The 46,859-nt window shown below is 71.2% G+C and carries 44 protein-coding genes (1 of these 44 only partly in view); 19 read left to right on the top strand and 25 right to left on the bottom strand.

The window, feature by feature from the left end:
* From ACFP2T_RS00550 to ACFP2T_RS00560, 3 genes are all read right to left on the bottom strand, one after another.
* Positions 1-52, bottom strand: partial view of a response regulator transcription factor gene (locus ACFP2T_RS00550; protein WP_377416093.1) — the 5' end (the start) only. The gene continues 596 nt to the left of window position 1, outside the view; only the first 52 of its 648 coding nucleotides appear in the window; it begins with the start codon at positions 50-52; its stop codon lies beyond the left edge, outside the window.
* Positions 53-202: 150 nt separating this feature from the next.
* Entirely contained in the window at positions 203-1,108 is a 906-nt protein-coding gene (locus ACFP2T_RS00555) for a Gfo/Idh/MocA family protein (RefSeq protein WP_377416095.1), read from the bottom strand.
* 119 nt (positions 1,109-1,227) lie between these two features.
* The gene (locus tag ACFP2T_RS00560; protein ID WP_377416097.1) at positions 1,228-1,947 is read right to left on the bottom strand and encodes a hypothetical protein; all 720 of its coding nucleotides are present in this window, start codon (positions 1,945-1,947) and stop codon (positions 1,228-1,230) included.
* Positions 1,948-2,258: 311 nt separating this feature from the next.
* On the opposite strand from ACFP2T_RS00560, the gene ACFP2T_RS00565 reads away from it, so the two are divergent.
* Positions 2,259-2,624 carry a hypothetical protein gene (locus ACFP2T_RS00565; protein WP_377416099.1) on the top strand — a complete coding sequence of 122 codons (366 nt, stop codon included), beginning with the start codon at positions 2,259-2,261 and terminating at the stop codon, positions 2,622-2,624.
* Positions 2,625-2,697: 73 nt separating this feature from the next.
* Positions 2,698-3,087: a hypothetical protein gene (locus tag ACFP2T_RS00570; protein WP_377417800.1), complete on the top strand. Its 390-nt coding sequence runs from the start codon at positions 2,698-2,700 to the stop codon at positions 3,085-3,087.
* Positions 3,088-3,116: 29 nt separating this feature from the next.
* On the opposite strand, the gene ACFP2T_RS00575 is transcribed toward ACFP2T_RS00570, so the two are convergent.
* Complete coding sequence (locus tag ACFP2T_RS00575) at positions 3,117-4,772, bottom strand: alpha-amylase family protein (RefSeq protein ID WP_377416101.1); 1,656 nt, start codon at positions 4,770-4,772, stop codon at positions 3,117-3,119.
* Between the two features lie 190 nt (positions 4,773-4,962).
* On the opposite strand from ACFP2T_RS00575, the gene ACFP2T_RS00580 reads away from it, so the two are divergent.
* The gene (locus ACFP2T_RS00580) at positions 4,963-5,625 is read left to right on the top strand and encodes a DedA family protein (RefSeq protein WP_377416103.1); all 663 of its coding nucleotides are present in this window, start codon (positions 4,963-4,965) and stop codon (positions 5,623-5,625) included.
* Between the two features lie 17 nt (positions 5,626-5,642).
* Here the strand turns inward: ACFP2T_RS00580 and ACFP2T_RS00585 are convergent, their stop codons facing one another.
* The 5 genes from ACFP2T_RS00585 to ACFP2T_RS00605 all read right to left on the bottom strand — a co-directional run bounded on the left by ACFP2T_RS00585 (position 5,643) and on the right by ACFP2T_RS00605 (position 10,359).
* Positions 5,643-7,034 carry a chitinase gene (locus ACFP2T_RS00585; RefSeq protein ID WP_377416105.1) on the bottom strand — a complete coding sequence of 464 codons (1,392 nt, stop codon included), beginning with the start codon at positions 7,032-7,034 and terminating at the stop codon, positions 5,643-5,645.
* Positions 7,035-7,183: 149 nt separating this feature from the next.
* Positions 7,184-8,611, bottom strand: a complete 1,428-nt coding sequence (locus ACFP2T_RS00590) for a carbohydrate-binding protein (protein WP_377416107.1) — start codon at positions 8,609-8,611, stop codon at positions 7,184-7,186.
* Positions 8,612-8,655: 44 nt separating this feature from the next.
* On the bottom strand, positions 8,656-9,495 hold the full coding sequence (locus ACFP2T_RS00595) for a YidC/Oxa1 family membrane protein insertase (protein ID WP_377416109.1): 840 nt from the start codon (positions 9,493-9,495) through the stop codon (positions 8,656-8,658).
* Between the two features lie 162 nt (positions 9,496-9,657).
* Entirely contained in the window at positions 9,658-9,999 is a 342-nt protein-coding gene (locus ACFP2T_RS00600) for a DUF6412 domain-containing protein (RefSeq protein WP_377416111.1), read from the bottom strand.
* A gap of 135 nt (positions 10,000-10,134) precedes the next feature.
* Complete coding sequence (locus tag ACFP2T_RS00605; RefSeq protein WP_377416113.1) at positions 10,135-10,359, bottom strand: hypothetical protein; 225 nt, start codon at positions 10,357-10,359, stop codon at positions 10,135-10,137.
* 256 nt (positions 10,360-10,615) lie between these two features.
* Between ACFP2T_RS00605 and ACFP2T_RS00610 the strand changes: the two genes are divergently transcribed.
* Together ACFP2T_RS00610 and ACFP2T_RS00615 are read left to right on the top strand one after the other, a co-directional pair.
* Entirely contained in the window at positions 10,616-11,773 is a 1,158-nt protein-coding gene (locus ACFP2T_RS00610) for a carboxylate-amine ligase (protein ID WP_377416115.1), read from the top strand.
* Positions 11,763-13,136, top strand: a complete 1,374-nt coding sequence (locus ACFP2T_RS00615; RefSeq protein ID WP_377416117.1) for an FAD-dependent oxidoreductase — start codon at positions 11,763-11,765, stop codon at positions 13,134-13,136. The genes ACFP2T_RS00610 and ACFP2T_RS00615 overlap by 11 nt, the downstream gene beginning before the upstream one ends.
* Before the next feature lie 29 nt (positions 13,137-13,165).
* On the opposite strand, the gene ACFP2T_RS00620 is transcribed toward ACFP2T_RS00615, so the two are convergent.
* Positions 13,166-14,005 carry a glycoside hydrolase family 16 protein gene (locus ACFP2T_RS00620; RefSeq protein ID WP_377416119.1) on the bottom strand — a complete coding sequence of 280 codons (840 nt, stop codon included), beginning with the start codon at positions 14,003-14,005 and terminating at the stop codon, positions 13,166-13,168.
* Between the two features lie 213 nt (positions 14,006-14,218).
* Between ACFP2T_RS00620 and ACFP2T_RS00625 the strand changes: the two genes are divergently transcribed.
* The 3 genes from ACFP2T_RS00625 to ACFP2T_RS00635 all read left to right on the top strand — a co-directional run bounded on the left by ACFP2T_RS00625 (position 14,219) and on the right by ACFP2T_RS00635 (position 16,270).
* Positions 14,219-14,578 carry a GntR family transcriptional regulator gene (locus ACFP2T_RS00625; RefSeq protein WP_377416121.1) on the top strand — a complete coding sequence of 120 codons (360 nt, stop codon included), beginning with the start codon at positions 14,219-14,221 and terminating at the stop codon, positions 14,576-14,578.
* On the top strand, positions 14,575-15,504 hold the full coding sequence (locus tag ACFP2T_RS00630) for an ABC transporter ATP-binding protein (protein ID WP_377416123.1): 930 nt from the start codon (positions 14,575-14,577) through the stop codon (positions 15,502-15,504). The genes ACFP2T_RS00625 and ACFP2T_RS00630 overlap by 4 nt, the downstream gene beginning before the upstream one ends.
* A 73-nt stretch (positions 15,505-15,577) precedes the next feature.
* Positions 15,578-16,270 (top strand): ABC transporter permease, encoded by a 693-nt coding sequence (locus tag ACFP2T_RS00635; protein ID WP_377416125.1) that lies wholly within the window; start codon positions 15,578-15,580, stop codon positions 16,268-16,270.
* Between the two features lie 46 nt (positions 16,271-16,316).
* On the opposite strand, the gene ACFP2T_RS00640 is transcribed toward ACFP2T_RS00635, so the two are convergent.
* From ACFP2T_RS00640 to ACFP2T_RS00655, 4 genes are all read right to left on the bottom strand, one after another.
* Positions 16,317-17,162, bottom strand: coding sequence for an Fpg/Nei family DNA glycosylase (locus ACFP2T_RS00640; protein ID WP_377416127.1), 846 nt, complete (start codon positions 17,160-17,162; stop codon positions 16,317-16,319).
* Between the two features lie 48 nt (positions 17,163-17,210).
* A complete protein-coding gene (locus ACFP2T_RS00645; RefSeq protein ID WP_377416129.1) occupies positions 17,211-17,807 on the bottom strand; it encodes a HEAT repeat domain-containing protein in 597 nt (198 codons plus the stop codon).
* An 8-nt stretch (positions 17,808-17,815) separates the two neighbouring features.
* On the bottom strand, positions 17,816-19,120 hold the full coding sequence (locus ACFP2T_RS00650) for a PLL family lectin (protein WP_377416131.1): 1,305 nt from the start codon (positions 19,118-19,120) through the stop codon (positions 17,816-17,818).
* Positions 19,121-19,366: 246 nt separating this feature from the next.
* Positions 19,367-19,780, bottom strand: coding sequence for a VOC family protein (locus ACFP2T_RS00655; RefSeq protein ID WP_377416133.1), 414 nt, complete (start codon positions 19,778-19,780; stop codon positions 19,367-19,369).
* A gap of 188 nt (positions 19,781-19,968) precedes the next feature.
* Between ACFP2T_RS00655 and ACFP2T_RS00660 the strand changes: the two genes are divergently transcribed.
* Both ACFP2T_RS00660 and ACFP2T_RS00665 read left to right on the top strand, forming a co-directional pair.
* On the top strand, positions 19,969-20,331 hold the full coding sequence (locus ACFP2T_RS00660) for a hypothetical protein (RefSeq protein ID WP_377416135.1): 363 nt from the start codon (positions 19,969-19,971) through the stop codon (positions 20,329-20,331).
* 171 nt (positions 20,332-20,502) lie between these two features.
* Positions 20,503-21,642, top strand: coding sequence for an epoxide hydrolase family protein (locus tag ACFP2T_RS00665; RefSeq protein WP_377417802.1), 1,140 nt, complete (start codon positions 20,503-20,505; stop codon positions 21,640-21,642).
* Between the two features lie 14 nt (positions 21,643-21,656).
* Here ACFP2T_RS00665 and ACFP2T_RS00670 read toward each other — a convergent pair whose 3' ends face one another.
* From ACFP2T_RS00670 to ACFP2T_RS00680, 3 genes are all read right to left on the bottom strand, one after another.
* Entirely contained in the window at positions 21,657-23,387 is a 1,731-nt protein-coding gene (locus ACFP2T_RS00670) for an ABC transporter ATP-binding protein (protein ID WP_377416137.1), read from the bottom strand.
* A complete protein-coding gene (locus ACFP2T_RS00675; protein WP_377416139.1) occupies positions 23,384-25,285 on the bottom strand; it encodes an ABC transporter ATP-binding protein in 1,902 nt (633 codons plus the stop codon). The genes ACFP2T_RS00670 and ACFP2T_RS00675 overlap by 4 nt, the downstream gene beginning before the upstream one ends.
* 73 nt (positions 25,286-25,358) lie before the next feature.
* The gene (locus ACFP2T_RS00680; RefSeq protein WP_377416141.1) at positions 25,359-25,964 is read right to left on the bottom strand and encodes a hypothetical protein; all 606 of its coding nucleotides are present in this window, start codon (positions 25,962-25,964) and stop codon (positions 25,359-25,361) included.
* A 388-nt stretch (positions 25,965-26,352) separates the two neighbouring features.
* On the opposite strand from ACFP2T_RS00680, the gene ACFP2T_RS00685 reads away from it, so the two are divergent.
* From ACFP2T_RS00685 to ACFP2T_RS00695, 3 genes are all read left to right on the top strand, one after another.
* The gene (locus ACFP2T_RS00685) at positions 26,353-27,978 is read left to right on the top strand and encodes an ABC-F family ATP-binding cassette domain-containing protein (RefSeq protein WP_377416143.1); all 1,626 of its coding nucleotides are present in this window, start codon (positions 26,353-26,355) and stop codon (positions 27,976-27,978) included.
* A 198-nt stretch (positions 27,979-28,176) separates the two neighbouring features.
* Positions 28,177-30,234 carry a glycosyl hydrolase family 28-related protein gene (locus tag ACFP2T_RS00690; RefSeq protein ID WP_377416145.1) on the top strand — a complete coding sequence of 686 codons (2,058 nt, stop codon included), beginning with the start codon at positions 28,177-28,179 and terminating at the stop codon, positions 30,232-30,234.
* Between the two features lie 167 nt (positions 30,235-30,401).
* Positions 30,402-31,061 carry a hypothetical protein gene (locus tag ACFP2T_RS00695; RefSeq protein WP_377416147.1) on the top strand — a complete coding sequence of 220 codons (660 nt, stop codon included), beginning with the start codon at positions 30,402-30,404 and terminating at the stop codon, positions 31,059-31,061.
* 18 nt (positions 31,062-31,079) lie between these two features.
* Here the strand turns inward: ACFP2T_RS00695 and ACFP2T_RS00700 are convergent, their stop codons facing one another.
* Complete coding sequence (locus ACFP2T_RS00700; RefSeq protein WP_377416149.1) at positions 31,080-31,748, bottom strand: response regulator transcription factor; 669 nt, start codon at positions 31,746-31,748, stop codon at positions 31,080-31,082.
* Positions 31,745-32,935 (bottom strand): sensor histidine kinase, encoded by a 1,191-nt coding sequence (locus ACFP2T_RS00705; protein WP_377416151.1) that lies wholly within the window; start codon positions 32,933-32,935, stop codon positions 31,745-31,747. Before ACFP2T_RS00705 ends, ACFP2T_RS00700 begins: the two co-directional genes overlap by 4 nt.
* Positions 32,936-33,045: 110 nt before the next feature.
* Here ACFP2T_RS00705 and ACFP2T_RS00710 point away from each other — a divergent pair, with 110 nt between their 5' ends.
* Positions 33,046-34,617 (top strand): DUF1349 domain-containing protein, encoded by a 1,572-nt coding sequence (locus ACFP2T_RS00710; protein ID WP_377416153.1) that lies wholly within the window; start codon positions 33,046-33,048, stop codon positions 34,615-34,617.
* Between the two features lie 87 nt (positions 34,618-34,704).
* Here ACFP2T_RS00710 and ACFP2T_RS00715 read toward each other — a convergent pair whose 3' ends face one another.
* A complete protein-coding gene (locus ACFP2T_RS00715; RefSeq protein ID WP_377416155.1) occupies positions 34,705-35,406 on the bottom strand; it encodes an NAD(P)-dependent oxidoreductase in 702 nt (233 codons plus the stop codon).
* 60 nt (positions 35,407-35,466) lie between these two features.
* Here ACFP2T_RS00715 and ACFP2T_RS00720 point away from each other — a divergent pair, with 60 nt between their 5' ends.
* Positions 35,467-35,883, top strand: coding sequence for a winged helix-turn-helix transcriptional regulator (locus tag ACFP2T_RS00720; RefSeq protein WP_377416157.1), 417 nt, complete (start codon positions 35,467-35,469; stop codon positions 35,881-35,883).
* Here ACFP2T_RS00720 and ACFP2T_RS00725 read toward each other — a convergent pair.
* Positions 35,843-36,610: a hypothetical protein gene (locus tag ACFP2T_RS00725; RefSeq protein ID WP_377416159.1), complete on the bottom strand. Its 768-nt coding sequence runs from the start codon at positions 36,608-36,610 to the stop codon at positions 35,843-35,845. The two genes, ACFP2T_RS00720 and ACFP2T_RS00725, sit on opposite strands and share 41 nt — an antisense overlap.
* A 287-nt stretch (positions 36,611-36,897) precedes the next feature.
* On the opposite strand from ACFP2T_RS00725, the gene ACFP2T_RS00730 reads away from it, so the two are divergent.
* The 4 genes from ACFP2T_RS00730 (at position 36,898) to rocD (ending at position 41,108) form a co-directional block, all read left to right on the top strand.
* The gene (locus ACFP2T_RS00730; RefSeq protein WP_377416161.1) at positions 36,898-37,623 is read left to right on the top strand and encodes a cellulose binding domain-containing protein; all 726 of its coding nucleotides are present in this window, start codon (positions 36,898-36,900) and stop codon (positions 37,621-37,623) included.
* A 280-nt stretch (positions 37,624-37,903) separates the two neighbouring features.
* Positions 37,904-38,629, top strand: coding sequence for a UbiA prenyltransferase family protein (locus tag ACFP2T_RS00735; protein WP_377416163.1), 726 nt, complete (start codon positions 37,904-37,906; stop codon positions 38,627-38,629).
* Between the two features lie 407 nt (positions 38,630-39,036).
* On the top strand, positions 39,037-39,897 hold the full coding sequence (gene ddaH / locus ACFP2T_RS00740; protein ID WP_377416165.1) for a dimethylargininase: 861 nt from the start codon (positions 39,037-39,039) through the stop codon (positions 39,895-39,897).
* On the top strand, positions 39,897-41,108 hold the full coding sequence (rocD, locus tag ACFP2T_RS00745) for an ornithine--oxo-acid transaminase (protein WP_377417804.1): 1,212 nt from the start codon (positions 39,897-39,899) through the stop codon (positions 41,106-41,108). The genes ddaH and rocD overlap by 1 nt, the downstream gene beginning before the upstream one ends.
* 62 nt (positions 41,109-41,170) lie before the next feature.
* Here the strand turns inward: rocD and ACFP2T_RS00750 are convergent, their stop codons facing one another.
* From ACFP2T_RS00750 to ACFP2T_RS00765, 4 genes are all read right to left on the bottom strand, one after another.
* Positions 41,171-42,322, bottom strand: coding sequence for an FHA domain-containing protein (locus ACFP2T_RS00750; protein ID WP_377416167.1), 1,152 nt, complete (start codon positions 42,320-42,322; stop codon positions 41,171-41,173).
* Entirely contained in the window at positions 42,319-42,612 is a 294-nt protein-coding gene (locus tag ACFP2T_RS00755; RefSeq protein WP_377416169.1) for a 4a-hydroxytetrahydrobiopterin dehydratase, read from the bottom strand. Before ACFP2T_RS00755 ends, ACFP2T_RS00750 begins: the two co-directional genes overlap by 4 nt.
* 425 nt (positions 42,613-43,037) lie before the next feature.
* Positions 43,038-44,072 (bottom strand): fatty acid desaturase family protein, encoded by a 1,035-nt coding sequence (locus tag ACFP2T_RS00760; RefSeq protein WP_377416171.1) that lies wholly within the window; start codon positions 44,070-44,072, stop codon positions 43,038-43,040.
* Between the two features lie 149 nt (positions 44,073-44,221).
* Positions 44,222-46,859: SCO7613 C-terminal domain-containing membrane protein (locus ACFP2T_RS00765; protein WP_377416173.1), on the bottom strand; the 2,638-nt coding region annotated here is incomplete at its 5' end.

Raw genomic sequence — 46,859 nt, forward strand, 5'->3', positions numbered from 1 at the left:
GGGACAGCCCGTCCCTCAGGAGATAGAGGTCCTCGGCGAGGACGACACGCACGGCACCTCCAGAGTCACCGCCGTCGGGCCGCCCGGTGGACCGCTCATCTCGACGACGCCGTCGAATGTACCGAGCCGCCGTTCGAGCCCGCGCGGTCCACTCCCCCGGGCCGGTTCCGCACCGCGCCGCCCGTCGTCGCCGAGGGCGGGGTCAGCCGGGGAGCGTGACCGTGCGGCCCTGCTCGCGGGCGGTCTGCGCGGCGGCGAGCACCGCCACGACGTCGCGGCCGAAGCGTACGTCGACCAACCGGTCGCGGATTCCCGAGTCGACCTCGGCGACCAGTTGGTCCACGGCCAGCCGGAACGCGTCCACCGCGGTGCCGTCGCCGCGCGGAACGGCGTCGATGCCGCTGGATCCGTGGAAGGCGAACTCGAAGGTGGTCGACGCGGGCGGGGCGTCCAGAGCCAGCGACAGCGTGCTCGCCGCCGTCTTCCCGTGCGCCAGCATCAGGTGGACGCTGTCGCCGGGGCCACCCAGCGCGGCGACCTGGGTCACCGCGCCGAGCACGGGCAGGATCAGCGAGAGCGCGTGCGGGCCCACGTCCCACAGGCCACCATGGGTGCGGCGCCACGGCGACCGGCCGTACGGGTTCCCCGGCTGGAAGATCGACGAGTACATCACGCCCCGGGCGCCGTGCCAGCCACCGGTCGCCGCGGCGGCGGCCAGGAACCCGGCGACGTTCGGATGGAACCGGTTGGTGAAGAAGACCACCGAGGCGACGCCGGTCCGTTCGACGGCGGCCACCACCCGGTCCGCCTCGGGCAGGCTCAACGCGATCGGCTTGTCCAGCAACAGGTGCCGGCCGGCGTTCGCGGCGCGCACGGCCAGCTCCGCCTGTACGTCCGGCGGCAGCGCGACCGCCACCGCGTCCACGGCCTCGATCAGCGCGTCGACGTCGTCGAAGGCCGGTACGTCGTACCGCTGCGCCAGCGCGCGGGCCTTGACCGGATCGCGGCCCCAGACACCGGCGAGTCGAGCCCCGGGATGCCCGGCGAGGGCGGCGGCGTGCACCTCGGCCGCCCAGTGACCGGTGCCGAACAGTCCGAACGTGAGCAAGGCGAGGCCCCTTATTGTTCCGCTTTGACCAGGGAGTTCTTCCTAACACATCAACTCCCGGCCAACTCGGTCGACCTGTCCCGCCCGCCTTCCGGCCAGCCGGCCCGGCCGTCCTCCGCCTAGCGGGCTCGCCTTCGGCGGCGGGGCCGGCGACGCCGGGTGAACCGCTGTGCCGTCAGGTACGCCTCCCGCGCCTCGGCGGCGGAGGCGGACGCCTCGGCCAGCAACTCCTCGGCGGCCGCCTCGGCCGCCCGGGCCTCCTGATCGGCGCGCCGGGCCAGGGCCGCGGCCTGGTCGTACGCCCGCCGCGCCATCGTCAGGCGCATCCCGTCGCGTTCGAGGACCCGTTCCCGGTCCTCCTGCGCCGGATCCCAGTCCCCGGCCCGCCGGAACACCTCGCGGAGTTCCTGTAGCGAGATGTCACCTCGCCGATAGGCGGCCAGGGCGGCCCGGGACACCTCCCGATCCCGTTCCGAGCCGGGCACCGGTTCGGGCGTCGGGGCCCTGGCCGCCGTCTCCCGCCCGGCGAGCGCCGACTGCCAGGCCCGCTGATAGTCCCGCTCCGCCGTCTCCTGCGCCGCCCATGCCTCGTCGCGGGCCTGCTCTGCCGCCGCCAGCATCGTCCTCGCCTGGGTCGCGATCGCGGCGGCGCGGCCGGCCTCGGTCTGGGTCGCCAGTGCGTGCGCCTCGAGTTGCTCGGCCGCGGCCCGCAGCCGGACCGGATCGGGGCGCGGGGTCCGGGGTCGGTCCGTCATCACGGCGAGTACGACGAGCGCCAGGAACACCACGCCGCCGCCGATCAGCAACGCGGAGACCGCCGTGACCCCCGTCGCGTCCACGCCTTCGACTCCCCGGAGTAGGCGTCGGTGCAAGTCCGGTCAATCATAGAAGAAGGCTGATGATCCAACCAGGATGGGGCATCAAGCAAGATCGCCCGAGGTCGGTCCCGCCGCTCCCACCGCGCCCGGCGCCGCGGCCAGGAGTGGCGGCAGCGGAGCTGACTACGCCGGTCAGGGGTGGCGGGCGCGGAGCTACCACGCCGGTCAGGGGGTGGCGGGAGCGGCAGCTACTACACCGATTAGTAGACTGCGCCGGTGAGCCAGCCACGGATCGCCGTGCCGACCACCGGGCCGACCCGGCGGGTCGACCGGTGAACGACTACCTCGTCACGCTGACGATCGTGCTGTCGCTCGTACTGGCGGTGTGGAGCCTGGTCACCACGATGCGCAACCGGCCACCGGACCGGTCCCATCTCGCCGGCCTGGCCGTGCTGGAGCTGGCCCTGCTGGCGCTCGCCGTCACGGCGATCGCCACCTGGATCGGGGGCGAGCAGCCCGCCGAGGCCGGAACGTTCGCCGGCTACCTCGTCACGCTGATCTGCCTGCCGCCGCTGGCCGGGGTGCTGGCCCGGATGGAGCCGACCCGCTGGGGATCGGTGATCGTCACCGTCGTCTGTCTGGTGGTTCCCGTAGTCGTCATCCGCCTGCAACAGACCTGGCAGATCCCCGGTGCCTGACCCGATCCCGCCGCCGAGTCCTCCGCCGCACAACCCGGTCCCGCCGGTCCCGCCGCCGCCGGGTGGGCGCCGGGTGAACAGCGGGCCGGGGCGGGTGCTGGTCGCGGTCTACATCCTCTTCGCGATCGCCGCCACCTCCCGGGCTGGCCTACAGATCGCCACGAAGTTCGACGAGGCTCCGGTGGCGTACCTGCTCTCCGCGTTCGCCGCGGTGATCTACATCGTGGCGACCGTGGGCCTGGCCCGGGGCGACCGGATCGGGCGCCGGACCGCGATCGTCTGCTGCACCGTCGAGCTGGTCGGCGTACTGACGGTGGGCGCGCTGAGCCTGCTCGACCCGGCACTCTTCCCCGACGACACGGTGTGGTCGGACTTCGGCGGCGGCTACGGCTACATCCCGCTGGTGCTGCCGGTGCTCGGCCTGCTCTGGCTACGCCGTACCCGGTCCGCCGCCACCGGCTAGCCGCGCGGACGACCGGGCCCCGCACCCGCTCACTCGACCGCGTCGCTGCGGCGCAACCGGATCCAGCGGTAGCCGTACCCGGCCAGGTGCAGCGCGTCGAGCTTGCCGACCGGGTCGTACTCACGATCGGCGAGCACGTCGCCGGGCAGGTCCGCCTCCGGTGACAACGAACCCAGGTCGACGATGGCCGGCTTGGTACCGAGGTTGTGCAGGAAGAGCATCGAACCGGTCGGGCCGTCGGCGCGGTGCGCGAGCACGCCCGGCGGCAGTTCCTGGTCGACGTGCGTACAAGTGCCGGAGCCGACCTCCGGTGACTCACGCAGGGTCCGGGTCATCCGCTCGAACCACGCCAGCAGGGACGTCGGATCGTGCCGCTGCCTGGTGACGTTGACCCGTTCGAAGCCGTACTCGCCGGTGTCGAGCACCGGACGGATCAGCTTCTCGGCCTCCGCGCTGGAGAAGCCGGCGTTGGGCTTCCCGGACCACTGCATCGGGGTACGGATCGCCTCCCGGCCCGGCAACGCCAGGTCCTCGCCCATCCCGATCTCCTCGCCGTACCGCAGCACCGGCGTTCCGCGCAGCGAGAACTGCAACGCGTACGCCAGTTCGATGCGGCGGCGGTCGTTGCCGAGCATCGGAGCCAACCGTCGGCGGATGCCCCGGTCGTAGATCCGCATGTTCTCGTCCGGGCCGAACTGCTCGTACACCTCGGCGCGCTGCTCGGCGGTGAGCCGGGACAGGTCGATCTCGTCGTGGTTGCGCAGGAAGGTCGCCCACTGCGCACCGGCGGGCAACGCCGGGGTGTCCCGCAACGCGTCGATGATCGGCTCCGGGTCCCGACGGGCCAGCGCGAGCATCAGCCGGCCGTTGAGCATGAAGTCGAAGAGCATGTGCAGCCGGTTGGCGGAGCCGCCCGAGTCGCCGAAGTAGTCGACGAGCTCGGCCGCTTGCACGTTCGCCTCGGCCAGCAGCAGCGCGTCCGCCCGCCGCCACTGCACGTGTTGGCGCAGTTCGGTCAGGAACTCGAAGTCCTTGGGCGAGTTCGGATTGCCGGGCTCGGTCTGCTCGATGATGAACGGCGCCGCGTCGATCCGGAACCCGGCGACGCCGAGCTGGAGCCAGAACGACATGATCTTCTTGATCTCGGCCCGTACCGCCGGGTTGCCGAAGTTGAGGTCCGGCTGGAACCGGTAGAAGCGGTGGTAGAACCACGCCTTCGCCGTCCGGTCGTAGCTCCAGGTCTCGTCCTGCTCGCCCGGGAAGACCATGCCCTGACACCGGTCCGGCGGCTCCTTCTCCGACCATACGTACCAGTCCCGGTACGGCGAGTCGGGCGAGGACCGGGCCGAGACGAACCACGGGTGCTCGTCGGAGGTGTGGTTCACCACCAGGTCGATGATCACCCGGATGCCCCGGTTGGCGGCCTGGTGCAGCAGCTCCGCGAAGTCGCCGAGGGTGCCGAACCGGGGGTCGATGCCGTAGAAGTCGGTGGCGTCGTAGCCGTCGTCGCGGGCCGGCGACGGATGGATCGGGTGCAGCCACAGGCAGGTCACCCCGAGCCGGGCCAGGTAGTCGAGCCGCCCGATCAGACCGTTGATGTCACCGATCCCGTCGCCGTCCGAGTCGGCGTACGTATCGATGTCGAGACAGTAGACGACCGCCTCGGCATACCACCTGTCCGTCATGCCGAAAGGCTTTCTCCGATCGGCATGACCGGCAAACCGCCCTCGCGTATCGAGGTACCTCTGGCTGCCGCCGGAAGGTGTAGGGCCGGTGATCTCCGGGTACGGAGTTCTCTTCCCGCCGACCGCCTCCCGCCGACCGACGAACGGGCCGGCAGACAAGCTGACAAACGACCCGAGGAGTGATTGCGGCGTGAGCCTCGCGCAGGACGTCGACCCGACCCAACTCGGCGGACTGACCGGCTGGATAGCCGGCGTGATCGACGCCATGGGCGTCCCCGGAGTGGGCCTGCTCGTCGCGTTGGAGAACCTCATTCCGCCGGTGCCGAGCGAGATCGTGCTGGCCATGGCCGGTTATCTGGCCGGCGAGGGGCGGATGAACGTGTTCCTCGTGGTGCTGTCGGCCACCGCTGGTTCCGTGCTCGGCGCGCTCGCGCTCTACTGGCTCGGTGCCGCCCTGGGCGAGGACCGGTTGAAACGCTGGCTCGACCGGCTTCCCCTGGTGGACACCGACGACCTGGAGCGCGCCGACCGCTGGTTCGAGCGGTACGGATCCTGGGCGGTGCTCTTCGGCCGGATGATCCCGGTGGTCCGGAGCCTGGTCTCCGTACCGGCCGGGGCCGATCGCATGCCGTTGGGCCGGTTCCTGGCGCTCACCACCCTGGGCAGCGGCCTCTGGAACGCCATTTTCGTGGGGCTCGGCTATGCGCTCGGTTCCCGGTGGCAGCAGATCGACCGGTACGCCAGCTTCTTCGACTACGGGCTGCTGGCCATCTTCGTAGGGATGATCGCCGTCTGGGTGGTCAAGAAGCGGCGCAAGCGCCTGCGTCGGCGCCAGGCCGCCAGCGTGCGCTGACGGCCCGACACCGAGGCTCAGGGCAGGGTGTTCAGGTGCGGCCGGACGGTACGGGCGAAGCCGTTGCCGTTCGCCACGTCCCAGTTGATCGACCAGGTCATCGCGCCCCGGATTCCCGGGTAGGTCCTCGGCGGGCGGAAGCTGCCGCAGTTCGTACCCCGGGCCAGGCAGTCGAGCGCCTGGTTGACCATGCTCGGGGCGACGATGCCTCCACCGGCCGCGCCCGGTCCGGCGGGCAGGCCCAGGGCCACCTGGTCGGGACGGAGTCCGGCCTCGAGTTGCAGGCAGGCCAGCGCGGTCATGAAGTTCACCGTGCCCTGGCCGTACGCAAAGGACTGGTCGCAGCCGAGCATCGAGCCGGAGTTGTAGAACTGGGTGTGTACGACGGTGAGGATGTCCCTGATGTCCAGCGCCAGCTTGAAGTACGACACCGAGGGCGACTGCATGTCGATGGTCTGTGGCGCCATCGTGATGATCAGACCGGAGCCCACCCGACTGCGCAGCGACCTCAGCGCCTGCCCCATGTACGTCGGGTTGAGCCCGTTCTCCAGGTCGATGTCGACGCCGTCGAAGCCGTACTGCTGGATCAGGGCGTACACGCTGTTGCTGAAGTTGGTCGCGGACCCGGCGTCGCTCACGGCAACCCGCCCGGTCTCCCCGCCGACCGAGAGGATGACCTTCTTGCCCCGCGCCTTGACGGTCCGTACGTCGGCGCTGAAGTCGGCGTCGGTGTAGCCGCCGAGCGAGGCCGACAGTCCGGGGTCGACGCCGAAGCTGACCGCGCCGGGGGTGCCGGTGGCCTCGGCGAAGGCGACGGCGATCAGGTCGTACTCGGCGGGCACGTCACGGAGTCGCAGTTCGACCGCTGGATTGTCGAAGTTGTGCCAGTAGCCGGTGAGGAAGTGCCGGGGCAGTCCCGAGGTCGGCGGGGCGGTCGTCGGCGGCGTGGTGGTCGGCGGGGGCGTGGTGGGCGGCCGGGTGGTCGGCGGGGCGGTGGTCGGCGGGGTGCCGCCGCCGCAGGACGCCCCGTTGAGCGTGCAGTTGGCCGGGCTGCCGGAGCCGGCACCGAGGAAGCCGAACGACACGGAGGCACCGGGCGCGATGGTGCCGTTCCAGGACCGGTTGGTGAAGGTGTGGCGCTGCCCGGAGGAGGTCAGCAGCGCGTCCCAGTAACTGCCGAGCGTCGTACCGGCCGGCAGGTCGAACGCCACCGACCAACCGTTGATCGTGCTGGCGCCACCGTTGGTGATGGTGTACTTCCCCTCCCAACCGCTGCCCCAGTCGGAGGTCTTCACGAAGGTGGCGGTCGCCCCCGCGGCATACGCCGGCATCACCCCCCACACGGCGGCAATGCTCGCCACCACCGCACCCACCACAACGGACAGCACAACGCTTCCACGACGTCTCATGTGGTCCTCCACCCACCCGGTCGGGCATCCACAGCCATCGACTGTCCGCTAATTATTAGGACTGTTAACTGTTTCCCGCAAGCAAGGAAGGGCCCCTTCTTATCGTTTTCTGTAGAAGAAGGGGCCCTTCTTAACAGTCCTCCGCCACGTCAGCGGCGGAAGGTGAACCAGTTGAGGTTGGCGAAGTCGCTGGGCTGACCGCTGCTGAAGGTCAGGTAGACGGTGCGTACCCCGGTCACCGCCGACACGTTGCCGGGCACCGACTGCCAGCTCTGCCAACCGCCGGTGTTACCGACGGCGAAGCTGCCCAGGACCGGCCCCGTCGGACTGTCCACCCGGACCTGGACCAGGCCGCTCACCCCGCCACCGGCACCCGAGGCGATCCGGGCGACGAAGTCCCGGGGCGGCGTCGAGCCGAAGTCGACCCGGTCGTACCGGGCCCAGTCGCCGTTGGCGAGCCAGCCGATGTTCTGCCCGCCCTCGCTGCACGCCTCGACCCCGACGCCCTGCTGCCCGTTGTAGGCCTCGCCCTGGATCGTCGAGTAGGCGCTCACCGTGCCGCCGGAGGGCGGCGTGGTCGGCGGGGTGGTGGGAGGCGTGGTGGTACCGCCACCCCGGCTCCACACCGCGACGTAGTCGACCAGCATCGGCCGACCGGAGACGGTCGCGGCGGTCGGCGTGGTGCCACCGGCCACCCCGTTCGGGAACGAGCCGCCCATCGCCACGTTCAGCAACAGGAAGTAGCCCGCGTGGCTGGTCATCTGCGACCAGTACGAACCGACCTGGGTCTGGGTCACCGTGTGGTAGTGCTGGCCGTCGACGTACCAGCGCAGTTGCTGGGGGCTGACCGAGGTGTCCCACTCGAAGCGGTAGGTGTGGAAGGCCGACTGGCAGGTCGAGCCGGGACAGGCCCGGTTGGCGCCGATCCCGTTGAACTCGTTGCACGGACCGCCGGGCGCCACCCCGCAGTGCAGCACGCCCCAGACCGAGTTGATCCCGTTGACGTTCTCCATCACGTCGAACTCGCCGATTCCCGGCCAGTTCTGGTAGTTCCCCCGGTACGGCGCGCCCAGCGCCCAGAACGCCGGCCAGTACCCGGCCGCCTCGGCACCGGTGACGTTCGGCATCTGGATCCGGCCCTCGATGGCCAGCACACCGCCGGCCGGGGGCTTGAAGTTGGTCCGGACCGTCTCGATCCGGGACGACGTCCACTGCCCGGACGAGTTGCGGATGGGGGTGATCCGCAGGTTGCCGCCGCCGTCGTGACTCACGTTGGCGGTGCTGTTGGTGTACGTCTGGATCTCTCCGGTGCCCCAGTTCGCCGGACCGCCGGGGTAGCTGGTCCCGGTGTCGATGATCCAGTTCGCGGACGACGGCAGGGTGTTGGCCGCGCCGGTGAAATCGTCGCCCCAGACCAGGGACCAGCCGGGGGCGGTGGGCGGGATGGCCGCACGGGCATTGACAGTGACCATGGCGGACACCGTGGCGAGCAGGGTGAACGCGGCGAGGAGCAGCGTGAGGCGGCGCTTCGCCGTTCGAGCGGGATGGTCCGGTGATGCGAACCCGATGGTGTTCATGGTGGGCCTCTCTGCAGGGGGACGGGGGCCGAGAGAGCGCTCTCTCACGAGTTGTACGTCCCCGACTCCCGCGTGTCAACACCTGTCGATGCCTGGCCTCGGCGCAGCACCACCTGCTCCAGTGCGGTCCAGGCGGTGGTGGTGACCAGATAGAGCACCGCGGCCAGCGGCACCAGCAGGGCCACCAGCACAGTCCCGTACGGCAGCAGCGGCATGATCCGCGCCAGCGCGGCAGCCGCCGGCACCGCACCGGGATCGCCGGGCGCCGCCGAACCGGTCGCCGCCGAACCGGGCGTCGCCGAACCGGGCGCGGTAAACCCCGTCGCCGTCAACCCGGTCGCCGCTCGGCGCATCCGCCGGGAGGTCAGCCAGGCCAGCAGCACGAGCAGGCCGAGCAGTACGCCGAAGAGCGGACCCGCCGCCCCGGCCAGCCCGTCCCCGAGATGCTGGCCGAGCGGCACCCCGAACAGCCGCTCGGCGAGCAGCCCGGCCGCCCCGCCGTCACCGGCATCACCCGGCACGGCGAACAGTCGGTACATGACGAAGAAGAAGGGCCCCTGCGCCAGCGCGGGCAGGCAACCGGCGACCGGCGAGGCACCCGCCTCCCGGTGCAGCGCGACCAACTCGGCACGGAGCCGGTCCGGCCGGTCGCCGTACCGTCGTTGAAGGTCGCGGATCTGGGGCGCGAGTGCGGTACGACGCCGCTCGCCGCGAATCTGCGCCCAGCTCAGTGGCGAGATCAGCAGTCGTACCAGGACCGTGAAGAGCACGATGGCGGCGGCGGTGGCACCGGTACCGGCGACCGGTTGGACGGCCGTCGCGAGTGCCGTGACGACGTGCGCGGCGGCGCCGACGGCGCCGTCGAGTGGTGCGAAGGCAAGCATGCGGGGAACCCCTCGGCTCGATTCCGGGAAGCCGGACGCGTCGATCGACGTCCGGGCGGGACATCCCGCCACCGGGCCGGGTCGCCGGATCGGCGCCGGAGCCCACGGGTGGGCGGGAGGAACGGAATGGAATCGGCCGCGTGGCGGCGGATGGAGACGCCGCTACGCGGCCGAGGGGTGTCCCGACGGAGCTCGCGGCCGGGGTCGGCCGGCGGCGTCGGGGTCGAGCTGACGAGGCATCCGTACCCGGCGGGACCGTTGCCGGAAGGTCACGCCCTGGCGGACCCGGTCGGCGGCGGCTCCCCGGGCCAGCGGCAGCCGGCTGGCGAGCGCGACGAGCAGCAGCGAGGTCACGGCGACCACCGCGGCACCGGCCAGCGACTCGACGCCCGGCCCGGTGGGACCGCCGAACTGGGCCAGCGCGTACGCCCAACCGAGCAGGTACGCCGCCCAGCCGAGCCGGTACGCCCGACCGGACGTCAGCCCCAGCAGGATCCTCGACACGGGGCCCAGGCTAACCAGCCCCGGCAAGGGGCCGCTCTTCCTTCCCCTGGCCGGGGTTCAGCGCCTTCCGTCCCATCGCCAGGGTTCAGCGCCTTTGCCCTCGCCAGGGTTCAGCGCCTTTGCCCTCGCCAGGGTTCAGCGCAGCCGGTCGCCCGGTGACGGCATCGGCACCGCACGTTCCTCCTGCACCCGGATCTCGATCCGGGCCCGGTGTCCGGCCGGATGCCAGATCTCCTCGAACGGTCCCATGACCGAGTCGCCGATACCTCGGCGACGGACCCGGGCGGCAAGCCACATCAAGCCGCCCAGGACTCCGCCGAGTGCGGTCACACCGACGAGGAACGCCAGGAAACCCTCCACCCGGTCGAGGCTACGCGCGACACCAGGGCAACACGACACACTCTCGGTCACCATGAGTTCACCGTCAGCCAGGATGCGTGGCGGGCGGGGGCCCAGCAAGGTACGGCGGGCGGGAACCACCAAGCTGCGCAGCCGGCGCCGGACCCGATGGCACGATTGGTGCTCATAGGTGTTTCCGGGCATCCGGCCCGGGGGTAATGACCCTCCGAGGTCGCCGGAAGCGATGCGGCCACGAGACGGACGGGCGGTGAGGGCGATGGGCAGCGGACTAGCCGCGCCGATTGACCCGACGGTGCACGCCGGAACGGATCAGCTCACGGTCGGCGTCGAGGAGGAGTTCCTGCTCGTCGACCCGGTGACCGGAGCCGCGGCGCCGGCGGTCGAGGCCGTGATGGCCGAGGTGCCGGACGAGTTGCGCGGACAGGTGCAGCACGAGTTCCAGACCAGTCAGATCGAGATCGGCACCCCACCCGGACTGGAGCTGAGCGCCCTGCGACACTCGCTGGGGCTGCTCCGTACCGGTCTGGCCGACGCCGCCGAGGCGGCCGGCGTACGGCTGGTCGCGATCGGCACCGGTCCGGCCGAGGGTCCGATACCGCCGGTGGTGGACAACCCCCGGTTCCACCGGATGATCGAGCGGTTCGGGTTGGTCGTACCCTCGCCGGGCGTCAACGGCATGCACATCCACGTCGGCGTCCCCGAACCGGAGATCGCGGTGCAGGTACTCAACCATCTGCGCCCCGCGCTGCCGATCCTGCACGCGGCCACCGCGAACTCGCCGTTCTACGAGGGCCGGGACACCGGGTACGCGAGCTGGCGGTCCGTGCTCTGGGAGCGCTGGCCGTCGGTGGAGCCGACGCCGTGGCTGGAGTCGTACCGGCACTACGAGGGGTTCGTCGACGAGCTGATCGGCACCGGCATGCTGCTCGACGAGGGCATGCTCTACTGGTACGCCCGACTGTCGTCGCACTACCCGACCGTGGAGATCCGGATCGGTGACGTCTGCCCCAGCCTGGACGACACGATTCTGATCGCCTCGCTGGTGCGGGCCCTGGTCGACACCGCGCTGACCGACATCTCCAGAGGGCTGCCCGCGCCCCGGGTGCCGCACCACATGCTGGCGGCGGCGCACTGGCGGGCGGCGCACGACGGCTTGGAAGGAATGGCCGTCGATCTGGTCGGCGGTGGGCTCCGGCCCGCCTGGCACGTGATGCGCCGGCTCGTCCAGCGGGTCCGCCCCGCCCTGGAGCGGCATGGCGACCTCTCCCTGGTCAACGCGCTGCTGAGCCGATTGCAGGCGCACGGTACCGGCGCCGCCCGTCAGCGGGCCGCGTACGCGCGGCGAGGGGAGATCTCGGACGTGCTCGACGATCTCGTCCAGTGGACCCGGGGCAGCGTCGGCCATGGCGGCTGAGCGCCTGGTGGTGATCGGCGGTGACGCGGCCGGGATGTCGGCCGCGTCGCAGGCCCGCCGCCGTCGGGACGCCACGGACCTGGAAATCGTGGCCTTCGAACGCGGGCACTTCACGTCGTACGGGGCCTGTGGGATCCCGTACTGGGTGGGTGGGCTGGTCGAGGACGAGGAACAGCTGATCAGCCGGGATCCTGAGACGTTCCGGAACAAGTACCAGGTCGACGTCCGGCTCCGGCACGAGGTGACCTCGATCGATCTGGATCGGCGCGAGGTGGTCGCCCGGGATCTGGAGAACGGCGGCACCGAGGTCCGCGAGCGCTTCGACCAGCTCATGTACGCCGCCGGAGCCGTACCCGTGACTCCGGACTGGGCCCGGACCGACGCCGACGGGGTGTTCGGGGTGCAGACCCTCGACGACGGCGCCGCGCTGCTGGCCTGGCTGGACGCGGATCCCCGGCCCGAGCGGGCGGTGGTGGTCGGCGGCGGCTACATCGGCGTCGAGATGGCCGAGGCGATGATCCAGCGCGGCCTGTCGGTCAGCCTGGTCGAGCGGAGCCCCGAGCCGATGTCCACGGTGGACCCGGACATGGGCGCGCTGGTCCGCAAGGCGCTCTGCGGGTTGGGCCTGGACGTCCGCAGCGGAGTCAGCGTCACCGGGCTGGAGACCAGGAACGGCCGGGTCAGCGCGGTGGTCACCGAGGACGGGACCCTGCCGGCCGACGTCGTGGTGCTGGGTCTCGGGGTACGCCCCAACACCGCGCTCGCCGCCGAGGCCGGGCTGCCGATCGGGCCGACCGGTGGAATCCGGGTCGACCTGCGGATGCGGGTGGTCGACGTGCCCGGGGTGTGGGCGGCGGGCGACTGCGTCGAGTCGGTGCACCGGGTCTCCGGACAGCCGGTGTACGTGCCGCTCGGCACCCACGCCAACAAGCAGGGCCGGGTTGCCGGCATCAACATCGGCGGCGGTTACGCCACCTTCGCCGGTGTGGTCGGCACCGCCGTCACCCGGGTGTGCGAGCTGGAGGTGGGGCGTACCGGCCTCCGTGAGGCCGAGGCGACCGCCGCCGGTTTCGAGTTCGTCAGCGTACGGGTGGAGTCGACGAACCGGGCCGGCTACTACCCCGGCGCCAGACCGATGACGGTGAAACTGATCGCCGAGCGGCGTTCCGGGCGGCTGCTCGGCGCCCAGATCGTCGGCTGGTCCGAGGCGGCGAAGCGGATCGACGTACTCGCCGTGGCGCTGTGGAACCGGATGACGGTGGACGAGATGGCCGGACTCGACCTCGGCTATGCGCCGCCGTACGCCCCGGTCTGGGATCCGGTGCTGGTCGCGGCCCGCAAGGCGGTCGACGCCATCCGCTGAACCGCTGGCCGGGCCCGGTCCTCGGACGGTCAGTTCCGGGTGCGTCCGATGTAGACGTTGCGGGCCCGGTAGAACGTGTCGGCGCTCGGCCCGGGACTACCCGCCGAGCCCTCCATCTGCAGGTTGATGATGACCCACATCGGCTTGCCGACGAAGCCGGCCGCCCGGTGCTGCGCCCGCCACTGCCCGTCGAGGTAGTAGTGGATGTCCACATCGGTGGCGTTGACCTTGGCCATCCAGACCCGGTACTCGTGCCAACTGCCCGGCGACGAGACGTTCACGATCGTGCTCGACACGTCGGACGAGGTGCGGAACGTGTTGAACCAGTTCCGGCTGTCGCCCTTGTACTCCAGGATGTCGCTCTCCGGCGGCCAACTCCAGGCACCGGTCAGCCAGAACGCCGGCCAGGTGCCCCGGGCCGACGGCGCCTGGAACTCCCCGCGTACCTCGTAGTTGGGGAACTGGTCGTTGACCAGGATCTGGTCCTTGGCGTGGATCGCGCCCGAGTGGTACCGGATCGGCAGGTACGGGGAACTGCTGCTGGTCCCCTCGTCCCAGGTGATCCGGGTGGCCTTGAGGTTGAGTTGACCGGCCGGCGAGAGGTAGACGTGGTTGTTGTCGGTGGCGCTGCCGTACATCCGGGCGCTGCCGTTGTGGTCCGAGCCCCACGGGTAGCGGAAGTTCCACTCGGCCATCAGCGCGTTCCGGTCCTGGAACGAGGCCCCGTCCACCAGCGTCTCCCAGGCGGCCGCCTCGGCGGGGTCGGGCGGTCCGGCCACGAGCAGCCCGGCCGTGGCCACCAGTACCGGTAGCAGCCCGAACGCCAGCCGTCGTCGTACGCCCATCTCGACCACCTCCGGATTCGTCATGCCCGGTCGGTGGGGTTCCGGGTACGACATCAAATAGATGACCTTCACTATATATCGTGACCGCTCCGGATCGGGGACCCGACGGCAACCCTCCCCAGGCTTGACAAAGAGCCACACCGGTTGGATGGTTAGCTACATGAGTAATCAACCCACGAAGCTTGGGCCGGTCGGCGATATACCCCGGGCCCGGCCGTCGGCGGGCGGGGCTGCGTGATGGAGGACGGGCGGCCGATCTTCCTCCAGATCGCGGAGCTGATCGAAAACTCGATCATCGACGGCACGCTCGCCGAGGAGGGCCAGGTGCCCTCGACCAACGAGTTGGCGGCGTTCCACCGGATCAATCCGGCCACTGCGGGCAAGGGCGTCAACCAGCTGGTGGACGACGGAATTCTCTACAAGAAGCGAGGTATCGGGATGTTCGTCGCCACCGGCGCCCGCGCGAAGCTGCGGGACCGCCGTCGCGAGGAGTTCGCCCAGCAGTTCCTGCACCCACTGCTCACCGAGGCGAGCAAGCTCGGCATCGACGCCGACGACCTCAAGCGGATGATCGATCGATGGGAGCAGGGGCGATGAGCATGGTGGTGAGCGCGCAGGGCATCACCAAGCGGTTCCGGGACGTGACCGCCCTGGACCAGATCAGCTTCTCCCTGGAGGAGAACAAGATCCACGGGCTGCTCGGCCGGAACGGGGCCGGCAAGACGACCCTGATGCAGATCATGACCGGCCACGGATTCGCGACCTCCGGGAAGATGACGATCTTCGGTCAGTCGCCGTACGAGAACACGACCGTGATGTCCCGGGTCTGCTTCATCAAGGAGGGCCAGACCTATCCGCAGCATTTCAAGGTCCGGCACGCGCTGGAGTCGGCCCGGCTGCTCTTTCCCGACTGGGACGAGGAGTTCGCGCAGGCCCTGCTGGCGGACTTCCGGCTACCGCTCGGGCGGCACATCCGGAAGCTGTCCCGGGGCATGCACTCCATGCTCGGCATCATCATCGGACTCGCCTCCCGGGCCCCGCTGACCCTCTTCGACGAGCCGTACCTGGGCCTCGACGCCGTCGCCCGGCACCTCTTCTACGACCACCTGCTCACCGACTACGCCGAGCACCCCCGCACGGTCGTCCTCTCCACCCACCTCATCGACGAGGTCGGCGAACTGATCGAGCACGTACTCCTGCTCGACCAGGGGCGGGTGCTGCTCGACACCACCGCCGAGGCACTGCGCGGCCAGGTGGTCACCGTCGCCGGGCCGGTCACGGCCGTCGACGAGATCGCCGCGAACAACGAGGAACTGCACCGCGAGAGCCTGGGCCGGTACGCCCGCGCGACCCTGCGCGGCACCTTCGGCCCGACCGAGCGGGCCCAGGCGAAGGGGCTCGGACTCGACGTCGAGGCGGTCTCCCTGCAGGACATCGTCATCCGGCTCACCACCGCGCAGGCGAAGGCCGGCGGCACGACCAGCGGCAGCGCCGCCAGCTTCCGGAAGGAGTCCGTCCGATGAGCGGACGCAGCGAGCGAATCAGTCGGCCAGGTCCTGAAGCCCGGAACACCGACGAGCGAACCGAGGAGGGGGCATGAGTCGTCTACTTCCCGTGATCCGGGTCCAGCTCGTCGGCTGGCCGAACACGCTGGGCTTTCCCTGGCTGCTGCTCACCCTCATCTTCGGGATCAACTACGCCCTCTTCCTGGCCCTCGGGGAGGTCGAGGACAGTCCCAAGACCGGCGCGGTGCTCTCGATCTACATCGTGATGTTCATTGCCTCCATCAACTCGATCACCCAGCTCTTCCCGTTCACGATGGCGCTGAGCGTGATCCGCCGGACCTTCTACCTGGCGGTCTCGTTGCTACTGCTCGTCGAGTCGGTGGTCTTCGGCACCGCTCTCTACCTCTGCTCGCTGCTCGAGGACGCCACCGACGGCTGGGGACTGGGCCTCCAGTTCTTCGGCCTCGGCTTCCTCGACCAGGACAACCCGCTGTTGCAGATCCTGGTCTACACGGTGCCGTTCATCGCGCTGGGTTTCCTGGGGATCTTCATCGCCGTCTTCTACAAGCGTTTCGGGATGACCGGGATGTACGTCCTGGTCATCTGCAAACTCCTGGTACTGGCCGCGCTCGCCCTCCTGGCGACCTGGCTGGACCTGTGGAGCGGCATCGGACGATGGCTGGGTGACCAGCCGACCGCGGCCTGGCTCGCCGGCTGGCCAGCCCTACTCGCGGCACTCCTGGCCAGCGCCGGTTACCTCGCCATCCGCCGGGTAACCCCGTGAAGGAAGGGCCCCTTCTTATCGTTTTCTGTAGAAGAAGGGGCCCCTCTTAACGCTTCTGACGCTTGGGGCGGGAGCGGGCCCGTCGGGCGGGTTGGCAGGTGGGGCACCAGTAGGAGTTCCGACCGGCGAGATCGGCGCGGAGGATTCCGGCGCCGCAGACGTGGCAGGGCTGGGCGGCCCGGCGGTAGACGTACACCTCGCCGCCGTGCCGGTCGATCCGGGGCGGCCGGCCCATCGCCTCCGGCAGGTGCCGGTCGTACACGGTGTCGATCTGGCCGGTGCCGACGGCCGTACCCATCAGCTCGACGAGATCGGCCCAGATCTTCCGCCAGCCCTCGGGGCTCAGCTCGCGCCCGGGGGTGGTCGGCCGGAGGCCAGCCCGGAACAGCACCTCGGTCACGAAGATCAGCCCGGTCCCGGCCACGATCGACTGGTCGAGCAGCAACGCGAAGAGCGGGGTGGGGCTGCGCCGGATCCGCGCGTACGCCTCGTCCGGATCGGCATCGGCCCGCAACGGATCCGCGCCCAACCGGGCCTGCAGCGCCTCCACCTCCGGCGGCGACAGCAGCTCGCAGGCGGTCGGGCCGCGCAGGTCGAGCCAATGCAGGTCGGTGGTCAGCCGCAACCGGACCTGGCCGACCGGCGCCGGCGGCTCACCGTCCCCGTCGGCGAACTTCCCATAAAGCCCCAGGTGTACGTGCAGCGCCTGCCCGCCGTCGTAATGGTGCAGCAGGTGCTTGCCGTACGCCTCCGTCCGGTCCAGCACCGCACCGGAGAGCAGCGCGGCACCCTCGGCGAATCTGCCCTGCGGGCTGCTGGCGAGCACCTTCTCGCCAGCGAACATCGCCTGGTGGCGTGCTGCCAACCGGTAGATGGTGTGACCCTCGGGCATGGTTGCCAAGCATAGACAGCGGCGGTCGAACCGCGACCGACCCGGCGGTCAGTGGTCGGAGTCGTCCCCCGGGCCACCGCCGGCGGACTCACCCGGCATCAGCCCGTCGCCCGGGCCGGAACGTCCGGGAGACTCGCCCGGCATCAGCCCGGACGACTGGACCGGGGCATCGCCCGGCTCGGCCTCACCGGGCATCAGCCCGCCCACCGGCGGCAGCGCGGACGGCGCCTCCGACGGCACGTCCGTGGCCTCCTCCGGCGCCTCCGCGAGGCGCCGGCTCAGCGCCTCCGACGGTTCCGGGGGTACGGACGACCGGGCCAGCCTGCGGACCCCGACGTCCTCGTCGTCCACGAGGTTCAACAGGACCTCGCTCGCGCCGGGCGCGGTGAGGTTCCGGGCTGCCGCGGCGGCGGCCACCCGGACGACCGGGCTCGGGTGCTCGGCGGCGGCACTGACCACCGCCCGCGCCCGCTCCGCATCGATCAGACTCGCCAGGTAGGCAGCCTTGGACGCGAGCATCTCGTCCTCGCCCCGGACGAGTTCCTCCAGGTGCGGTACGGCCTCCTGACCGAGCTGGGCAGCCGCCGGGTAGTTGGGCTCCTCCGGGTCGAGCGCTGCCCTGACGCGCTCCATCGACACGCTCATCACCCCTCCTAGAGGTCCTGGCTCAGCGCGCTGTCGCGCATGGTGTTGATCTCGCTCTGCACAAGGTCGGGAGGGGGGTTGGTGATGTTGGCCGTGCCGTTGCCGGTCATCAGGCGGTTGTTGTCGTTCACGTGGCGCAGCCCGAGCACGTGGCCCACCTCGTGGCCCAGTGTCCACTGGGTCGCCCCCTGCGCGACGACGGCGCCCGGACGGGCCGCCGGGTGCGCGGCGCAGCCGTTGGACGGTGGCACGGTGGAACGAACGAAGTAGACGACGACATCGTTGACGCCGACGTTGTTCCGGTTGGTGAAGAGCTGGTTCTGCTCGGGTGTCGTCACGCCGACGACACACTGGCCGACGTCCACGTCGTTGAGTGCCGGCAGGTTCAGGTTCTCGGTCGAGGCGAGCGTGACCGCGATGCCGCCGGACGCGTACACCTCACGCATCCGGTCGACCATCGTCGCGAGGGTGATGTTGGGCGCGGTGAGCACCTTCGCGTGCAGCCGGACCGTCGGAACCAGGGCCCACCACCTGTGCCACATCGCGCTGTCGGTGCCCGGGGCGAACACGTCGATCCGGTTCGGTCCCCAGGACACCGCGCCGGGCGAGTTCGTCAGCACGCCGCCGAGGCTCTCCCAGCCGGACCAACCGTTCGAGTACCACTTGTGCCACAACGCATTGTCGGTGCCCCGAGCGAACACGTCGAGGCGACCCGACGCCCACGACGACACCGCCGGCGCGCTGGTGAGCACGCCGCCGAGGCTTTCCCACCCCGACCAACCATTCGAAAACCACTTGTGCCACAACGCGTTGTCGGTCCCCCGGGCGAACACGTCGATCCGACCGTTTCCCCAGGACACCGCCGCCGGCTCGGAGGTGAGTACGCCGCCGAGACTCTCCCACCCCGACCAACCATTCGAGTACCACTTGTGCCACAACGCATTGTCGGTGCCCCGAGCGAACACGTCGAGGCGACCCGACGCCCACGACGACACCGCCGGTCCGCTGGTGAGCACGCCCCCCAGGCTCTCCCACCCCGACCAACCGTTTGCGAACCACTTGTGCCACAACGCGTTGTCCGTGCCCCGCGCGAAGACGTCGATCCGACCGTTTCCCCAGGACACCGCCCCCGGTGCGCTCGTCAGCACCCCACCGAGGCTCTCCCAGTTGGACCAACCGTTTGAATACCACTTGTGCCACAACGCGTTGTCCGTGCCCCGAGCAAACGTGTCGAGACGGCCCGACGCCCAGGACGAAACGGCCGGCGCGCTGGTCAGCACGCCGCCGAGGCTTTCCCACCCCAGCCACGTCATCGGTGCCCCCTTGCTTAGCCCCCCGGCCTGCCCGACCGGAGGAGGCCGACAGCGGATGACGTCACGCTATATTGGCGGGAGTCGATCAAGATTGATTGGTCCCAGATCCGACATGGGTTCTACCCGCTGACCAGCCACGTTGTGACCCGTTCGGCCGGGGCGCCACCGGCGCCGGACAGGCTCGGACCGCCAGGTCGAGGTGTCGACCCGGGGTACGAGTGGAATCGCGTCCCGCAGACCAGCGGGTCAGCTCTGCGGCTGGGCGATGTTGACCATCCAGGGAACGCCGAAGCGATCGGTACAGGCCCCGAACTCGTCGCCCCACATCTGCCGCTCCAGCGGAACCGTCACGACCCCACCATCGGACAGCGCCGACCAGTAGCCGCGCAGCTCGTCGACGTCGTCCCCGCTCAGGCTCACCGTGATGGTGTTGCCCGGGTCGTACTCCATGCCGGGTGGCGTGTCGGCGCCCATCAGCGTGAACCCGCTGTCGGTTTCGAGCATGGCGTGCATGATCTTGTCCGCCTCGGCCGAGCCCTCGGCGCCGAACTCGCCGAACGTGTTGAGGGCCAGGCTTCCGCCGAAGACGCGCTGGTAGAACTCCATGGCCTGCCGCGCGTTGCCACCGAAGCTGATGTACGGGTTGAGCCGAGTCGGCACCTGGTGCTCCCCTGGTCGCGATCGGGTCGTCCGGTCGATTCGTCCTGTCGAGTCGTCCTCGGGATTAACGAGGCACCCTCGTTCGGGGTTCCCGGCGAGAGTGGGCGAGCGGGTGGATCGGCACGGCCGACGACCTTCAATCGTCAGGGCAACTTGACGTCAGGGTGTCTTGACGGCATGCTGGGGGCATGGCGACGACCCCGGACGACCTGGAAAGACAGTTCACCCTGCTCACGGCGGCGGCCCGGTACGACCAGCTTCGGATGCGGGACGCGCTCGCCCCGCCGACCGAGGAACCGATGGACGGCGACGACCCGGAACGGCGGCCGTTGTCGAAGGAGGAGGCGCTGGAACTCCTCGCCCTCGGCGAGGTGATCATGAGGAAGGCGAGTTACGGCCGGCAACTGACCGTACGGACGGCACGGGCGACCGGCGCCTCCTGGGCACAGATCGGCGCCTCGCTCGCCACCAGCAAGCAGGCGGCCTGGGAGACCCACACCCGTTGGCTCGACGAGCAGGACGCCAACGCGGCCGAGGAGGAGACGCCATGACCGAGCGAAGCGAGGGAATCGGCCAGCTCAGGTTGCCAAGTCATGGTGCCGACGAGCGAAGCGAGGAGACGCCATGACCGAGCGAAGCGAGGGAATCGGCCAGCTCAGGTTGCCAAGTCATGGTGCCGACGAGCGAAGCGAGGAGACGCCATGACCGAGCGAAGCGAGGGAATCGGCCCCTTCCGGCTCGACGTCGCCGACGCCGACCTGGCCGACCTGCGTCGACGGCTGGCGGAGACCAGATGGCCGACCGAGGTCCCCGACCTGCCGTGGCGGCGGGGCGTACCGCTGGCCTACCTGAAGGAGTTGGCGGAGTACTGGCACACCGGCTACGACTGGCGTTGTCAGGAGGCACGGCTGAACGACATCCCCCAGTTCACCACCGTGCTCGACGGCGCGAACGTGCACTTCCTGCACGTACGCTCGCCGGAACCCGACGCCCTGCCGTTGATCGTCACGCACGGCTGGCCGGGCTCCGTGGTGGAGTTCCTCGACGTCATCGGCCCGCTGAGCGACCCGCGCCGACACGGTGGTGACCCAGCCGACGCGTTCCACCTGGTCGTACCCTCCATTCCGGGCTTCGGGCTCTCCGGGCCGCTGCCCGAGGCCGGCTGGGATATCGCCCGGGTCGCCCGGGCCTGGGCCGACCTGATGCACCTGCTCGGCTACCGGCGGTACGGCGCGCAGGGTGGCGACTGGGGCCATGCCATCAGCCGGGAACTCGGCATCACCGACGCCGAGCACGTCGTCGGCGTACACCTCAACACCCTGCTCACGATCCCCTCCGGCGACCCGGCGGAGGCCGCCGCGCTCACCGACGCGGACCGGGCCCGACTCGACCAACTGGTCCGCGCCGAACCGGAGATGTCCGGCTACGCGAAGGTGCAGGGGACCCGGCCACAGACCCTGGCGTACGCCCTGACCGACTCGCCGGTCGGGCAACTCGGCTGGATCGTGGAGAAGTTCAAGGAGTGGACGGACTCGACCGACGCACCGGAGGACGCCGTTCCCCGGGACCTGCTGCTGACCAACGTCATGCTCTACTGGCTGACCCGGACTGCCGGCTCCTCGGCCAACATCTACTACGAGACGTCCCATCCGACCGACGTCGCACCGCCGCGCCGGTTGACGGTTCCCACCGGGGTCGCCGTGTTCGGCCACGACGTCGCGGCACCGGTCCGCCGGCTCGCCGAACGCGACAACAACATCGTGCACTGGTCGGAGTTCGATCGCGGCGGGCACTTCGCCGCCATGGAGGAGCCCGACCTGTTCGTCGCCGATCTGCGGACGTTCTTCGGCCGACTGCGCTGAGACCGGACCGACCGTCAGCCGTGCCACGAGTGCCAGAGGGCGGCGTACGCCCCGTTGGCACGGAGTAGCTCGTCGTGGCTGCCGAGTTCGGTGATCCGGCCGTCTTCGAGCACCGCCACCCGGTCCGCGTCGTGCGCGGTGTTCAGCCGGTGCGCGATCGCGATGACCGTCCGCCCGGCGAGCACGCTGCCGAGGGCCTGCTCGGCACGGCGGGCGGTCGTCGGGTCGAGCGCGGCGGTCGCCTCGTCGAGGATCAGGGTGTGCGGGTCGGCGAGGACGAGGCGCGCCAGCGCCAACTGCTGGGCGTCGGCCGGGGACAGGTCACGGGCGCCGTCGCCGAGTTGCGTGTCGAGGCCGTCGGGCAGGTCGTCGTACCAGTCGGCACCAACGGCGGCCAGCGCGGACCGCATCTGCTCGTCGGACGCGGCTGGCGCGGCGAAGGCGAGGTTGTCCCGCACCGAGCCGATGAAGACGTGGTGCTCCTGGGTGACCAGGGCGATCCGGCGGCGACGTTCGGCCGGGTCGAGGTCGGTGACCGGGCAGCCGCCGATGCTCACCTCGCCGCGCTGCGGCGTGTCGATTCCGGCCAGCAGCCGGGCGAGGGTCGACTTCCCGGCGCCGGACGGGCCGACGATGGCGAGCCGTTCACCGGGGCGGACCGCCAGGTCGATCCCGTGCAGCACCTCGGGGCCGTCGGCGTAACCGAACCGCGCGCCCCGGACGACGAGCCGCTGCCCCGGCGGCACGGACACCCGGCCGCGCGGCTCCGGTGGTACCTGGCCGACCCCGAGTACCCGGGCGAACGAGGCGAGGCCGCGCTGCGCCTGCTCCATCCACTGGAGGATCTGGTCCAGCGGACCGATCGCCTGTTGCAGGTAGAGCGCGGCGGCGACCACCTCGCCGAGGGTGACCAGGCCATTGTTGAGGAAGAGACCACCGACGAGCAGCACGGCGGCGATCGGCAGCGCGTAACTCCCCTCCACCACCGGGTAGAAGACCGACCGCAGTGCGAGGGTACGACGTCGGGTGGCCCACACCTGGCCGATCCGTGCGGTGCCGTGTACGACGCGATCCTCACCGAGCCGGAGCGCCTCGACGGTGCGGGCGCCTTCGGCGGTCGTGGTCAACGCCTCGGTCAGCGCTGCGGCCGCCGCACCCTCGGCCAGGTACGCGGTACGGGCCCGCCGTAGGTACCAGCGGGTCACCGCGTAGATCGACGGCAGCCCGGTCAGCGCGACCAGTCCGAGCATCGGATGCAGCAGGAACACCGCCCCGAAGAGCAGCACCAGTTGCGCCGACGCGATCACCACGACCGGAACCACCTCGCGGACCGTGATCCCGACCGTGGTCACGTCGACGGAGCTGCGGGTGGCGAGGTCCCCGGTGCCGGCCCGCTCGACGACCGAGACGGGCAGCGCGAGCGTCCGGCGGACGAACTCCTCGCGCAGTCGGGCGACGGCACGTTCACCGAACCGGTGACCGGCGTACTGGGCGTACCTGCTGAGCAGGCACTGCGCCAGCACGCAGCCGGCGATGGCGAGGGCCAGCCGGTCCACGGTGCCGACCCCGGCACCGGAGCCGACCTCGTCCACGATGGTGCCGAGCAGCCATGGTGCGGCGAGCCCGGTGATCGTGGCCGCGATGTGCAGCACCAGCATGACCGCGACCGCCCGGCGATCCCGGCCGACGAGGTCCAGCGTTGCCCGGCGAATCGCCGGCCGGTCGGCCACCGGAAGCCCGCTCACCGCAGTGATCCCTCGACGTCGAAGGGCTGGTCGAGGCCGGACGGGTCGAGATCGGTCGAGCCGTCGAAGCCGCCGGGTCCGGCCCCCGGGTCGGGCTCGCCCTCCCGGGAGGCCAGTGCGCGGTAACCCGGATCCCGGTCGAGCAGCTGGGCGTGGCTACCGGTGGCGACGATCCGGCCGTCGCGCAGGTGCGCCACCGTGTCGGCGCGGCCGAGCAGCAATGGCGAGGTGGCGAGCACGACGGTGGTCCGCCCGGCACGCGCCGTCCGGATCCGCTCCGCGATCCGCGCTTCGGTGTGCGCGTCCACCGCCGAGGTCGGGTCGACCAGGATCAGCACCTCCGGCTCGGCGAGCAGCGCCCGCGCCAGTCGTACGCGTTGACGTTGGCCGCCGGAGAGCCGGCGGGCCCGGGCGTCGATCGGGGTGTCGAGCCCCTCGGGCAGGGCGTCGGCGACGTCCTCGGCGGAGGCGACCCGCAGCGCCGCCCGGAACTCGTCGTCGCCGAGGCCCTGCCGTACCCGCAGAATCTCCCGCAGCGTTCCGGCGAAGAGGTAGGAGTCGTGGTCGGCGACGAGGATCCGGCTGCGCACCTCGGCGAGCGCGATCCTGGTCAGCGGCACCCCGCCCCAGGTCACGCCGCTGGCGACGAACCGCCCGAGCCGGTCGGCCAGCGCGCTCGCGTCGGCCGGGTCGTCGGCGGCGACGGCGACCAGCCGGCCGTGGCGTACGACCAGTCCGGAGGCGGGATCGCGCAGCTCGGCCGGGCCGGTCGGCGCCGGCCGGTCGCCGGCGGGCCCGCCGGCGTCGTCCACGGTTCGCCCGCGCACCTCGCGCGGAGTCCGTCCGCGCGCGCCGACGGGAGTCGACCCGGCCGCGTCGTCCGGGGTCCGGCCGTCGACGTCGTCCGGGGTCAGGTTGAGCAGGGCGACGATCCGGCGGGCCGCGACCCGCCCCCGGATCATCTGGTAGCTGGCCTCCAGCAGGAACCAGACCGGTACGACGAGGGCCGCCACGTACCCGTAGACGGCGACCAACTGACCGATGGTGATGTCACCGGTCGCGGCCATCCGCGCCGCGACCCAGACCACGGCCGCGAGGAACAGTCCCGGGATGGCGAGGGTCAGCGCGTCGATCCAGCTGTTGACGGCGCCCACCCGGTAGCCCTCGGCCAGCAGGTCCTGGGACCGGGCCGCGTACCGGCGGGCGAAGAGGTCGCGCCCACCGACGCCGGCGAGCACCCGCAGCCCGGCCACGATGTCCCCGGCCCGGGTGGTGAGAACTCCCTGCTGCTGCCGGTAGACGGTTTCGGCGCGCTCCAGCCGGCGGAGCAGCGGCCCGATGACGACCGCGATCACCGGTACGCCCAGCAGCACGCAGAGCGCGAGCAGCGGGGAGATCGACCACAGCACCACCGCCACCACCGAGTACGCGACGACCGCGCCCACTCCCGGTCCGGTCATCGTCAACACGTGCGACGTGTTCCCGATGTCGGAACCACCGACGGTGGCGACCTCGCCGGCGGCGAGCTTGCGCGGCAGCACCGCACCGATCCGGGACAGTTGCCGCAGTAGTACGGCGGCGGAGCGGGCGCTCGCGTCCTCCCGGATGAAGGTCATCGTGCGGTGTCGCAGGATTCCGATCTGGGCCATGGCGATCCCCGCGACGACGATCGCGCCGACCCAGAGCAGCAGGGCACGGTTGTCGCGGCTACGTAGTCCGTCGTCGATGGCCCGGGAGACCAGGTACGGCCGGAGCGACAGCCCGGTCATCCAGGCCGTGCCGACCACGCTGGCGCGCAGTACCCGCCAGGGCTGGCAACGGACCAGCCACCAGATGTACCGCAGCGGTCCTCTCGTGTCCGGAACACCGGGCTGGGGGTGCGGGAGCTGCGGAGGCACGGGCCAAGGCTACCGATCGGCCCGGGACGTACCCACTCATTTGCGTACCCCCGAGCCCTGGCCGGCGGCGGCGCTACGACGTGAAGTGCTGGTCCGCGAAGGCCTTGGCCAGGCGTTCGACGTCCGGGCGACAGGCGTCGGTCGGCGCGCGCTGGGCGAACGTGGCGACGATGTTGCTGTATCGGACGGTGAGCGAGCAGTTGGGCTTCGACCACCAGGCCTCGTCGCCCCAGCCGGTCACGGTGTCGGCCTTGCCGGCCTCGGACTTGGCGAAGGTGGACGCCGCGCTCTTCGCCAGGTTCGCCGGGAAGAGCCGGAGCGAGATGGTCAGTGCCACCGTCCGTCCGGCGAGCATGCCGAGGCAGGCAGCACCGGTCGTCCACTTCTCCGATGCCTTCGGCTCCTGGTCGATCTTGATCATGTTGCCCTGGAAGGTCCCCCGCATCTCCTCGGGCAGCACGTTGCACACGGGAAGCGCCGAGAATGGGCCGGCAGCGGCGGCGGCCGTGGTGGGCGCCGCCGTCGTGGGCGCCGGTCCGGTGGTCGCGGACGGTGCACTCGGGCTGGCGGACGGCGCCTGTTCCGGTTCGTCCGACCCGCCGCACCCGGGCAGGGCGAGACAGGCCAGCACGCCGAGCAGCAGCAGGGACGCGACGGAAGAGCGGGCGGAAGAGCGCATCGTGCCTCCAGGGGAGACGAGATAGCGAGATCCGTCGATCTTAGACCCCGCCGGCCTCCCCCGGTGCGCGGCACCACAACGCCCCCGCTCCGGCGGCGTGCCGCCGGGACACCCAGGGCGAGCCGGCGGCCGGCGACCCGAGCGACCCGAGCGACTATCCGCCGCTTTTCTTGAAGACCTCGACCAGGCTGGTGAAGCTGTCGTCGGCGTGGCCGGGCGCCATGCCGACGACCTGCACCGGCGGCGGCAGGGCGACCGAGCCTGACCGGTTGCCGGCCCCGTTCGGCCCCGGGTACGTTGAAGGGGATGTGAGCCACCGACTTCCTCCGCGCCCGCGTCCGAGGCAGTGCCCGGCGGGCGGAAGAACCAATCCGGTCGGTGGTGTCGCGTGTCCCAGTCAGCCCTGCTCGCCCACGATCTCGTCCGTACGCTGGGCGAACGGCGGGTGCTCGACGGCGTCTCCCTCACCGCCGCTCCCGGTCACCGGATCGGCCTGATCGGCGAGAACGGCGTCGGTAAGTCCACCCTGCTGCGGCTGCTCGCCGGGGCGGACGAGCCCGACACCGGCACCGTCGTCCGCCCTGCCGACCTCGGCTTCCTGCACCAGGAGATGCCGTTCGACACCGCGGCGACGATCGCCGACGTGCTCGACGACGCCCTGCGCGAAGCCCGCGAAGACCTGGCCGAACTCGACCGGCTCAGCCGGGCGCTCACCGACACGCCGGAGGACTCCCCCGGCTATGCCGACCTGCTCGGCGCGTACGGCGAACGGCTCGACCGCGCGCAGGAGCACGCGGCCTGGGACGCCGACCGCCGCGCCGAGGTCGTCCTCGCCGGGCTCGGGCTCGGCCGGCTGCCGCACGGCCGTACCCTCGCGTCGCTGTCCGGTGGGCAGCGCGGCCGACTCGCGCTGGCGGCGCTGTTGATCCGGCGGCCCTCGGCGCTGCTGCTCGACGAGCCCACCAACCATCTCGACGACGCCGCCGCGACCTTCCTGGAGGAGCAGTTACGGAACCTGCCCGGCGTGGTCGTGGTGGCAAGTCACGACCGGGCCTTCCTCGACGCGGTCTGCACGGCCCTGATCGACCTCGATCCGGCGGTGGACGGCCCGATCCGGTACGGCGGCAACTACACCGACTACCAGGCGGAGAAACGGGCCGAGCGGGAGCGCTGGCAGCGACGCTTCGCCGAGGAGCAGGAAGAGATCGCCGAGCTGCGCCGCTCGGTCGGGGTGACCGCGCACCAGGTCGCGCCGGGCCGCGCGCGGCGCGACAACGAGAAGATGGGGTACGGCCACACCAGCGGCCGGGTGCAGAACCAGATCTCGCGGCGGGTCCGCAACGCCGCCCGCCGGCTCGATGAGCTGGAACGCGACCAGGTTCGGAAGCCGCCGGAACCACTGCGGTTCCGGGCTCCCGCCCTCGCCTCCGGATCCGGATCCGGATCCGGATCCGTCGACGGCACCCTGCTGGCGCTGCGGGAGGTACGGGTACCCGGCCGGCTCACCCTCGACCGCCTCGACCTGTCGGCCACCGACCGGCTGCTGGTCACCGGACCGAACGGAGCGGGCAAGTCGACGCTCCTCGCCGTACTGACCGGCCGGCTGGAAGCCTCCGGCGAGGTGCTCCGGCGCCCCGGGCTGACCGTCGGGGTGCTGGCCCAGGACACGGTGTTCGACCGGCCGGACCGTACCGTGCGGGAGACGTACGAGCTGGCGCTGGGCGTCGAGCGTGCGGAGGCCGTACCGCTGCGCTCGCTCGGGCTGATCGCGGCGCCGGATCTGGGCCGGCGGGTCGGGGAGCTGTCGGTCGGCCAGCGTCGCCGGCTGGGCCTGGCGCTGCTGGTGGCGGATCCGCCCGAGCTGCTGCTGCTCGACGAGCCCACCAACCACCTCTCGCCCCGGCTCTCCGACGAACTGGAGGAGGCCCTGGGCACCGGCCCCGGCGCGATCGTGGTCGCCAGCCACGACCGGTGGCTGCGGTCCCGCTGGACGGGAAACGAGATCCGTCTCTGAACCCGCCGAGCCCGACTTCGCGGCGTCCAATGTCGACAATGCACCCGAAATACCGCGACAATCTTCTGCTTGAAGATGAACAGATTTCTGCAATAACATGACGACAGCTCGCTCTGTTTCCTGCTGGTGAACGAAGTGTCACAGAGAGCGTGACCACCCCCGAGAGAGCGTCACCCCCTGAGAGAAACGAGTCGCTCGATGTCACGGAGCATCATCGAAGTTGTGGCGCGGTGGCCCGGGCGGCCGTCGCGCTGGGTCGCGGCGGCGACCCTGATAGGTCTGAGCATTGTGGCCGGTGGCGCCGGCCCCGCCCAGGCGATCCGGGGCGGCCACGCCGGTTCGGCCCCGGTGGTGACCCGCGCCGGCCTCGACCCGGCGCTCGTCGCGGGCCGGGGCGCCAGCGTCGACTTCCTCGAACAGGAGGCGGAGAACGCCCGGACCAACGGCACCGTTCTCGGCCCCGACCGATCCGCCTACACGCTCCCGGCCGAGGCCTCCGGCCGCCGGGCGGTCAAGCTGACCCCTGGCCAGTACGTCGAGTTCACCCTGCCGAATGCGGCCAACGCGATCACCGTCCGGTACAGCATCCCGGACGCGCCGAACGGAGGCGGCATCACCGCGCCACTCGACGTGACGGTGAACGGGGGTGCGCGCCAGACGATGACGCTCACCTCGCAGTATGCCTGGCTCTACAACCAGTACCCGTTCACCAACGACCCGAACGCCGGCCTGCTGCATCCGGACTGGTGGATCACCGAGTGTGCCTGCGTACCCGCCGCCACCACGCCGACTCCGACGATCACGAAGCCGTTCCGGCCCATGCACTTCTACGACGAGCAGCGGCTCCGGCTGAGCCGGACGTACCGGGCGGGTGACAGGGTGCGGCTCACCGCGCCGGCCGGCAGCAACGCCGACTGGACCGTGATCGACCTGCTCGACTCGGAACTCGTCGGCCCGCCCCGGGTCCGGCTGCTCGCCGCGAACGTGCTGGCGTTCGGGGCCGACCCAACCGGGCGGCGCGACTCCGCCGACGCGATCGACCGGGCGATCGCCTTCGCACAGCGCACCCGGCTGAAGGTCTATCTTCCGCCGGGCACGTACCAGGTGAACCGGCACATCGTCGTCGACGACGTCACCATCGAGGGTGCCGGCAACTGGTACACCACCGTCAAGGGCCACCAGGTCGCCCTCGATCCGCCGGCCCCGGACGGCTCGGTGCACACCGGCGTCGGCTTCTACGGCAAGCCCGCGGCGGAGGGCGGCAGCCGCAACGTCCACCTGTCCGGCTTCGCGATCTCCGGCGACGTACGCGAGCGGATCGACACCGACCAGGTGAACGGGATCGGCGGTGCGATGAGCCATTCGACCATCGACAGCCTCTACATCCGGCACACCAAGGTCGGCATCTGGTTCGACGGTCCGATGACGAACGCCAAGGTCACCAACAACATCATCGTCGACCAGATCGCCGACGCGCTCAACTTCCACACCGGCGTCACGAAGTCGGTGGTCCGGAACAACTTCGTCCGGAACACCGGCGACGACGGCCTCGCGATGTGGTCCGAGAAGACCGCGAACGCCGGCAACACCTTCGACCACAACACCGTCCAGACCCCGACCCTCGCCAACGGCATCGCCATCTACGGCGGCGCCGACAACACGGTCTCGAACAACCTCGTCGCCGATCCGGTCCGGGAGGGCAGCGGCATCCAGGTCGGATCCCGGTTCGGCGCCGAACCGTTCACCGGGCAACTGCGGATCAGCAACAACACCGTGGTCCGGGCCGGGACGTACGAGCTGAACTGGAACATCGGCCTCGGCGCCATCTGGATCTACGCGCTGGAAAAGGACATCGACGCGGACATCCGGGTGACGGGCGACCACTACCTCGACAGCACCTACAACGCGATCATGCTGGTCAGCGAGTGGTCGGTGAAGGACCTGTACTCGATCGACGGGGTCAGCTTCGAGGACATCCGGGTCGACGGCACCGGTACCTCGGTGGTCAGCGCCCGGGCCTCCGGGTCCGCCTCCTTCGAAAACGTCGACGCCCGGAACGTCGGCGCGGTCGGAGTCAACAACTGCGGGTCGTTCAACTTCCCATCGACCGGCTCCGAGTTCTCCCTCACCGATCTCGGCGGGAACGACGGAGGCGGGACCACCGGGCCCTGGCTCGCGCCGTGGCTGCTGCCGAACACCATCACCTGCGACGACCGTCCGCCGGTCGTTCCGCCGCCACCGCCGTCCACCTGGTGACACCGCACTGACCGCCGTGGGCGGGTGGCCGGTTCCCGCGTACCGGACACCCGCCCACGCCTCCGCGTCGCCGCCGGGCCCGGGGCCGGCGTAGCTTGGTGGTCGTCTTTGTCGACCGCCCGCGCCGACCGCGACCCGGGCCCGTGCCCCTCCGGAGGGTGGACGCGATGATCATCTCCGCGCGGTTCAACGGGCCGCCCGGCTCGGGCAACGGCGGCTACTCCGCCGGCATCTTCGCCCACGGCGACCGGTGCGAGGTCACGCTCCGGACGCCGCCGCCGCTGGAGACCCCGCTGTCCCTGCTCGACTGCCAGGTCCGCACCCCGGACGGCACCGTCGTGGCCGAGGTCGCACCGGCCCCGGAGATCGACACGGTGGTCCCGCCGATCGGGTACGCCGACGCCGTCAGCGCCGCCACCGGGTACGCCGGGTTCGCCGACCATCCCTTTCCGACCTGCTACGTCTGCGGGCCCGACCGGGCCGAGGGCGACGGGCTACGCATCTTCCCCGGTCGGGTGCCGGACGGCAGCACCGCCGCCCCGTGGACCGTTCCGGCCGACGTCTCCACCGAACTGGTCTGGGCCGCGCTGGACTGCCCCGGCGGTTGGGCGATGATCGGCCCCGTCCGGCCGTACGTGCTGGGTCGGATCGCCGTACAGGTGGACCGGCTGCCCGCTCCCGGCGATCGGTGCGTGGTACGCGGTGCCCTGACCGCGACCGAGGGTCGAAAGGCCCTCGTGCACAGCACTCTGTACGGCCCGGACGGCACCGAACTGGCCCGCGCCCGCGCCACCTGGATCGCGTTGAACGGTGCGGTCCCGGCCTAGCCGGTCAACGGTCCCGGCCTAGCCGGTCAGATCGGCGACCCGGTAACCCACACCCGGCCTGGTGGCGATGATCGCAGGGCTGCCGAGTTTGCGTCGCAGCCGCCCGATGGTCACCGCGACGGTGTTGGTGAACGGGTCCGCGTTCTCGTCCCAGACCTGTTCGAGGAGATCCTCGGTGCTGAGGAAGGCGGGGCTGGCCCGGAGGAGGGCTTCGAGGAGCGCGAACTCCTTGACCGACAGGTCGAGCTGCCGGTCGTCGCGGGTGGCCGTCCGGCGTACGGGGTCGAGTTCGATGCCGGCCACGTGCAGTCTCCGGGCTCGGGCGGAGGGTCGTCGGCGGGCCAGCGCGCGGATCCGGAGCACCAGTTCGGGGAAGTGGAAGGGCTTGCCGAGATAGTCGTCGGCTCCGAGGCTGAGGCCCCTGACCCGGTCTCCCGGAGAGTCGGCCGCGGTCAGCATCAGGACCATTGGCCGGTCGTCCCGTTCGGTGACCATCTGACAGAGGGTGTCGCCGTGGATTCCGGGCAGGTCACGGTCGAGGACGACCACCTCGTAGGCGTTGACGTCGAGTTTGACGGCGGCGGCCAGGCCGTCGTGGGCGACATCCACGGCCATGCCCTGGTCCCGCAGCCCTTCGGCGAGGATATCGGCGAGCGAGCGGGCATCCTCGACGACCAGGATCCTCATGGGGCGACGCCGTGCGGTGCGGACGTCGACGGTAGTGCGATGGTGACGCGCAGGCCGCCCTCGGGCCGGGCGTGCAGGTCCAGACGGCCGCCGTGCGCGCCGACGATGGCGGTGACGATCGACAGGCCGAGGCCGGAGCCGGTCTCCGAGCCGGTCCGGTCGGGAGCGAGTCGCCGGAAGGGCTGGGCGAGTTGGGCGATGTGCGCGGGGTCGAGGATCGGACCGCCCGTCTCCACGACGAGCTGCGCCGAGGCGGCCTCCGCCCTGGTCGACACCCGGATCCAGCCGCCGTCCTGGTTGTGGATGACCGCGTTGTCGATCACGTTGTCCGCCATCCGGGACAGCAGGGCGGGGCTGCCCCGGGTCCAGGCGGTGTCGGAAAGGCCCTCGTCGTCCAGGGTCAGGGACCTCGCCGCGATGGCGGCGGCGCGGGCGGACACGGACTGCGACACCAGGTCACCGAGCGATACCGGAGCGCCGTCCGCGAGCGCGCCGTGCTGCGCGCGGGCGAGTACGAGGAAACCCTCCAGCAGGTGGTCGACCCGGTCGAGTTCGGTACGGAGCCGGTCCGCCAGCACGGTCGTCTGCGGTGGCGCCGGCTGGGGCTTGGCCACGGCGACGTCCAGCGCCGCCCGCATGGTCGCCAGCGGCGTCCGCAGTTCGTGGGAGGCGTTGGCGATGAACCGGCGCTGCGCCGCGAAGGATGCCTCCAGGCGTTCCAGCAGCCCGTCGATGGTGTCCGCCAGATCCTTCACCTCGTCGGCGGGTCCCGGCACCGCCAGCCGCTCGTGCAGGTTCTCGGCGGAGATCCGCCGGGTCGCGGCGGTGATGGTCCGCAGCGGGCGCAGCACCCGGCCGGCGACGGCCTTGCCCAGCAGCACCGAGGCCACCGCCATCACGGCGAGCGCGATCAGCGAGCCCATCAGCAGCTGGCGCGATTGTGTCGCGTCGATCCTCGCGAGCTGTGCTTCGAGCTGGTGTACGCGCTGCTGGGCGGCCGCGAGGCTGGACTGCTCGGCGGGAGGATTCTGCCCGGGCGCGGCCCGGGTCACCTGAATCCCACCGCCGAGCAGGTTGGTGATGGCCAGCAGGCCGAATCCGGATACCAGGAACAGGGCGGCATACAGGATGGTGAACCGCAGCCGTACGGTCCTTCCGGGTAGCGCCAGAGGTCGCAGCTTGCCCATTCGTCCTCTCCCCTCGTCGTGCCGCCCCCAAGGATGCCGCGCCGGGCCTAACAGCGGCATGACAGCGGCAGTTCCGGCGGTGTTACCCCCGGATCCGTAGAACCGGACCCATGCCAGCAACCCACGAACCTCCCGCCGAACCCCTGACCGCACTGGTCCGCCAGGAATGGACCGCGTTCCGCAGCCGTGGCCGACTGATCGCGCTGACGGCCGCGACGCTGGCCACCATCCTGCTCGGCCTGCTCGTCGGGGTCGTCAACCGCAGCACGTGCAGCGAGGGTACGGTCGAGGTCCCCTGCGCCAACGATCCCGTGGGTCCGGCGGGGCAGGCGGTCAGCGACCAGTTCTACTTCGCGCACCAGCCGCTGGGGGAGAACGGCAGCATCACCGCCCGGATGACCTCCATGACGGGGACCATCACCTATCCGCCGCCCGCCCATGACGAGATCGTTCCTGGTCTCGTCCCGTGGGCGAAGGCCGGCATCATCGTCAAGGACGGCACCCGGCAGGGTTCCTCCTACGCGGCGCTGATGGTCACCGGCAGCCACGGCGTACGCATGCAGTACGACTACGTCCACGACACGGCCGGCCGTCCGGGGGGCGTCTCGGCCTCCTCACCGCGCTGGCTCCGCCTGACCCGTGCCGGTGACACCATCACCGGCGAGGAGTCGACCGACGGCGCGCACTGGACGACGGTCGGGACCGCGCGGCTTCCCGGGCTTCCGCGTACGGCGCTGGTGGGCCTGTTCGCCACGTCGCCGGGAGATCTGACGTTGCGTCCCACGGGCCTCGGCGGGAGCATCGTCGAGTCGCGTTTCACACAGGCCAGCGCCGTCTTCGACAACATCGCCCTGGCGGGCGACGGATCCGGGACCGGGAGCCGTTGGAGCCACGGCAGCGTCGGGGAGATGGGCCACACGGACTGGGAGCGTTATCACCGGCCACCCGGCCTCGTCGAGTCGAACGGCACCGCCACCGTCACCGGCTCCGGTGACATCGCACCGCTCGACATGGTGGGTCGGCACACCGTGGAGGACACCCTCGTCGGCCTGGTCATCGGCCTGATGATGGTGATCGTGCTGGCGGTACGGTTCGGGTCGGGCGGGTACCGGCCAGGTCCGACGGGTGCCGGGCTGCTCGGCGGCCGTGTGCTGGCGGCGAAGGCGGTCGTGGTCGGTGCGGTCACCTTCCTCGCCGGCCTGGTCGCCGCGGGGGTCGTGTTGCCGTTCGGCACGGCGGTCCTGCGCGCCAACGGCAACGCGGTGCTCGCGGTACCCGCCCTCACCCAGGTACGGGTCGTCGTCGGGGTCGCCGCGCTGCTCGCCGTCGCCGCCGTCCTCGCGCTCGCCCTCGGCGTCCTGTTCCGGCGTACCTGGGTGGCGATCCTGGTCGCGATCTCGGCGGTCGTCCTCCCCTACATCCTGGGGGCCCTGCCGATCCTGCCCGACGGCGTCTCCGAGTGGCTGTTGCGTCTCACTCCCGCCGCCGGCTTCGCCGTGCAGCAGACCGTCCGCGAGTATCCGCAGGTGCTCTCCCACTATGCACCGTCGGCGGGCTACTTTCCGCTGCCGTGGTGGGCCGGGCTCGCCGTACTGTGCGGCTATGCCGCCGTCGCGCTCGGGCTGGGGATGACCCGGCCACGCCGAACCGTCGCACCGCGATCCCAGGCGGAGTGGAGGTAGCGACCTGGTACCCGGTCGGTAGGGCAGGCGTGGCGCCTGCCCCACAGACCCGGGGACGCTGCCCCACGTGCCCCGGGGCACGCCGCCTCACGTGCCCCGGGGGACGACGGCGACGCGGGCGCCGCGGACCGTCGGGTTCATGAGTTCGGCGGCGACGGCCTCGGCGTAGCGGGCGTGCGACAGTTGTGCCGTCGCCTGCTCCCGGGTGACGGGTTCCGTCGTCAACTGATACTCCTGCCCGGTCGCCGGTTCCTGCTGAATTCCGAATCCGGCCGGCGGAGTCAGGATGGCCCAGTCGAGCGTCGTGGTACGTAGCGCGGACAGTTCCCGCACGTGTGCTTCGGCGAACGGTTTGAGCCGGGCCGGAAACAGCGTCGGATCGTCCATCACGAGGTTGCCCGAGTCGAGCCTCAACGCGGCCGTCAGACCGACTGCGATGAGGCGTCGATGCGGTCCGTCCCAGCTGGCATCGATCGCGGTCACGATCTTGGCGTAGTAGTCGAGGTCGAAATTGTCGAACGACTCCGGCGGAGCCGTGAACGGCGTCACGGCCAGCACGACGGCTTCGACGGTACGAAGTACCGACGCCAGTTGCTCGGGATGTTGGGCGTCCCCCCGGACGTTGCGCAGCTCCGGGTGCGGCGGTAGCTCGTGCCGGGCCGGATCGCGGAGCACGGCGGCGACCTGACGGTCCTGGTGAAGCAGGGCAGCGGTCACCGCACGGCCGACGCGGCCGGCGGCACCGAGGACAGCGACGCGCTGTCGGCTGTTGTCGGAAGTGACGGGCATGGGCGGGACAGTAGGTGAGGAAGGCCCGGTAACCGCAACGTAACCACGTACGCTGAGTTGGTGATCAGGGCCGATGCGCCGCTACCGGGATTTGATCCGGCCTGCCCGATGAGCACCTTTCCGATCCAGGTCGGCGGCAAGTGGACCGCGATGATCGTGTTGTGCCTCGAGAATGGCCCGCGACGCTTCGGGGTCCTGCGGCACCATCTCCGTCCGATCAGCGCGAAAGTCCTCGCGGAGACCCTGTCCGCAATGGAGCGCGACGGGCTGGTGAGTCGTTGCCCGCTCGTGGGCGCCGACGACGGCGGCGTCGAGTACAGGCTGACGTCCCTCGGCCGGACGCTGCTCGACGTGATCGAGCACATGCGGGCCTGGGCACGGGACAACATCGGCGAGCTGGCGCGCGCACGGGACTCTTTCGACGCGCACCCGCGGACTACGGACGAGCCCCGCCACCGCCCGGCTGGATCCGGCTGATCAGATCGTGCATCGGCTTGGTGCCGCTGCCGACCATGATTCCGGTGACGATGCCGTCGATCCAGACCGGCAGGCCCTTCCACTCGGGGCCGGCGATCGCGTGCAGCAGATAGAACCCGCCGGCCGTGGAGGCGAGCGTCGCGACCGCGACCGCGATCCCCCAGGCCACGATGGTGCGGTTGCCCCGGCCCCGGTCCGCCCGCTCACGGAGCCCGGCCAGCGCCGCCTGCTCCGTCGCGGTCGCCTCGCGGGACAGGTTCACCAGTTCGGTCTCGGCGCGCTGCACGGCGGCCTCGACACGGCGCCCCGGCAGCCAGCGGGAGAACGGTTCCAGGATCCGTTCGATCGCGGCGGCGAAGACGATCAGGATGCCGAAGACGGCGACGGTGTCGGGCGGACGGATGACCTCCCCACCACCGCCGCTGCTCCAGAGCGCCCACGAGCCCACCCCGGCACCGCCGATCAGGATGAATGCGGTCAGCACCGCCCCGAAGCTGGCCGGGGCGCCGCCGGTCCGGCTCGCCGGCTCGGCGCCCGGCGCGGAAGTGGGTCCACTGCCGGCCGCGGCCGGCGCCGCCTGGCCGAAACGCCCGGCTCCGGTACCCGGCACCGTGCTGTCCACATCGGAGAAGGCGGCCGGGGCGGGGGCCGCCGCGACACGCCCCACCGTCGCCCCGACGAACTGGCCCGCCTGCCCTACGAAGGAAGTGCCCCGTTCCACCGCCATGGCTTCCTCCTGAGTTGACGCTCATCCTGAGTCGGCGCTCATCCTGAGTCGGCGCTCATCCTGAGTTGACGCTCGTCCGAACTGCCGAGCGGAAAGGCTACGCCTCGGCGGTGACGGAGGGACGACCGGGTGTTCGGCGTTCAACCGAATCGACAGCGAACTTCCGATCGACTCCGATACATGGGAAGCTGTCGATGCTTTGCGGGCAGGTCACGCGTGTCGCGCCGCCGAAGGGCTCCGGCGGTGACGCCGCCGCGCCCACCATTCTTGCCATGCGAAGGAGACCAATGAACGCCATCCCCGTACGCCGCCGGTCCACATTGACCTGTGCGCTGACCCTGGCCGCCGTGGCGGTACTCGTACCCGCCAAGCCGGCGCAGGCCGCGGTCGGCTGCGAGGTCACCTACACCACGTCGAGCTGGAGCACCGGCTTCGTCGGCAACGCGCAGATCAGGAACCTCGGCGACACCTGGATCGCCCCCACCGTCCAGTTGACCCTCACCGGCAACCAGCAGATCACCAGCGGCTGGGGCTACGACCTCAGCCAGAGCGGCACCCAGGTGATCGGTCACGGCTTCGAATGGACCCGCCCGATCCCGACCGGCGAGACGCTCTCGTTCGGCTTCAGCGGCACCTACACCGGAGTCAACACGCCGCCGACCGACTGGCGGGTCAACGGGGTGCCCTGCGTACTCGCCGGTCAGCCTCCGGCGGTCGTCGCCGAGCCGACCTCGCTGTCGATACCCGAAGGGCTCAGCGGTTCGTTCACCGTACGGTTGAGCCACCCGCCGGCCGAGGCGACCTCTCTCCGGATGACAACCCGGGGCACCGGCCTCTGGGCCAGCCCGCCGGTGCTGCTGACCTTCAACTCGACGAACTGGAGCACTCCGCAGTCGTTCGGCGTGTACAGCGTCCAGGACCCGGACACGGTCGACGACGTCGCGGTCTTCACGCTCGCCTATCCGGGCTACGTCTCCGACACGGTCACCATCACCCAGGTCGACGACGACTAGGTTCCGGCGACACGCGACACGCGACACGCGACACGGGTGGGCGGTGACGCGCCCGGCGCCCGGACCTGCCCCCCGGCGCCGACGTCCCGCGCATCCCTTCGGATCCGACATCGTTGCGGACCTGCCGCACGCGTCGATGCGGACCTGCCACCCGTGTTCGTTGCGGACCGTGCCACCCTGTGCCGCCGAGGTGTGACGGAACGGGCATCGGGGTACACCGATCGAAGTTGCTGCGTAGGCGCCAGAGACAGGGCTCCGCGCACTTATCAGGAGGTGTGTTGTGGTCAGGATTCCTTCACTTTCGCGCCACTCGGAGCCGGCGCCGACGCCGACCCGGGACGAGAACCGCGACGGTCGGATCGACGCCCGGGACGAGACGCCGACGACCGGTGACACCACGCCGAAGGCCGGCGACACCCGGGTCGCCGACGCCGGGTCCACGCGTACCGAGCCCCGTACCGAACCCGTCCGGGCCGACCACGAGGATGTCGCGAAGACGCCGACGCACCGCGCCCGGAGCGCGGTGGCCGAACCGGACACCACCACCCGACCGGCCCCTCCGGGTACCTCGGAGACCGATCGCAGGTCCGGAACCGACCACCGGCCCGAGGCCGAGCGCGGGCTGGGCGAGCGCACGCCGAGCACCGAGGAGCGGCCGGAGGTCGTGGTGCCCGCCGGACCCCGGCCCCGGGCCAGCATGCTCGCCACGCTCAGTTTGATCGTCGGCGTGGCCGGCGCCGCGTTCGTGCTCACCGGCGTCCTCGCCGGGTACGGCATCGCGCTGGGCGGCCTCGCCGTGCTGCTGGCGATCGGGGGCATCTCCGCGACCGCTCGGCGGCACGTGGCCGGCAAGTCCGACGCCCTGATCGGGTTGGTCCTCGGCCTCGGCGCCATCGTGGTCGGCGTGATCGCGATGACCGGGCAGTTCGGCTGGCCCACCACCGACGGCGACACCGTCGTGCAGTTCCGCGAGTGGCTTGATTCACAGTTTGTCGACCGGTTCTGACCGGGTAGTTAGTCCCGCGGAGCGGTGGTGCACCGCTCTGGCCCCGCCAGCCGGTGGTGGTTCACCACCTGAGCGCACGTTTTTTCGGGGGCGGCGATATCGCCGCCCCCGAAGTGCTGTCCGGCCTCGTTGCCCGACCTGTTAGTAGGGGGCCCTTCTTCTACAAAAAGCGATAACAAGGGGCCCTTCCTTTCACCCGGACGCAACGGATCGCCGGGGCGGATGGGGAGAGACGCAACGATCGGCGGGGGTAAGCAACTTCCAGCGGTGGATTCGGTCGAGTGGCGGCACATAGCGTTGGGTTCAGCGCCAGCCCGTGGGCCGGAATGGCCCACCAGTGGGCCGGAGGGGCCCACCAGTGGGCCGGAGGAAGGCCGGGCGCGCCCGATCCGCTGGGAGCAAGGACCATGACGTTGGAGTCGACGACCGTACTCGACGGGCCCGGGACGGCCCGCCCGGCAGTTCACCGGCGCTATCTGATGTGCCGACCGACGTACTTCGCCGTCGAGTACGCGATCAATCCGTGGATGGACCCGGGCGCCCCGGTCGACCCGGCACTCGCGGTCCGGCAGTGGGAGACGCTGCGGCGGACCTACCTGGATCTCGGTCACACGGTGGAGGAGATCGAGCCGCTTCCCGGGCTGCCCGACATGGTGTTCGCGGCGAACGGCGCGACGGTGATCGACGGCAGCGCCCTCGCGGTGCAGTTCCGCGACCCGGAGCGGGCCGACGAGGCGCCCGCCTACGCCGGCTGGCTCGACCGGGCCGGCTTCGAGGTGTACGACGCCAAGCACGTCAACGAGGGCGAGGGCGACATCCTGCCGGTCGGTGACCTGCTGCTGGCCGGCACCGGCTTCCGGACCAGTCACGCCGCGCACGCCCACCTCCAGGAGGTCTTCGGCCGCCCGGTGATCACGCTGCAACTGGTCGACCCGCGCTTCTACCACCTGGACACCGCGCTCTGCGTGCTGGACGACGCGACCGTGGCGTACCTGCCGGAGGCGTTCTCCCCCGGTAGCCAGGCGACGCTGCGCCGGCTCTTCCCGGACGCGGTCCTGGCCACCGCCGCCGACGCCGAGGTGCTCGGGCTGAACGCGGTGAGCGACGGACGGCACGTCGTACTTCCCGCCCAGGCCACCGGGCTGTCGGCCGCACTGCGCGACCGGGGATACGACACAATTGGCGTTGATTTGTCCGAGCTGCGTAAGGCCGGCGGCGGACCGAAGTGCTGCACCCTGGTGCTGCGGGAACGAGAGGCGAGCAAGTGATCGTGGACGACACCCTGCGCACCCCCGCTGCGGTACGCGAGGCGGAACGCTGGACCGCGCACAACTACCACCCGCTGCCGGTGGTGATCTCCTCGGCCGAGGGCGCCTGGGTGACCGACGTCGACGGGCGGCGTTACCTGGACTGCCTGGCCGGCTACTCGGCACTGAACTTCGGGCACCGGCATCCGACGCTGATCGCCGCCGCGCACGCCCAGCTCGACCGGCTCACCCTGACCAGCCGCGCCTTCGTCCACGACCAGTTCGCCGACTTCTGCCGCGAGTTGGCCCAGCTCTGCGGCAAGGACCTGGTGCTGCCGATGAACACCGGCGCCGAGGCGGTGGAGACCGCCATCAAGGTGTCCCGGAAGTGGGGCTACCGGGTCAAGGGCGTACCGGCGGGGCGGGCCACGATCGTGGTGGCGGACGGCAACTTCCACGGCCGTACCACCACCATCGTCAGCTTCTCCACCGATCCGGACGCCCGGGACGACTTCGGGCCGTACACCCCGGGGTTCCGGATCGTCCCGTACGGCGACCTGGCGGCCCTGGCCGAAGCGGTCGACGAGACGACGGTGGCCGTACTGCTGGAGCCGATCCAGGGTGAGCAGGGCGTCGTCGTGCCGCCACCGGGTTACCTGCCCGGGGTACGCCGGCTCTGCACCGAACGGAACGTGCTCTTCGTCGCCGACGAGATCCAGTCCGGGCTCGGCCGGACCGGCGAGACCTTCGCCTGCGACCACGAGGGCGTGAAGCCCGACATGTACGTCCTCGGCAAGGCGCTCGGCGGCGGTATCGTCCCGGTCTCGGCGGTCGCGGCCGACGCCGACATCCTCGGCGTACTCCGTCCCGGCGAGCACGGCTCGACCTTCGGTGGCAACCCGTTGGCCTGCGCGGTGGCCACCGAGGTGGTCCGGCTGCTGGCCACCGGCGAGTTCCAGCGCCGGTCGGCGGAGCTGGGAGCGCGGTTGCACGGCGCGCTGCGCGGTCTGATCGGGGATGGTCTGGTCGCCGTCCGGGGGCGAGGGCTGTGGGCCGGCATCGACATCGACCCGGCGCTGATGACCGGGCGGCAGGCCTGCGAGCGGCTCGCCGAGCGCGGGGTGCTGGCCAAGGACACGCACGGGTCGACGATCCGGCTGGCACCGCCGCTCGTCGTAGAGGCCGACGAACTGGACCACGCCGTCGAGCAGCTCGCCGCGGTGCTGCACTGAATCCGCACTGAATCGGGCGCGGCGCCGCGTCGATCCGGACGCGGCGCCGCATCCATCTCCGGTCAGGCGCGGTCGACCACCCGCATCGCCATGGTCGGGGCCTCGGCCATCACCGACGTCGGGTTGGTCATGCCGCCCGAGTTCCAGGTGCTGGACCGGCCCACCTGCACCCCGGGGTACAACTCCACGATGTCGCCGCTGCGCATCACCCGGGACTGCTGGCGGGCCAGCGGGACCCGCTCGGCCTCGTCCATGTTCCCGCCGGGGCGTACGCCGGAACCGTTCGTGCTCACGTCCTGCGCGACCAGGTCGCCGCCGCGCAGCTCGAACCGTACGTGGCTGCGGCTGATCCACCGTCGTGCCTCGTCGTTGAGCCACTGGCCGAGCCGGACCCCGCCGGACTCGTCCGGCGCCCGGCCGACCACCACCGGCTGTTCGGCGGTGACCACGAACCGGCGCCGGACCATGCCGCCGATCCGCACCGACAACACCTCGCTGGTGGGCCGGGGACCGGCGTCGGTGAGCCGCTGCTCGTGCCGGGGACACATGGGCATTCCGGTACGCAGCGTCGGCGGCGGCTGCCCGCTCGGCTTCCGGTCGATCTCGGCGAGGTCGGCGAACGCGCCACCGCCACCACCACCGCCGAACAGCACGCAGCCGGGCTCCTTGCACCGCCACGTCCGGGCGAGCAGCTTGCGCCCACTCGGCGACGGCCCGGTGGACATCGGCCCGTTGCCCTTCACCCGGGCCATCAGGACCGGACCGCCCGCGCCCGGTAGCGGGGCGAGCAGCCGACCCGGTTGACCGGTCACCCATGGGAAACGCCCGGCCTGGCCGTCGAAGCGGCCTCGGCTGAGCACCGGCAGGCCCAGCAGGTCGGCGACCTCCAGCATCCGGTCGCCCGGATTGTTCAGCACCTCGACCAGGCCGTCGTCGGCCCATCGACGGACCACCATGCGCTCGTTCGAGGTCAGGTCGGCGTCGCTGAGCAGCGCGCGGTGCACCACCGCGTACACCGGGACGTTGTCCTCCTCGAGCTGCCTGCCGAGCGCGTCGATGACCATGCCCAACCGCATCGTGCTGGCCGGCCGGCCACCGTCCAGGTCCTGGAACCGGACCACCTCGGCCAGGTCGAGGACCGCCCGGACCAACGAGGGATCTGTACTGACCCGGCCCTCGATCGCGTCGAGGACCTTACTTATCTCAAATCTCACGCCGCTCCCCGGACGATCTCGTCGATCCGCCGCGCCAACTCGATGTCGCGTCGGGTAACTCCACCCACGGAATGGGTGGCGCACCGGAAGGTCACCGTGCGCCACCGGATGTCGATGTCGGGATGGTGGTCGAGCTCTTCGGCGACCACCGCGACCCGGTCCACCGCGTCGATCACGTCACGGAATCCGGGCAACTCGACGGTACGGCCGATGCCGGCCGGGTCACCGGTCCAGCCGTCCAGCCCGTCCAGCCCGGCCCGCACCGCCTCCGCGTCCAGCACCTCTGCCATGGCCAGACCTTACCGCCGAGGCCGCGATGGTGGTGACCAACCGCTCGGACGCCTCGGACGTACCTGTCGGACGACGTCGGACCGGGACGGTATTTACCAGGTACTCGGTGGCGTGCCGTCGCGACTCTGTCGCGGGTCCGGTCACGGCAGGCAACCGCCGTGGCCCTGTTCGGGGAGGAAAGAACCAGATGGAGACTCGACGGCTGGCAGCCGCCAGCGTGGCTCTGCTCGCCACGCTGAGCGTCGGCGTGGCGGGCCGCAACATCCAGGCCGGTACCGGCGGCGACTCCGCCGACGGAGGGCGCCGAGATGCCGGATTCCCTGCTCGGCATCATGGACGCCTGATCCGTACCCGAAAATGCGGCGGTGCCGATCGCCACGTTCGCGATCGGCACCCGGTGTCCCGCCCTGTCGGTGGTGCGGCGCTACTTCGCGGCCCGCAGCGGCGCACCGACGAAGTGCAGGTGCCGCAACGCCTGGCGGTACGAGTCGAACAGGCTCGTCTCCTCGTACGGAATGCCCTGCTCGGCGCAGTACGCCCGGACGATCGGCTGGGCCTTGCGCAGGTTGACCCGCGGCATGCTCGGGAACAGGTGGTGCTCGATCTGGTAGTTGAGGGCGCCCAACGCGAAGTCGACCAGCACCCCGCCCCGGACGTTGCGCGAGGTCAGCACCTGCTTGCGGAGGAAGTCCAGCTCGTCTTCGGCGGTCGGCATCGGCATGCCCTTGTGGTTGGGCGCGAACGCGCATCCCATGTACAGGCCCCACAGCCCCTGGTGGATGGCCATGAAGACCAGCGCGCGTACCGGCGACAGCACGGTGAACAGCACGCCCAGGTAGCCGATCGTGTGCACCACCAGCAGCAGCGCCTCGACCCGCCGGTGCCGCATCGGCGTTCCGTCGAAGATCGCCCGGATGCTCGCCACGTGCAGGTTCAGGCCCTCCAGCAGCAGAAGCGGGAAGAACAGGTACGCCTGCCGGCGTGCCATCCACCGGCCGAACCCGCGGGTCTCCAGCGCCTGTTCGTGGGTCCAGACCAGGGCCCCCGCGCCGACGTCCGGATCGTCGTCCTCGTGGTTCGGGTTGGCGTGGTGCCGGTTGTGCTTGTCGATCCACCAGCCGTTGCTCAGCCCGATCGCCAGGTTGCCGGCCAGCAGTCCGGCCACCTCACTCGCCCGGCGGTTCCGGAACATCTGCCGGTGCCCGGCGTCGTGTCCGAGGAAGGCGACCTGGGTGGTGCCGACGGCCAGGAAGACGGCGACCAGGGTCTGCCACCACGAGTCCCCGACTAGGGCGAAGGCCACCCAACCGGCGACGAAGAGCCCGACCGTCAACGCGATCCGAACCACGTACCAACCGGTGCGGCGGTCCAGCAGCCCAGCCTGGCTGATCTGGCGAGATAACTGTGAGTAGTCACTTCCTCGCCGAATGGCAGGCTCCGCCGTCGCCGTGACCGCCATATTTCAGCTCCCAACGTCGCTTTTCGCCACGCCGGTTTGGCGAGCGCTCATCTCAAGTCTCCGGAGGACGCTCGCACTCCGTAACCCCGGAAGCCCCCGTATCCGGGGTAGGGTAAGCCCCACCACACCACGGTCCGAGACCGGGGTGGTCAACTCATCCGGCCGACCGCCGACCGCAACCGGCGAAGGTCCCGGCGGCGCCGCTCGTAGGTCATCGCGAGACCGATCAGCACGAAACCACCCACGGCCAGGAAGATCCACCGGGGCAGCCGGTCCCAGACGTCGACCATCTCCCGCAGTGCCAGCGCCGCCAGTACGCCGCCGCCGAGCAGCACCGGAGCCTGACGTCGCCACTGCGCACCGGCCAGCACCGCCAGCAGCGCGCCACCTCCGAGCAGCAGCCGCCGCCACGGCTGGTCCCCGGCCACGAGGACCGAGACCAGGCTCGGCAGCAGTGCGGCACCCAGCCCCGGCCCGTACGCCAGCCAACTGCTCCGGTCCGGCCAGGCCCGTAGGGCGAGCCAACCGGCCAGCAGCCCGAGTACCGCCGCCGGCAGCGTGTACGCCTCGACCAGCGCCACCCGCGCCGCCGAGAGCAGCAGCCAGGTCGCGACCAGTTCGGCGCCACCGGCCGCCGCCGCATGGGCCCAGCGACGCGCCGCCGACTCCGCCGGCCGCAGCGCCCGCAGCCCGAGGGCCACACCCCAGAGCGTGCAGACCGCCGCCGCGTGCCGGACCTCGCCGATCGTCAGCACCAGTGCCAGCACCGCGACAACGTGGCTGGCCACCTCGACCGCAACCCCCTCGGCCCGGCGGGCCGAACCCGTGCCCGGGGCCGCCACCGTCACCGCCACATCGTCAGCCGGGGCCGCCGAGGTCGCCGAGGTCGCCCTGCCCGTCAGCACCACTCCGCCGGCCAGGGCCAGGGCGGCCACGCCGAGCACCACCAGCGCGGCAACCCTCGGCGGCAGGTCGGCGGCGAACGGGCCCGCGACGGCCAGCGTCGCACCGGCGAGGACGGCGGTCAGCCAGCCCGCCACCCGGGCCGCCCCGGACCGGCCGGCGGCTCCGGCGGTCAACCCGACCGCGACGACCAGGGCCAGCCCGGCGAGCGTGCTGCCCTCCGTCGGCAGGAGCCCGGCCAGGCCCGCACCTGCGAAGGCCACCCCCAGCGGTACGACGACCCGCGCCGGCCGGACGACGCGCCAACCGAGCGCCACCGCGAGCAGCGCGGCCAACCCGCTCAGCAGACTCACTGCCTGGACGGTCGGCCAACGGGCACCGGCGACGGCCAGCCCGACCAGTGCCGTGGTCACGGCGAGCGGCACCGCGACCAGCAACGCGGGCCGGACGGCGGCACGCCAGGCCCAGCCGACCATCGCCGCCGTCCCGGTCAGCAGCAACAGGGTCAGCGCGACCTGCCCGTCCGGGCGCCACTCGTCGGGCCACAGCCCGATCCCGTGCGGCTGCCCCGACCAGATCCGGCCCAGCCAGCCGTACGGCCCGGCGAGCAGCACCACGACGGCCGGCACGACCACGACGCCGACCCGCCCCAGCAGGACCACGCTGGACACCAGCGGCGGTACGGAGAACGCGCCACCGGCCGGCGACACCGACCGACCCCGGTTCACCGCCAGCACCGCGACGGTGAGCAGCAGCGCCCCGGCGGCGTACATCCCCGGTGGTTCGCCGACCTCGGGCAGGGCCGGCGACAGGCCGACCGGCAGTGCGACGACCGACAACGCCGCACCGGCGTACGGCAGGTAGTGCGGGACTCCTCGGCGGACCGCGACCGTCGCGGCGCAGAGCAGCACGGCGCTGGCCAGCGCGGCACGGGCCTGCCACCAGGGCGGTACGTCGGCGGCGAACAGCCCGAGCGTGACGGCGGCCGGCGTGCCGAGCACCGCGAGCGCGACTCCCGCTCCGCCGAGCATCCGCCGATGGTCCGGTACCGAACCGGCGGGCCGGAGCGCGACCAGCGCGATCGCCACCCCGATCAGCACGAGGCCGCCGAGGACGGCGGCGGCGCCGGCCGGTCGGGCCAGTCCGACCAGCAGCGCGTGCCCGGCGAGGAACAGCGCGGCACCGGCCATCGGCAGCATGCTCCGGCTGCTCCGGCCCGGCCACACGGCGGAGAGCGCGAACGCGGCGACCATCGCCAGGTCCACGGCGGAAACCGACCACCAGGGCAGCGGCACCGCCGCCGGCAGCGCCAGCACGGTGAACACGGCACCGGTCAGAACGACCGACAGCCAGGCACGCCGAGGCACCAGGAGAAGCAGGGCCAGCACGGTCAACGGCAGCGCCACCGGAAGCTGCCAGTCGAACGGTCCGGCCACGGCCGTCGGGTCCGCCTGCCAGACCGGCAGCGAACGCAGTACCACGGCCCCCGCCACCACCAGGGTCATCACCCCGGTCAGCACGGCCATGGCCGAGACGACGACCAGCCCACCGACGCGCGGGCCGATCCGTACCCCGACCGGCAACAGCCGCGCGGTGCCGGCGACCAGACCGGCGACGCCGACGGCCACCACGGCGGCGGAACAGAGCGTCGGCCACGGCGATTCGAACACCGCGCGGACCAGCGTGATCGCGAGCACCACCACGAACACCCCGCCGGCCGTCGCGCCGAATCCGACATGCCGGGTGAGCAGCGCCGCCGCGATCGGCAACAGGGCGGTCACCAGGAGCGGGCCACCGGCGAGCACGTCGGTCGGACCCTCCATCGTGACCAGTGCCAGCAGCCCGCACATCGCGGACGCCAGCAGGGCGAAGGCGTACCCGGCC

Source organism: Plantactinospora solaniradicis (assembly GCF_042658085.1).
Taxonomy (GTDB): domain Bacteria; phylum Actinomycetota; class Actinomycetes; order Mycobacteriales; family Micromonosporaceae; genus Plantactinospora; species Plantactinospora solaniradicis.

What these genes read in the sequence shown, in the direction of transcription:
- ddaH (WP_377416165.1), top strand. Translation starts at nt 39,037, where the DNA reads ATGACGTTGGAGTCGACGACCGTACTCGACGGGCCCGGGACGGCCCGC.
- ACFP2T_RS00595 (WP_377416109.1), bottom strand. Translation starts at nt 9,495, where the DNA reads ATGCTTGCCTTCGCACCACTCGACGGCGCCGTCGGCGCCGCCGCGCAC.
- ACFP2T_RS00645 (WP_377416129.1), bottom strand. Translation starts at nt 17,807, where the DNA reads ATGAGCGTGTCGATGGAGCGCGTCAGGGCAGCGCTCGACCCGGAGGAG.
- ACFP2T_RS00710 (WP_377416153.1), top strand. Translation starts at nt 33,046, where the DNA reads ATGCCAGCAACCCACGAACCTCCCGCCGAACCCCTGACCGCACTGGTC.
- ACFP2T_RS00620 (WP_377416119.1), bottom strand. Translation starts at nt 14,005, where the DNA reads ATGACGAATCCGGAGGTGGTCGAGATGGGCGTACGACGACGGCTGGCG.
- ACFP2T_RS00755 (WP_377416169.1), bottom strand. Translation starts at nt 42,612, where the DNA reads ATGGCAGAGGTGCTGGACGCGGAGGCGGTGCGGGCCGGGCTGGACGGG.
- ACFP2T_RS00700 (WP_377416149.1), bottom strand. Translation starts at nt 31,748, where the DNA reads ATGAGGATCCTGGTCGTCGAGGATGCCCGCTCGCTCGCCGATATCCTC.
- ACFP2T_RS00705 (WP_377416151.1), bottom strand. Translation starts at nt 32,935, where the DNA reads ATGGGCAAGCTGCGACCTCTGGCGCTACCCGGAAGGACCGTACGGCTG.
- ACFP2T_RS00585 (WP_377416105.1), bottom strand. Translation starts at nt 7,034, where the DNA reads ATGAGACGTCGTGGAAGCGTTGTGCTGTCCGTTGTGGTGGGTGCGGTG.
- ACFP2T_RS00680 (WP_377416141.1), bottom strand. Translation starts at nt 25,964, where the DNA reads ATGCGCTCTTCCGCCCGCTCTTCCGTCGCGTCCCTGCTGCTGCTCGGC.
- ACFP2T_RS00660 (WP_377416135.1), top strand. Translation starts at nt 19,969, where the DNA reads ATGGCGACGACCCCGGACGACCTGGAAAGACAGTTCACCCTGCTCACG.
- ACFP2T_RS00610 (WP_377416115.1), top strand. Translation starts at nt 10,616, where the DNA reads ATGGGCAGCGGACTAGCCGCGCCGATTGACCCGACGGTGCACGCCGGA.
- ACFP2T_RS00650 (WP_377416131.1), bottom strand. Translation starts at nt 19,120, where the DNA reads ATGACGTGGCTGGGGTGGGAAAGCCTCGGCGGCGTGCTGACCAGCGCG.
- ACFP2T_RS00725 (WP_377416159.1), bottom strand. Translation starts at nt 36,610, where the DNA reads ATGGCGGTGGAACGGGGCACTTCCTTCGTAGGGCAGGCGGGCCAGTTC.
- ACFP2T_RS00690 (WP_377416145.1), top strand. Translation starts at nt 28,177, where the DNA reads ATGTCACGGAGCATCATCGAAGTTGTGGCGCGGTGGCCCGGGCGGCCG.
- ACFP2T_RS00625 (WP_377416121.1), top strand. Translation starts at nt 14,219, where the DNA reads ATGGAGGACGGGCGGCCGATCTTCCTCCAGATCGCGGAGCTGATCGAA.
- ACFP2T_RS00640 (WP_377416127.1), bottom strand. Translation starts at nt 17,162, where the DNA reads ATGCCCGAGGGTCACACCATCTACCGGTTGGCAGCACGCCACCAGGCG.
- ACFP2T_RS00730 (WP_377416161.1), top strand. Translation starts at nt 36,898, where the DNA reads ATGAACGCCATCCCCGTACGCCGCCGGTCCACATTGACCTGTGCGCTG.
- ACFP2T_RS00715 (WP_377416155.1), bottom strand. Translation starts at nt 35,406, where the DNA reads ATGCCCGTCACTTCCGACAACAGCCGACAGCGCGTCGCTGTCCTCGGT.
- ACFP2T_RS00695 (WP_377416147.1), top strand. Translation starts at nt 30,402, where the DNA reads ATGATCATCTCCGCGCGGTTCAACGGGCCGCCCGGCTCGGGCAACGGC.
- ACFP2T_RS00630 (WP_377416123.1), top strand. Translation starts at nt 14,575, where the DNA reads ATGAGCATGGTGGTGAGCGCGCAGGGCATCACCAAGCGGTTCCGGGAC.
- ACFP2T_RS00590 (WP_377416107.1), bottom strand. Translation starts at nt 8,611, where the DNA reads ATGAACACCATCGGGTTCGCATCACCGGACCATCCCGCTCGAACGGCG.
- ACFP2T_RS00760 (WP_377416171.1), bottom strand. Translation starts at nt 44,072, where the DNA reads ATGGCGGTCACGGCGACGGCGGAGCCTGCCATTCGGCGAGGAAGTGAC.
- ACFP2T_RS00635 (WP_377416125.1), top strand. Translation starts at nt 15,578, where the DNA reads ATGAGTCGTCTACTTCCCGTGATCCGGGTCCAGCTCGTCGGCTGGCCG.
- ACFP2T_RS00575 (WP_377416101.1), bottom strand. Translation starts at nt 4,772, where the DNA reads ATGACGGACAGGTGGTATGCCGAGGCGGTCGTCTACTGTCTCGACATC.
- ACFP2T_RS00615 (WP_377416117.1), top strand. Translation starts at nt 11,763, where the DNA reads ATGGCGGCTGAGCGCCTGGTGGTGATCGGCGGTGACGCGGCCGGGATG.